Annotated in this window: 50 protein-coding genes (2 of these 50 cut by a window edge); 20 read left to right on the top strand and 30 right to left on the bottom strand. The window is 71.3% G+C overall.

Translation table 11 applies throughout. The features are described from left to right. On the top strand, nt 1-978 hold the 3' portion of the coding sequence (locus tag ACFWWR_RS06220) for an APC family permease (protein ID WP_383868050.1). It extends 495 nt beyond the left edge of the window; 978 of the gene's 1,473 nt are visible here — the last part of the coding sequence; its start codon lies off the left edge, out of view; its stop codon occupies nt 976-978. Nucleotides 979-989: 11 nt separating this feature from the next. Next, nucleotides 990-1,949 carry a hypothetical protein gene (locus ACFWWR_RS06215; RefSeq protein ID WP_383868052.1) on the top strand — a complete coding sequence of 320 codons (960 nt, stop codon included), beginning with the start codon at nt 990-992 and terminating at the stop codon, nt 1,947-1,949. 76 nt (nt 1,950-2,025) lie between these two features. Here ACFWWR_RS06215 and ACFWWR_RS06210 read toward each other — a convergent pair whose 3' ends face one another. The 8 genes from ACFWWR_RS06210 to ACFWWR_RS06175 all read right to left on the bottom strand — a co-directional run bounded on the left by ACFWWR_RS06210 (nt 2,026) and on the right by ACFWWR_RS06175 (nt 10,935). Beyond that, nucleotides 2,026-2,316 (bottom strand): DUF6355 family natural product biosynthesis protein, encoded by a 291-nt coding sequence (locus ACFWWR_RS06210; protein ID WP_383868054.1) that lies wholly within the window; start codon nt 2,314-2,316, stop codon nt 2,026-2,028. 161 nt (nt 2,317-2,477) lie between these two features. Beyond that, the gene (locus ACFWWR_RS06205; RefSeq protein WP_384302208.1) at nt 2,478-3,641 is read right to left on the bottom strand and encodes a HoxN/HupN/NixA family nickel/cobalt transporter; all 1,164 of its coding nucleotides are present in this window, start codon (nt 3,639-3,641) and stop codon (nt 2,478-2,480) included. 127 nt (nt 3,642-3,768) lie between these two features. Beyond that, nucleotides 3,769-4,623, bottom strand: coding sequence for a proteasome subunit beta (gene prcB / locus ACFWWR_RS06200; protein ID WP_383868058.1), 855 nt, complete (start codon nt 4,621-4,623; stop codon nt 3,769-3,771). Nucleotides 4,624-4,699: 76 nt separating this feature from the next. After that, nucleotides 4,700-5,641, bottom strand: coding sequence for a lysylphosphatidylglycerol synthase domain-containing protein (locus tag ACFWWR_RS06195; RefSeq protein ID WP_383868060.1), 942 nt, complete (start codon nt 5,639-5,641; stop codon nt 4,700-4,702). After that, nucleotides 5,638-7,137: a hypothetical protein gene (locus ACFWWR_RS06190; RefSeq protein ID WP_384302206.1), complete on the bottom strand. Its 1,500-nt coding sequence runs from the start codon at nt 7,135-7,137 to the stop codon at nt 5,638-5,640. The genes ACFWWR_RS06195 and ACFWWR_RS06190 overlap by 4 nt, the downstream gene beginning before the upstream one ends. Before the next feature lie 75 nt (nt 7,138-7,212). Continuing rightward, a complete protein-coding gene (locus tag ACFWWR_RS06185) occupies nt 7,213-9,708 on the bottom strand; it encodes a glycoside hydrolase family 65 protein (RefSeq protein ID WP_384302204.1) in 2,496 nt (831 codons plus the stop codon). Further along, complete coding sequence (locus ACFWWR_RS06180; protein ID WP_383868066.1) at nt 9,705-10,442, bottom strand: beta-phosphoglucomutase family hydrolase; 738 nt, start codon at nt 10,440-10,442, stop codon at nt 9,705-9,707. Before ACFWWR_RS06180 ends, ACFWWR_RS06185 begins: the two co-directional genes overlap by 4 nt. Before the next feature lie 97 nt (nt 10,443-10,539). Further along, entirely contained in the window at nt 10,540-10,935 is a 396-nt protein-coding gene (locus ACFWWR_RS06175; protein WP_384302202.1) for a YybH family protein, read from the bottom strand. An 85-nt stretch (nt 10,936-11,020) separates the two neighbouring features. Here ACFWWR_RS06175 and ACFWWR_RS06170 point away from each other — a divergent pair, with 85 nt between their 5' ends. Together ACFWWR_RS06170 and ACFWWR_RS06165 are read left to right on the top strand one after the other, a co-directional pair. Then, entirely contained in the window at nt 11,021-11,734 is a 714-nt protein-coding gene (locus ACFWWR_RS06170; RefSeq protein ID WP_383868070.1) for a nucleoside/nucleotide kinase family protein, read from the top strand. Further along, a complete protein-coding gene (locus ACFWWR_RS06165) occupies nt 11,670-12,287 on the top strand; it encodes a hypothetical protein (protein ID WP_383868072.1) in 618 nt (205 codons plus the stop codon). The genes ACFWWR_RS06170 and ACFWWR_RS06165 overlap by 65 nt, the downstream gene beginning before the upstream one ends. Before the next feature lie 15 nt (nt 12,288-12,302). Here ACFWWR_RS06165 and ACFWWR_RS06160 read toward each other — a convergent pair whose 3' ends face one another. The 6 genes from ACFWWR_RS06160 to ACFWWR_RS06135 all read right to left on the bottom strand — a co-directional run bounded on the left by ACFWWR_RS06160 (nt 12,303) and on the right by ACFWWR_RS06135 (nt 20,602). Continuing rightward, entirely contained in the window at nt 12,303-14,132 is a 1,830-nt protein-coding gene (locus tag ACFWWR_RS06160) for a hypothetical protein (protein ID WP_384302200.1), read from the bottom strand. Between the two features lie 70 nt (nt 14,133-14,202). Further along, nucleotides 14,203-15,921 (bottom strand): hypothetical protein, encoded by a 1,719-nt coding sequence (locus tag ACFWWR_RS06155; RefSeq protein ID WP_384302198.1) that lies wholly within the window; start codon nt 15,919-15,921, stop codon nt 14,203-14,205. Nucleotides 15,922-15,923: 2 nt separating this feature from the next. After that, complete coding sequence (locus tag ACFWWR_RS06150; RefSeq protein WP_383868078.1) at nt 15,924-16,826, bottom strand: carbohydrate ABC transporter permease; 903 nt, start codon at nt 16,824-16,826, stop codon at nt 15,924-15,926. Beyond that, nucleotides 16,823-17,743 carry a carbohydrate ABC transporter permease gene (locus ACFWWR_RS06145; protein WP_384302196.1) on the bottom strand — a complete coding sequence of 307 codons (921 nt, stop codon included), beginning with the start codon at nt 17,741-17,743 and terminating at the stop codon, nt 16,823-16,825. The genes ACFWWR_RS06150 and ACFWWR_RS06145 overlap by 4 nt, the downstream gene beginning before the upstream one ends. Before the next feature lie 128 nt (nt 17,744-17,871). After that, nucleotides 17,872-19,194, bottom strand: coding sequence for an extracellular solute-binding protein (locus tag ACFWWR_RS06140; RefSeq protein WP_383868083.1), 1,323 nt, complete (start codon nt 19,192-19,194; stop codon nt 17,872-17,874). Nucleotides 19,195-19,468: 274 nt separating this feature from the next. Continuing rightward, entirely contained in the window at nt 19,469-20,602 is a 1,134-nt protein-coding gene (locus tag ACFWWR_RS06135) for an ROK family transcriptional regulator (RefSeq protein WP_383868085.1), read from the bottom strand. Nucleotides 20,603-20,922: 320 nt separating this feature from the next. Here ACFWWR_RS06135 and ACFWWR_RS06130 point away from each other — a divergent pair, with 320 nt between their 5' ends. The 3 genes from ACFWWR_RS06130 (at nt 20,923) to ACFWWR_RS06120 (ending at nt 25,785) form a co-directional block, all read left to right on the top strand. Beyond that, nucleotides 20,923-21,831 carry an N-acetylglucosamine kinase gene (locus tag ACFWWR_RS06130; RefSeq protein ID WP_384302194.1) on the top strand — a complete coding sequence of 303 codons (909 nt, stop codon included), beginning with the start codon at nt 20,923-20,925 and terminating at the stop codon, nt 21,829-21,831. A gap of 253 nt (nt 21,832-22,084) precedes the next feature. Continuing rightward, the gene (locus tag ACFWWR_RS06125; RefSeq protein WP_384302192.1) at nt 22,085-24,013 is read left to right on the top strand and encodes a phosphatase PAP2 family protein; all 1,929 of its coding nucleotides are present in this window, start codon (nt 22,085-22,087) and stop codon (nt 24,011-24,013) included. Nucleotides 24,014-24,105: 92 nt separating this feature from the next. Continuing rightward, the gene (locus ACFWWR_RS06120) at nt 24,106-25,785 is read left to right on the top strand and encodes a phospholipid carrier-dependent glycosyltransferase (RefSeq protein ID WP_384302190.1); all 1,680 of its coding nucleotides are present in this window, start codon (nt 24,106-24,108) and stop codon (nt 25,783-25,785) included. A 9-nt stretch (nt 25,786-25,794) separates the two neighbouring features. Here the strand turns inward: ACFWWR_RS06120 and ACFWWR_RS06115 are convergent, their stop codons facing one another. Next, nucleotides 25,795-26,196, bottom strand: a complete 402-nt coding sequence (locus tag ACFWWR_RS06115; protein ID WP_383868093.1) for a DUF3662 domain-containing protein — start codon at nt 26,194-26,196, stop codon at nt 25,795-25,797. Nucleotides 26,197-26,416: 220 nt separating this feature from the next. Here ACFWWR_RS06115 and ACFWWR_RS06110 point away from each other — a divergent pair, with 220 nt between their 5' ends. From ACFWWR_RS06110 to ACFWWR_RS06095, 4 genes are all read left to right on the top strand, one after another. Then, nucleotides 26,417-27,340, top strand: coding sequence for a MurR/RpiR family transcriptional regulator (locus ACFWWR_RS06110; protein WP_383868095.1), 924 nt, complete (start codon nt 26,417-26,419; stop codon nt 27,338-27,340). A 399-nt stretch (nt 27,341-27,739) separates the two neighbouring features. Further along, complete coding sequence (locus ACFWWR_RS06105) at nt 27,740-28,132, top strand: hypothetical protein (RefSeq protein ID WP_383868097.1); 393 nt, start codon at nt 27,740-27,742, stop codon at nt 28,130-28,132. A gap of 94 nt (nt 28,133-28,226) precedes the next feature. Continuing rightward, the gene (locus ACFWWR_RS06100; protein ID WP_384302188.1) at nt 28,227-28,793 is read left to right on the top strand and encodes an antibiotic biosynthesis monooxygenase; all 567 of its coding nucleotides are present in this window, start codon (nt 28,227-28,229) and stop codon (nt 28,791-28,793) included. A 161-nt stretch (nt 28,794-28,954) separates the two neighbouring features. Next, complete coding sequence (locus tag ACFWWR_RS06095) at nt 28,955-31,339, top strand: SpoIIE family protein phosphatase (protein WP_384302314.1); 2,385 nt, start codon at nt 28,955-28,957, stop codon at nt 31,337-31,339. 261 nt (nt 31,340-31,600) lie between these two features. Here ACFWWR_RS06095 and ACFWWR_RS06090 read toward each other — a convergent pair whose 3' ends face one another. The 3 genes from ACFWWR_RS06090 to ACFWWR_RS06080 form a co-directional block, all read right to left on the bottom strand. Then, nucleotides 31,601-32,092: a flavin reductase family protein gene (locus ACFWWR_RS06090; RefSeq protein WP_383868101.1), complete on the bottom strand. Its 492-nt coding sequence runs from the start codon at nt 32,090-32,092 to the stop codon at nt 31,601-31,603. Nucleotides 32,093-32,209: 117 nt separating this feature from the next. After that, nucleotides 32,210-32,950, bottom strand: a complete 741-nt coding sequence (locus ACFWWR_RS06085) for a peptidoglycan-binding protein (protein ID WP_384302186.1) — start codon at nt 32,948-32,950, stop codon at nt 32,210-32,212. Between the two features lie 125 nt (nt 32,951-33,075). Next, nucleotides 33,076-33,927: a hypothetical protein gene (locus tag ACFWWR_RS06080; protein ID WP_384302184.1), complete on the bottom strand. Its 852-nt coding sequence runs from the start codon at nt 33,925-33,927 to the stop codon at nt 33,076-33,078. A gap of 195 nt (nt 33,928-34,122) precedes the next feature. Between ACFWWR_RS06080 and ACFWWR_RS06075 the strand changes: the two genes are divergently transcribed. Further along, entirely contained in the window at nt 34,123-34,857 is a 735-nt protein-coding gene (locus ACFWWR_RS06075; RefSeq protein ID WP_383868107.1) for a TetR family transcriptional regulator, read from the top strand. A 201-nt stretch (nt 34,858-35,058) separates the two neighbouring features. Further along, complete coding sequence (locus tag ACFWWR_RS06070; protein ID WP_383868109.1) at nt 35,059-35,487, top strand: Zn-ribbon domain-containing OB-fold protein; 429 nt, start codon at nt 35,059-35,061, stop codon at nt 35,485-35,487. A 151-nt stretch (nt 35,488-35,638) separates the two neighbouring features. On the opposite strand, the gene ACFWWR_RS06065 is transcribed toward ACFWWR_RS06070, so the two are convergent. Beyond that, nucleotides 35,639-36,979: a Gfo/Idh/MocA family protein gene (locus tag ACFWWR_RS06065; RefSeq protein ID WP_383868111.1), complete on the bottom strand. Its 1,341-nt coding sequence runs from the start codon at nt 36,977-36,979 to the stop codon at nt 35,639-35,641. A 185-nt stretch (nt 36,980-37,164) separates the two neighbouring features. On the opposite strand from ACFWWR_RS06065, the gene ACFWWR_RS06060 reads away from it, so the two are divergent. Beyond that, nucleotides 37,165-39,948, top strand: coding sequence for an alpha/beta hydrolase family protein (locus ACFWWR_RS06060; protein ID WP_384302182.1), 2,784 nt, complete (start codon nt 37,165-37,167; stop codon nt 39,946-39,948). 46 nt (nt 39,949-39,994) lie between these two features. Here the strand turns inward: ACFWWR_RS06060 and ACFWWR_RS06055 are convergent, their stop codons facing one another. Together ACFWWR_RS06055 and ACFWWR_RS06050 are read right to left on the bottom strand one after the other, a co-directional pair. Beyond that, on the bottom strand, nt 39,995-40,375 hold the full coding sequence (locus tag ACFWWR_RS06055; protein WP_383868115.1) for a PPOX class F420-dependent oxidoreductase: 381 nt from the start codon (nt 40,373-40,375) through the stop codon (nt 39,995-39,997). Nucleotides 40,376-40,466: 91 nt separating this feature from the next. Beyond that, complete coding sequence (locus ACFWWR_RS06050; protein WP_383868117.1) at nt 40,467-40,682, bottom strand: hypothetical protein; 216 nt, start codon at nt 40,680-40,682, stop codon at nt 40,467-40,469. A gap of 497 nt (nt 40,683-41,179) precedes the next feature. Here ACFWWR_RS06050 and ACFWWR_RS06045 point away from each other — a divergent pair, with 497 nt between their 5' ends. After that, nucleotides 41,180-42,553: a S1 family peptidase gene (locus ACFWWR_RS06045; protein WP_384302180.1), complete on the top strand. Its 1,374-nt coding sequence runs from the start codon at nt 41,180-41,182 to the stop codon at nt 42,551-42,553. 10 nt (nt 42,554-42,563) lie between these two features. Here ACFWWR_RS06045 and ACFWWR_RS06040 read toward each other — a convergent pair whose 3' ends face one another. The 3 genes from ACFWWR_RS06040 to ACFWWR_RS06030 form a co-directional block, all read right to left on the bottom strand. Beyond that, nucleotides 42,564-43,388, bottom strand: coding sequence for an EamA family transporter (locus ACFWWR_RS06040; RefSeq protein WP_383868121.1), 825 nt, complete (start codon nt 43,386-43,388; stop codon nt 42,564-42,566). 127 nt (nt 43,389-43,515) lie between these two features. After that, on the bottom strand, nt 43,516-43,701 hold the full coding sequence (locus ACFWWR_RS06035; RefSeq protein ID WP_217237898.1) for a hypothetical protein: 186 nt from the start codon (nt 43,699-43,701) through the stop codon (nt 43,516-43,518). A gap of 100 nt (nt 43,702-43,801) precedes the next feature. After that, on the bottom strand, nt 43,802-44,962 hold the full coding sequence (locus ACFWWR_RS06030; RefSeq protein WP_384302178.1) for an ROK family protein: 1,161 nt from the start codon (nt 44,960-44,962) through the stop codon (nt 43,802-43,804). Between the two features lie 169 nt (nt 44,963-45,131). Here ACFWWR_RS06030 and ACFWWR_RS06025 point away from each other — a divergent pair, with 169 nt between their 5' ends. From ACFWWR_RS06025 to ACFWWR_RS06010, 4 genes are read left to right on the top strand one after another with little or no spacing between them, the layout of a single operon-like run. Then, nucleotides 45,132-46,097 (top strand): carbohydrate ABC transporter permease, encoded by a 966-nt coding sequence (locus ACFWWR_RS06025; RefSeq protein ID WP_383868125.1) that lies wholly within the window; start codon nt 45,132-45,134, stop codon nt 46,095-46,097. A 19-nt stretch (nt 46,098-46,116) separates the two neighbouring features. Then, complete coding sequence (locus ACFWWR_RS06020) at nt 46,117-47,037, top strand: carbohydrate ABC transporter permease (RefSeq protein WP_383868127.1); 921 nt, start codon at nt 46,117-46,119, stop codon at nt 47,035-47,037. A 10-nt stretch (nt 47,038-47,047) separates the two neighbouring features. Next, nucleotides 47,048-48,391: an ABC transporter substrate-binding protein gene (locus ACFWWR_RS06015; RefSeq protein WP_384302176.1), complete on the top strand. Its 1,344-nt coding sequence runs from the start codon at nt 47,048-47,050 to the stop codon at nt 48,389-48,391. Nucleotides 48,392-48,429: 38 nt separating this feature from the next. Further along, entirely contained in the window at nt 48,430-49,629 is a 1,200-nt protein-coding gene (locus tag ACFWWR_RS06010) for a Gfo/Idh/MocA family protein (protein ID WP_383868131.1), read from the top strand. A 29-nt stretch (nt 49,630-49,658) separates the two neighbouring features. Here ACFWWR_RS06010 and ACFWWR_RS06005 read toward each other — a convergent pair whose 3' ends face one another. The 3 genes from ACFWWR_RS06005 to ACFWWR_RS05995 form a co-directional block, all read right to left on the bottom strand. Further along, nucleotides 49,659-50,354, bottom strand: coding sequence for a L,D-transpeptidase family protein (locus ACFWWR_RS06005; RefSeq protein ID WP_383868133.1), 696 nt, complete (start codon nt 50,352-50,354; stop codon nt 49,659-49,661). A 148-nt stretch (nt 50,355-50,502) separates the two neighbouring features. Continuing rightward, on the bottom strand, nt 50,503-51,771 hold the full coding sequence (locus ACFWWR_RS06000) for an MFS transporter (RefSeq protein WP_384302174.1): 1,269 nt from the start codon (nt 51,769-51,771) through the stop codon (nt 50,503-50,505). Nucleotides 51,772-51,829: 58 nt separating this feature from the next. Further along, nucleotides 51,830-52,627: an SDR family NAD(P)-dependent oxidoreductase gene (locus tag ACFWWR_RS05995; protein WP_383868137.1), complete on the bottom strand. Its 798-nt coding sequence runs from the start codon at nt 52,625-52,627 to the stop codon at nt 51,830-51,832. Between the two features lie 50 nt (nt 52,628-52,677). On the opposite strand from ACFWWR_RS05995, the gene ACFWWR_RS05990 reads away from it, so the two are divergent. Continuing rightward, nucleotides 52,678-53,229, top strand: a complete 552-nt coding sequence (locus ACFWWR_RS05990; protein WP_384302172.1) for a hypothetical protein — start codon at nt 52,678-52,680, stop codon at nt 53,227-53,229. Here the strand turns inward: ACFWWR_RS05990 and ACFWWR_RS05985 are convergent. The 3 genes from ACFWWR_RS05985 to ACFWWR_RS05975 form a co-directional block, all read right to left on the bottom strand. Continuing rightward, on the bottom strand, nt 53,220-54,134 hold the full coding sequence (locus tag ACFWWR_RS05985; RefSeq protein WP_383868141.1) for an SDR family oxidoreductase: 915 nt from the start codon (nt 54,132-54,134) through the stop codon (nt 53,220-53,222). The two genes, ACFWWR_RS05990 and ACFWWR_RS05985, sit on opposite strands and share 10 nt — an antisense overlap. 238 nt (nt 54,135-54,372) lie before the next feature. Then, nucleotides 54,373-55,002, bottom strand: coding sequence for an MBL fold metallo-hydrolase (locus ACFWWR_RS05980; protein WP_383868143.1), 630 nt, complete (start codon nt 55,000-55,002; stop codon nt 54,373-54,375). Beyond that, nucleotides 55,002-56,045 carry the 3' portion of an S-(hydroxymethyl)mycothiol dehydrogenase gene (locus tag ACFWWR_RS05975; protein WP_383868145.1) on the bottom strand. 45 nt of this gene lie beyond the right edge of the window, so 1,044 of the gene's 1,089 nt are visible here — the last part of the coding sequence; the start codon falls outside the window, past its right edge; it ends in the stop codon at nt 55,002-55,004. The genes ACFWWR_RS05980 and ACFWWR_RS05975 overlap by 1 nt, the downstream gene beginning before the upstream one ends.

Here is a 56,045-nt window from a genome sequence, read left to right as displayed (position 1 = left end):
GAGCTGGCCATTCTGGCGCTGTTCGCGGTCCTCGCCGTCCTCCACACCGGCAACGCCCGCGCCTTCGACTGGTCGTGGCTCGGCTTCGGCCACTTCGACGGCGTGTCGGGCTTCGCGTCCGGCGCGCTCATCGCCGCGTTCTACTACTGGGGCTGGGACGTCACCAGCAACCTGAGCGAGGAGACCCGCAACAGCCGCCGCACGACGGGGCTCGCGGGCCTCATCGGCATCGGCATCGTCTTCCTGCTGTTCGAGGCGTTCACCATCGCGGTCAACGTGATCCTCTCCTCCCGGCAGATCGAGGAGAACGACGCCAACGTGCTGGCGGTGCTCGGCGAGGAGGTCTGGCCGGGCTGGGGCGGCAAGCTGCTGATCGTCGCGGTGATGCTGTCCACCATCGCCACGCTGGAGACCACGCTCATCCAGGTCACGCGCTCGCTGTTCGCGATGGGCCGCGACCGTACGATGCCGTCCGCGCTCGGCCGGGTCCACCCCCGCTGGAACACCCCGTGGGTCGCGATCGTGGTCGTCGGCACGGTGGCACTGGTGATGCTGATCGCCTCCAACGCCCTGGGCACGGTCGGTGACATCCTCTCCGACGCGATCTCGGCGATCGGCCTGCAGATCGCCGTCTACTACGGGCTGGCCGGGCTCGCCGTGGTCGTGGCCTACCGCCGGATGCTGCTGAAGTCGGTGGCGAACTTCGTGTTCGGCGGGCTGTGGCCACTGTTCGGCGCCCTGTTCATGTTCTGGGTGTTCGTCGAGTCGCTGAGCGAGCTGAGCACCGCCTCGGTCGTGATCGGCATCGGCGGACTGGCCGTCGGCCTGATCCCGATGCTCTGGTACTGGCGGCAGGGCAGCGACTACTACCGGCCGGCGAAGCTCGACGCCACCCGAACCGTCGAGACGGACTACGTCCCCGACGACCACGCGGACGCGCACTCCCCCGTCCACGAGGGTCTGCCCACCGACTTCTGAGGGAGACCCCGATGGCGCGAGACCGCTTCGCTCCCGACTTCGACCCCGACTGCGGGGACACCGCCCTCAGCTCGGCCCGGCACGACATCGTCATCGGCCGCTGGCAGGGACTGCGCGAACTCCTGCACGCCACCGGCCCGGACTGGCTCGCCCGGGGCCACCGGGTCCGGCTGCTCGCCCAGGCCTGCGCGAGCAGTTCGACGGCGGAGACGTGGCTCGCGGCCGAGCCGCGCGGCGCCGACGCACTGGTGCTCTACGCGGCGACCGAGACGGCCCGGGCGTTCAACCTGGCCATCGCCGCGGGCCGGGGCGTGCCCATCGGCCGGCACCGCGTCGACAGCGCCGTCATGGCATGCCTGCATGCCGCCGAGGCGTACCCGGACGACCCCACGCCGTGGATCTCGCTGATCTCCGTGGCACGGCTGTACCCGGCGGGGGTCCGCCGGCAGGAACTGGCACGCTGGTGGGACGAGTTGCAGGGACGGGACCAGTACAGCGTGGAGGGTCACCTCCAGGTGCTGCACTACTACTCGTCCCGCTGGCACGGCTCGCACGGCCTGATGTACGACTTCGCCCGCGACGCGGCCGGCGTGGCACCGCCCGGCTGCGCACTGCCCGTGCTGGTGCAGTACGCCCGGGTCGAGGAGTACCGGCACTCGCTGGACGCCGCTCAGGACAGCCGGGCCTCGGTGGGCCTCGGTCAGCACTGGAACAACGACGGCGCGATCAGCGACGTACGACGCACCTGGCAGCGCTGGATCACGGGCCGGACGGAGAACGCGGTGGCACCGGGCGAGCTGCGTGACGTCAACTACCTGACGCACGCGGCCTGTTGCGCGGGGGTCCAGGACGTCGCCGAGCCGCTGCTGCGGATGCTGGGGCGGCGTGCCACGCGCACCCCGTGGTCGTACACCGGCGACCCGGAGAAGCAGCTCGCCAAGGGGCGCAAGGAGTTCAGGCTGCGCTCCTGAGCGGGCGGGAAAACACGGCGTGCTCCGTACCACCCGGCCGAGGGCGGTACGGAGCACTGCCGAGGGAAACTGCTCGTCAGCAGGTGCGGCCCACGTAGTAGGCACCGCTGATCTTGCTCGCGGAACCCAGCCAGGACTTGCCGGGGCCGACACATCGCTCGTAGTCGGGTGCCAAGGGGACCTCCACCTTGATGACGACCCGTGAGCCGTCGGAGGTGCAGTGGTTGTAGTAGGCGTCCGAGCCGGTCTCGTAGAACCCGCACGGGTCGGCCGCCGCGGGGCTCGCGGTGGTGGTCACCGCGCCCAGGGAGGTGAGCACGAGGGCGACGGAACTGAGGGCGCCGGTCACGATACGACGAACACGCAAGGGAATCTCCCTGGTCGGTGGGGGTGGGACTGCCGAGCCAGGATGGCCGGTGTGCCCCGGCGGCTGATCGTTTGCCGTGTCCCTTCACCCGGCGAATCGTTCTGCCGTTACTCCACTGGAGTGAGCGCGGCCGGTTCGGCAATCAGGAAGGCTTGCCTTGCTCACTCCGCTCCGCGCTCCACGGCTGCTGCCAGGCCCGCCGTCCACTTCTCCTCGATGCGGGCGGCCTTCCACACCACCAGGGCGACGATCCACGTGGCGAGGAACAGGCCGACGATGACGAAGCCGAGGACGTTCAGGTCGAGGCCGGTGATCCAGTCCCAGAAGAGGCCGTGCAGGTCGAGCCGCTGCGCCAGCAGGCCGAGGAGTTCGGCGGTGCCGATGAGCAGGGCGACGGCGACGGACAGGCCGGTGATGGTGAGGTTGTAGTAGACCTTGCGGACCGGTTTGGAGAAGGCCCAGTCGTAGGCGAAGTTCATGAAGGTGCCGTCGATCGTGTCGAGGAGGGACATGCCGGCGGCGAACAGGACGGGCAGGCACAGGATCGCGTACCAGGGCAGGCCGGAGGCGGCGCCCGAACCGGCCAGGACGAGCAGGGCGATCTCGGTGGCGGTGTCGAAGCCGAGGCCGAAGAGCAGGCCGAGCGGGTACATCTGCCAGGGGCTGGTGATCGACTTCATGACGCGGCCGAGGAGGCGGTTCATGAAGCCTCGGTTGTTCAGCTGTTCCTCCAGGGCTGCCTCGTCGTAGTGACCCGAGCGCATCTGCCGGAACACCTTCCAGATCCCGCCGAGGATGACCAGGTTGATCGCCGCGATGACGTAGAGGAAGGCCCCGGAGACGGCCGTACCGATCAGGTCGGTGATGTCGTGGAGCCGGGAGTCGTCGTCACGGACGGGTCCGGCGAGGGACTTCACGCCGAGCGAGAGCAGCAGTGCCAGGGCGAAGACGACACTGGAGTGGCCGAGCGAGAACCAGAAACCGACCGACAGCGGTCGCTGCCCCTCGCCCATCAGCTTGCGCGTGGTGTTGTCGATCGCCGCGATGTGGTCGGCGTCGAAGGCGTGCCGCATGCCGAGCGTGTACGCGGTGACGCCGATCCCGATGCCGAAGGACTTCTCGCCGATGCCGTAGTGGTGCGGCGCGACGATCACGATCAGCGTGAACCAGCCGATCACATGCAGGGCCACGACCACGGCGGCCATCCCGCCCGCCCTGATCCACTCCTGCCGCGTCATGGAGCCGAGGACGCGGTGCCGGGCCGAGCCCCTCTCGGGGGCGGTGGCGGGGAGGAGGGGCGGAGTGGAATCAGGGCCGGCCGTCATCGGGGGGAGGATCTTCCTGTGGTGCGAACGGCCGCGTCGAGCAGCCTCGTGCCATCCTCCGGCAGCTGCAAGTCATGTGCAGTAAAGCCCGTGACAGGTCTTCACCACGGGTGGGAAAAGTGCCCGGTCAGGCCGTCGCGTTGGGTCCGTCCGGCCTGCCGCGGCGTTGCTCGACCATCTCGCGGCTCAACTCCTCCGTCTCCGGCTCGGGCAACCGCTCGAAGCCGTCCTCGGTGATGACCGAGACGATGGGGAAGATCCGGCGATGGATGTCCGGGCCGCCGGTCGCGGAGTCGTCGTCGGCGGCGTCGTACAGCGCGTGGAGCGCGGCCAGGGCGGCCTCGCGCCGGTCCATGCCCTTGTGGAACAGCTTCTTCAACGCGCCCCGGGCGTAGGGCGATCCGGACCCCTCGGCGTGGAAGTCGGTCTTCTCGTACAGCCCGCCGACGACGTCGAAGCTGAAGATGCGGCCCCGCTCGCCCTCGGGGGCCAAAGGGTCGTAGCCGGTCAGGAGCGGTACGACGGCGAGACCCTGCATGGCCTGGCCGAGGTTCTGCCGGATCATGCCGGCCAGGCGGCGCGCCTTCGCGTTGAGGGTCATCGCCGTGCCCTCGATCTTCTCGAAGTGCGTCAGTTCGACCTGGTACAGCTTCACCATGTCCACGGCGAGTCCGACGGTGCCGGCGAAGGCGACCGCCGAGTAGTCGTCCGCGGGATGCACCTTCTCCAGATCGCGCTGGGCGATGAGGTTGCCCATGGTGGCTCTGCGGTCGCCGGCGATCAGCACGCCGTCTCGGTAGGCGAGGGCGAGCACGGTGGTGCCGTGCGGGACCTGGTCGGGTGCGGCGACCACGCCGTCCGGGAGGACGCGGCGGGTGCTGAGCAGTTCCGGACGGTGCGCGGCCAGGAACTCGGTGAAGGACGACGATCCCGGAGTGAAGAACTCCGCCCCCAACCGGCCGCCGTGATCGTTCCCTGTCATGGCATTCCCCCCTAGTCCGCGGACCGACAACCGGACTCCTACCAGAAGCGGGCGGCCTGGAAACGCCGGGGTGCGGTCACAACGCCTTGCGCCGGATCAGGATCCCGAGCACCAACAGGCCCGGCAGCAACGGGAGCCAGACGGTCAGGAGGCGGTAGCCGAGCACGGCGGAGGCGGCGGCGTCCGGGGGTGCTCCGGCGGCGGCGAGGGCGAGGCCGAGCGCGGCGTCGAGGGAGCCGAGGCCGCCGGGGGTGGGCAGCAGGGCGGCGGCGCAGCTCGCGGCGAGGTAGAGCAGTGCCACGAGGGCCGGGGCCAGCGGCAGCGCGACGGCCCGGGTGACGGCGACCAGGACGAGGGCGTGCAGCAGGGCGAACGCCAGCGAGCCGCCCCACAGGGCCGCCGCCCGCCGCGGCCGCGCGTGAACGGCCCGGACGTCGGCCAGCACCACGCCCAGGGCACGCCGGCATCCCGGCCACAGCCGGACGCCCAGCAGGACGGTACCGCCGAGAGCCGCGCCGGCGAGGGCCACCCAGCCGCCCCAGCCGGGCGGGATCCGCAGGACGCCCGGGCAGGCGGCGGCGAGGACGGCGATCAGCGCGGCCCGCGCGGCCGCGCCGGCCGCGGCCTTGACCGCGACCGCGGTCGCCGAGCGGCCGCCCGGCATCCCGCAGCGCATGAGGAAGCGCAGGTTCACCGCGCCCGCGCCGAGCCCGGCGGGCAGGACATGGTTGGCGGCGGAGGCGGCGAACTGGGTGGCCACGAGCCGCCCCGGCGGGAGCCGTCGGGTCACGGCGCCCTGTTGGGCCAGCGCCGAGCACAGCCAGGTCGCCCCCGTCGCCGTGGCACCGACCAGCAGCCAGCGCTGGTCGGCCACGGCGAGCCGGAGGGCACCGGTCTCCAGTACGGGCCAGTGCCACCGGGCCAGGCAGACGGCGGCCGCCAGGACGGCGAGGGCGAGGACGGTGTGCCGGCAGGCACGTCTGCGGGCGGGCCCGGCGGCGATCTGTTCGGACGTCATCCGGGCCCGTCCCGGCGGGCCGGCGGCGGCGCGATGTGCAGGTCCAGTCCCGCGGACCGGTGGGTCTCCCAGGTGCGGGCGTACGAGGGGGGCGTGGCGCCGGGGCGGGTGAGGGCGGCGGTCGGCACACGGCGGGTGGTGCGCAGGATGTCCGCCCGGGTGCTGTTGGCGTTCGGGCCGCCGGTCGCCGCCGAGGAGCAGCCGGTGTAGTAGCCGACCGGGATGGCCTCCTGGCCGGTGAGCAGACACGGCGGGCGGACGCCGAGACGGTGCAGGTGGGCGGCGGTGCGGGCCCAGTCGCGGCGGTCGGCCGTGGTGCGGTCCACGGTGCGGTCCAGGACGGCGTACTGCACCGCCAGATGCCCGGCCAGTCCCACCCCGACCAGCGCCGTCACCACCGGCCGCCACCGCCCGGCCGGCGTGGTGACCATATGGAGCAGGGCGGCCGCGACCGGGAGCGCGAGCAGCGCGTAGGCGGGCAGCAGGAAGCGGGGGGCCGCGTATCCGATCATGAACAGGTACGGCACGGCGGCCGTCGTGGCGCAGGCCACCGGCAACACCGTGGGCCCAGGGCGCCGGGCCCGCACCGCTACCACCAGTGCCACGGCGGCGAGCAGCGGCAGGACGAACCACCAGGCCATGACCGCCGGGTTCGGCATCGGCCCGGTGCACGGGCGGCACAGGGCCCGTCCGACCAGGCTGCGCAGCTGGTCGTCGACGGCGAGGTGCCACCCGAGTCCGCCCTGGATGTCGGAGGCCTCGGACAGTCGTCGGCCCAGGCCGCCGTAGTCGGCGTACGCCTCGATCACCCACTCCGCCGCGCCCGTGAGGAGCCCGCCCAGGAGGGCGACCGCGAGCCGCCACCAGCGGGCCGCCACCACGAGGACGAGCAGCGGCAGCGTGACCCACACGGCGTCGGTGGGCCGCATCCACGCCATGAGTGCGGCGCCCACCGCGACGCCCCACAGGGCCGCCCGGTCCCGGTGGTCGGCGCGGGCGCGCAGGAAGCAGCCGACGCACGCCAGGGCACCGACCGCGACCCAGTGGTTGGGCATGGCCTGCGGGCCGTAGAAGAGCGTGATCCACAAGGAGGCGAAGAGCGCGCCGCCCAGGGCCAGGACCCGGGCCGGGAACAGGCCGCGCCACACGCGCAGGGCCAGGTAGAGGCCGAGGCCCGAGAGCACGGCGAGGTAGACGCGCAGCAGCTCGGTGGAGGTCGACCAGGACGCGACCGGCGCCACCAGCAGGGAGACGCCCCGGGCGCGCGGGGCGCTGAAGAAGGCCGCCGGAGCCTGGGTGCCGACCTGGCTGACGTACACCGTCTCGTCCCAGCCGAGGCCCATGCCCGGGCGGACGAGGAGCAGTTGGGCGAGCGTGAAGGCGCCGGCCACGGCCGCGAGCAGCCACTCGCCCCGCGTGCGCCAGGACGTGCCGGGCCCGGGCGCCGGTTCGCCGCGTCGCAGACCGACGAGCATGGCGTGCGTACCGTGGGCCATCGTCCACCCCTCCCCCTGGCAGGTGAGTGCAGGGAATGCAGGGAATGCAGGGAATGCAGGAAAAACATAGACAAACTAACCCGCTTCGGACTGGTGTGCAGGGTCGAAATCGGCCAGGTGCCTGAAGCCCCGGCGGGGCAGCCACGTACGCGACCAGGTCCTGCAGGCCCCGTTCTCGGGCCAGCCGGACCAGGTCGACGACATGACACCCTTCCGTAAGCGCGCGGTGGGGATGCGGTGCGGCGGTTGTTCCGGGGCCGGGCGCGACTTCTGCGCGGGGATCCCGCGGACGACGGGGCCGTCGCCGTTCACGGTCAGCGGGGTGCCGTGGTGGCGGATGGTCAGGGGGTCGCCCGAGACCAGCGTGTACGTGGCCTTGTCCGGGCCGATCTCCACGCGCAGGCGCCGGCCGAGGAGTTGGAGGGTGAAGGCGAGCCGGCTGAACCTGTCGGGCAGGCGCGGGGTGAACCGGAGCGAGTCGCCGTCGCGGCGCAGGCCGCCGAATCCGGCGACCAGGGCTGTCCAGGTACCGGCCAGCGAGGCGATGTGCAGTCCGTCGCGGGTGTTCTGCTCCAGGTCGGCCAGGTCCATCAGGGCCGCCTCGGCGGTGTAGTCGTAGGCGAGACCGAGGTGGCCGGCCTGGGCGGCGACGACGGCCTGGCAGCATGCCGAGAGCGAGGAGTCCCGTACCGTCAGGGGCTCGTAGTAGGCGAAGTTGCGGGCGATCTGCTCCTCGTCGTGGAACTCCTCGAACCAGCCGCTGCACGTGTACATCGCCAGGACCAGGTCGGCCTGCTTGACGACCTGCTTGCGGTAGAGGTCGAAGTAGGGGAAGTGCAGCAGCAGGGGGTACTGGTCGGCGCTCGTGCCGGCGAAGTCCCAGCGCTGGTAGCGGGTGAAGCCGGCGTGCTGTTCGTGGACGCCGAGCTCGTCGTTGTAGGGGATGTGCACGGCCTCGGCCGCGTCCCGCCAGGCGGCGCTCTCCTCCTCGTCGACACCGAACCGGGCCGCCTGCTCCGGGTGACGTTCGCAGGCGTCGGCGGCGGACAGGAGGTTCGCCCGGGCCATGAGGTTCGTGTACAGGTTGTCGTCGGCGACCGCGCTGTACTCGTCGGGGCCGGTGACGCCGTCGATGTGGAAGACGCCGTGGTGGTCGTGGTGGCCGAGCGAGCGCCACAGGCGGGCGGTCTCCACCAGGAGTTCGACGCCGGTGTCACGTTCGAAGTGGGTGTCGCCGGTGGACGCCGTGTAGCGCACCACGGCGTCGGCTATGGCGGCGTTCACATGGAAGGCGGCCGTGCCGGCGGGCCAGTACGCGGACCCTTCCGAGCCCTCGATGGTCCGCCAGGGGAACGCGGCGCCGCCGAGGCCGAGTTGCTGGGCGCGTTCCCGGGCGGCCGGCAGGGTGTTCTGCCGCCAGCGCAGCGCCTCGGCGACGGAATCGGGTGCGGTGTAGGTGAGCAGGGGCAGGACGAAGGTCTCGGTGTCCCAGAAGGCGTGCCCGTCGTAGCCGGAGCCGGTCAGTCCCTTGGCGGGGATGGCCCGCTGTTCGGCGCGGGCACCGGCCTGCAGGACGTGGAAGAGGGCGAAGCGGACGGCCTGCTGGATCTCCTCGTCGCCGTCGACCTCGACGTCGGCACGGGCCCAGAAGTCGTCGAGGAACGCCCGCTGCTCGTCCAGCAGGCCCTGCCAGCCGCTGTGCGCGGCCGCCGCCAGCGCCGCCTCGACCTGGTCGCTCATGGCGGGCCGGGAGCGGGCCCCGGACCAGCCGTGGGCGACGAGCTTCTCGACCCGCAGCCGCTGTCCGGGTTCCAGGACGGAGGTGACCGTCAGCCGGGACACGTCCACGTTGCTCTCGCTGTCGGTCGTGGTCCGCTCGGGTCCGTCGATGACGTGGTCGGCGGCCACGGCGATCCGGAAGCCGCTGCGGCGGGTGCGGTGCACCAGACGCAGCCGGGAACCGGAGGCGAAGTCCTCCTCGGGCTCCAGGGGCGACTTCAGGGCCTGGGCGGCGCGCGGGTCGCCGTTCGGCTCGGGCAGGCTCTCGTTGGCGACGAGTTCCGACTGGATCACCACCCTGGTCCGGCAGTCGACGGGCTCCACCTCGTACGCCACGGCCGCGATCGCCCGCTGCGTGAGGGAGACGAGCCGGGTCGAGCGCACCCGGATGCGGGAGCCGGCCGGCGAGACCCATTCGCAGGTCCGCTCGAGGACTCCCCCGCGCAGGTCCAGGGTGCGTTCGTGGGCGACGAGCCGGCCGTAGCGCAGGTCGAAGGGCTCGTCGTCGACCAGCAGCCGCAGCACCTTGCCGTTGGTGACGTTGATGACGGTCTGGCCGGACTCCGGGTAGCCGTAGCCCGCCTCGGCGTAGGGCAGCGGGTGCAGTTCGTACACGCCGTTGAGGTAGGAGCCGGGCAGGCCGTGGGGTTCGCCCTCGTCGAGGTTGCCGCGCCAACCGACATGGCCGTTGGACAGCGCGAACACGGACTCGCTCTGCGCGAGGACGTCGAGGTCGAGGTCCCTCTCGCGCACGGCCCAGGGTTCGACGGTGTACGCCCTTTCGGTGATCACGCCTTGCCTCCCAGCTCGGCCAGGTCCTTCACGACGACGTTCGCGCCGTGCGCGTACAGGGCGTCGGTCTGTCCGACCCGGTCGACACCGACGACGTGTCCGAAGTGGCCGGAACGGCCCGCGTCCATGCCCGCCAGGGCGTCCTCGAAGACCGCGCAGCGCGAGGGATCGACGCCCAGGTCGCGGGCGGCGGCGAGGAAGGTGTCGGGGCGCGGCTTGCCCGGCAGTTTCCGCTCGGCGGCGACCACGCCGTCGACGCGTACGTCGAAGTAGTCCTCGGCGTCGATGGCGCGCAGCACGTCGCGGCAGTTGGCGCTGGAGGAGACGATCGCGGTGCGCAGGCCGCGTGCGCGGACCGCTTCGAGGTAGCGCAGGGTGCCGTCGTACGCTTCGACGCCGTCGGTGCGGATCTTCTCCAGCACCAGGTCGTTCTTGCGGTTGCCCAGGCCGTGGACCGTCGGGGTGCTCGGTGGGTCGTCCGGGGCGCCTTCGGGCAGTTCGATGCCGCGGGAGGCGAGGAAGGTGCGGACGCCGTCGGCCCGGGGGCGGCCGTCGACGTGCTCGTCGTAGTCGGCGTCGGTGAACGGCCGGAACTGCTCGCCCTCGCGTTCTCGCAGGAACGCGTCGAACATCTCCTTCCAGGCGGCCGCGTGCACGACGGCCGTCTTGGTGACCACACCGTCGAGGTCGAAGAGGCAGGCCAGGATGTCTTCGGGAAGACCGAGCTCCGTCATACAGACACGGTTCCCCACAAGAGCGGGTCCAGTGAGTGGCGCACGCCACACCGGGCGCACTTCACGACACACTCTTACGCCCTCTTGGTGCGCCGGGTCAGTCGTGCGGGAAGGAGTGGTGCTCGTGGGCGACCAGCCAGCGGCCCCGTTCCTTGCGCAGACCGAAGGTCAGCCTCAGCCGCACGCCGGGGTGCTCGGCGAGTTCCTCGGGTGAGGCGCATCGCAGCAGCGCGTGCGCGTAGGCGACGTCGGCGCCGGCCATGACGTCGAGGGTCTCGATGTCGAAGCAGGCGCCCTGGGCCTGCCACGCGAAGAACGGCGGCCAGGTCGCCCCGTAGGCGGCCAGGCCGTGGATGCCCTCATGGGGCGGCGCCACGTTGAACATCACGAGGTCCTCGGCGTGGCCGGTGAGGACGCCGTCGAGGTCGCCCCGGTGGACGGCTTCGGCCCAGTTGATGATCAGTGTGCGGATCTGCGCCTGGTCGTCGGACATGGCGTGACTCCCTCCTCTCCCCCGGACCAGAGTGCCCTGCCCACCTGAAGTCATCGGCTCGGCGCCGGGTGACAGACTCGGACGCGTGCCACTGACCTTCGACGACCTCCTCACCCGTGCCCACGCCCTGACCCGCCACGGCCGCCGTGCGCTCCTCGGCGTCGCCGGCAGTCCGGGCGCCGGCAAGACGACCCTCGCCGAGAACCTGGTGCGGGCGCTCAACGCCGACGGTGACCCGTGGGTGGCGCACGTCCCCATGGACGGCTTCCACCTCGCCGACGTCGAACTCGACCGCCTCGGCCGACGCGACCGCAAGGGCGCGCCCGACACCTTCGACGCGGCGGGTTACGCGGCGCTGCTGCGGCGGCTGCGCCGCCAGGAGGCGGACGGCGAGACCGTGTACGCGCCCGGCTTCGAACGGGTGCTGGAGCAGCCGATCGCGGGGGCGATCCCGGTGCCGCCGACCGCCCGGCTGGTCGTGACGGAGGGCAACTACCTGCTGCTGGACTCGGGCGCGTGGGCGCGGGTCCGGGCCGAGCTGGACGAGGTGTGGTTCTGCGAGATCGACGAGGAGGAGCGGGTACGGCGGCTGGTCGCCCGGCACGAGGAGTTCGGCAAGGGACACGAGGAGGCGGTGGCCTGGGTGCTGGGGTCCGACGAGCACAACGCCGAGCTGGTCGCCGCGACGCGGGAGAGGGCGGATCTGGTGGTGCGGGACGTCGTAGGGTGGCCGGATGGGGTTGGACATCACCGTGCTGGCGGTGGACTGGGGACGGTTGGAGCGGACGCCGGCGGGTGAGCGGGAAGGTCTCCTGTACGAGGCCATGGACCCCGACGACGAGCCCGAGCTGCGGCCGGAGCCCGAAGTGGGGTGGGTGTTTCCCGCCTCGCCGAAGGTGCCGTGGAGCGGACGGTACGAGTTCCGCCGCACCCTCGGCTCGTACAAGCCGCACTTCTGGGCGGCGGACGGCTGGGACAAGGCCCGGGAGTGCGCCGATCCCGGGCTGCGCGAGCCGTTGGACGGCTTCCTCCGGGGCCTGATCTGGTGGGGACCGCATCTGGACGACGAGGACGACGAGTCGGACGGCCGCCTCTTCCCCTCGGATCCCGAGCCCTCCGGTCCACGCCGGATGCTCACCTGCCCGCCGCCCGCGGTGCTGGACCTCGCCGGCCACTGGGCCCGGGCCGAACCCCTGCTGGAAGGGTTCCGAGCGACCTACGACGCCTGTGCCTCGCATCCGGGCGGGTGGATCCCCGACTTCGACGCGTTCGACGCCCTGGTGCGGCAGTGGGCCGAGGTGGTCGACGGGGCCGCGCGGCGTGAGTGGGGAGTGCTCGGGCTGACCTTCTGACGCCCGGGCCCGTGATCAGACCAACAGGGTCAGCTCTGGCTCCGCCCGGGCGTCCCCGGCGATGTCCCCGATCACGGCGGTGAAGGCGTCCGTCCGTACGGTCAGCCCTTCCCCGCTCCGCTCGACGGACACGGTGAACGGCTCCTGGGAGCCGTACCGCACCGCGAAGACGTGGAGGTCGTCCGGCGCGTCCGCGATCGGGCCGGCCTCCAGGGCCGTCGAGCTGACGAGGTGGCGCCAGCCCTCGTCCGGGTTGCCGTAACCGCGCGGGTCCTCCGCGAGGGCGAACGCGGCCTGCTCCTGGGTGAGTTCGGCGCGGGCGTCGAAGTGTTCCGCGCCCTGCGCGTCGGGGTGGGTCAGGCGCAGGGTGCCCGCCGAGGACACGGCCGCGTGGGCCGTACGACGGACCCGGTCGCCGTCGTCCTCGGCGTACGGGAGGCCGGCCAGCAGGTACGGCGTCCCGTCGAGGCGTTCGACGGCGACCGTCGTCCACAGGGTCGTGCCGTCGGTGACGTACAGGGAGCGCACATGGCGCAGGACGTGGTCGCGGCCGACGACCGGCTTGGTGATCAGCTTGGCCGTGAGGCCCTCGGCGCGCACGTCACGGACGCGGACCTCGCCCATGGGACGGCACAGCAGGAAGCCGTCGGTGACGGGGCCGAAGCCGTGCTGGCGGTTGACGGCGGCGGGCAGGCAGTAGGTGCCGCCCGCCTCGACCACCGCCGGGGTCATGCGGTCGTCGAAGGCCACCGAGACCGTGCCGGCGCGCAGTTGGTGCCGGACGGCCGCCGGGGACGGCTCGCGGTGCCAGCGCGTGGTGTCCTGGATCTGCCACACCAGCATCCACGCGAAGTGGCCGTCGACCCCGCCGTCCGCCTTGACCGCGTGCCTGGCCCAGCGGCTGTCGCCCCGGTAGCGGCCCAGGTCGGAGCCGATCCGGGTGGAGAAGTAACGCAGACCGAGCACCGACTCGAAGGCGGAGTGCTGCTCGCTGTAGCGGGGGCCGCCGTTGTCGAAGCCGCCGCCGGTGAGGCGGGCGTCGATGTAGCGGGCGAGCGCGTCGCCGTCCTCGGCGAAGACGTCCTCGCCGCTGACCCGGTGGGCCTGGGCGAGGAAGGACAGGGAGATCGGGCCGTAGTTGTTGTCGTAGGCGCCGCCGTGCTCGGGAGGCAGCAGGGCACCCCGGTCGCGCACCCGGTGGGCGCGGATCTCGTCGGTGTACAGCTGCAGCGCCCGGGCCCGGACCGGCGCGCCCTCCTGCGGCGGCAGGTGACGGGCCAGCATCAGGCCGCCCACCACGCAGCCGATCGCCTGGTTGCCCGCCTCCTGCGGGTTGAAGAAGGTCGCCTCGGTCAGCCAGCGCCAGTAGCCGTGCGCCACGTCGGCGAGTTCCGCGCGCTGTCCGTCGTCGGCCAGACCGTCGGCCGTGTCCAGCACATTGACCGCCTGGAGCAGCGCCCACACCGTGCTGGGCCAGTCACCGATGGGGTGGGCGCCCGGGGCGAGGGTGTAACGGGCGTACGGCAGGCTCGAGTTGCGCCTCTTCAGGTTCGGATAGCCGGGATTGTCGTCGACGTACACCCGCTCGCGCAGATGGAAGGCGAGGCTGCGGCGCACCGCGTCGGGCAGCCGGGGGTCCTTGGTGCGCTGCCAGGCGAGCGCCAACAGCGAGGTGATCCCGAGCGAGGTGTCGCCGATGTCGTCCACGCAGTCGGGGTGTTCGAGGTTGCCCTCCGGCGTGAGCCGGGCCAGGGCCTGCTCGACGACGTCGGCGAGGACGGCGTCGTACGCCTCCGGAGTGTCCGGCAGGTCGTGCAGCGGGCCGCGCTGGTGCGTGAGGTGCACGGGAGGGGTCGTGGGGTGCACGGGGATCAGCCCTTCATGCCTGGGGTGGCCATGGCGTGGTTCGCCGGAGTCACACGACGGGTGCGGGCCGGCGGGCGCGCAGTGCGACGGTCAGCGTGTGCGGGCCGAGTCCACCGATGTAGACACGGTTCCCGGTCGTCGCATCGGTGCCGCCCACCACGGAGTAGTCCTGACCCGGGTCGTACCGCAGTACCTCGCTCCGGTCCGGCCCGGCAAGCGGTTCGCCTGCCTCGATGCCGGCCTCGACCAGGATCTCGTCGTCACCGACCCGGTAGGTCATCGGCCCGTTCGTCAGGCACCAGCGTCCGTCGCCGATCGGTACGGCGCCCTCTGGCACGCCGCCCGGCCGGAAGGTCAGTTCGAGGGCCCAGGGCACCCGTGGTCCGCTGATGTCGATCCGCAGATCGGCACCGTCTTCCCGCAGGTCCACCTCGACGCGGGTCGTGTGGGAGACGTCGTCCCGAGGCCGGTCCGGGAAGGCCATCGAGGCCGAGAAACGTCCGTCGTCCACCAGCCGGTAGACACCGTCGTCCCGCCTCTCGTCCTTCGGGAGCGGCTGGTAGTAGGAGGCCGTGAGGGTCTCGGTGAGCCGGTACCGGTTGTCGGCGGGCTGTCGCATGTCGGCGGCGCGGAACGGGCCCAGGTCGAAGAACCCCCGCGAGAGACGGACCGCGTCGAGGACGGCGTCGCCGGCGAACAGGCGCAGGAAGGTGGGGTTGCAGGCGAGGCCCGAGCGGATGCGCCGGTGCTCGGGCACGTCGGAGCCGCCGTACACCACCGTGTGCGCGGTGGCCGAGGCGCGTGCGGCGAGGCGTGCGGTGGTGAGGTACCGGTCGCGCGGAAGGGTCTCCGCGGTCGGGGTCGGCAGGGCGCGGCACAGGTCCGGGGTGAGGAGGGTCTCGGCGAGCAGGTCGGGGTCGTCGATACCGCCGGCGGCCGCCAGCCGCGCCACCCGGGCGAAGTCGCCCCGGCCGGTGCGGACCGCGAGCAGCCGGTAGTGCGGCAGGTAGGGCGCCAGCGGGAACGGGTGGTTCTGGTCCTGCCGTCGCGAGTGGACGGTCTCCACCGTGCCGTCCGGCCTGATCAGGTCCAGGGTCGTGGCGAGATTGCGTTCGACGGCGTACAGCAGGTCGGCGCGGCCGAGCACTTCGGCCAGCAGCAGCAGCGACGGGTTGGACACATGGGCCGCGTAGTTGGCGCTCCGTTCCGAGTACAGGCCCTCCGCGTCGATGTCGACGCCCTCGGCGAGCCACTCCTCGACGCGGTCGAGCAGCCGGTCGTCCGGGAACGACCGGTGCAGCCGGGCCAGCGCCGCGCACAGCTCCCAGCGGTGGTTCGGGGTGTGCACCCCACCGGTCAGGAGACTGCCGGAGGCGGCGCCGGCGATCTCGGCGAGCGCGGCCGTGACGTCCCCCAGTTCCGGCCCCGCGTCGGCGGCGAGGACGTGCGCGTCGCACACGTCGTTGACGGTGAAGGCGGAGTCCGGCGGTGACTGCACGTTGTCGCCGCCGGCGAAGAGGCCGGTGGGTGTCTGAACGGCCCGGAGGGCGCGGAGGTGGGTCATCGCGGCGGCGACGGCCTGTCCGCTGCCGTGCAGGGCCGAGTCCGGGGAACGGTACGCCGCGACCAGGGTCTTCACCCGCCGCGCCAGACCACGGTGCGGCACACCGGCGGGTTCCTCGTCGGGGCGGGCCGCGAGCGGGGCGGCCTGCCGGTCGGCGGCGCGGGCCACCGCGCGGACGAACTCGTGGTCGAGCGGGGTGGGCAAGGTCAGTCCTTCAGGCCGGCGTTGATGTCGGCGTTCATGACGTACTTCTGGAACACCAGGAAGACGACGATCAGCGGGACCATGGAGATGACCGATCCGCCGAGCAGCACCGACCAGTTGATGTTCTGCGCGCCGACGAGGCTCTGGATGCCGATCTGCACCGTGAACTTCTCGGGGTCGTTCAGCATCAGCAGCGGCCAGATGTAGTCGTTCCACCTCCACTGGAACGACAGGATGGCGAGCGTCAGCATGATGGGCCGGGAGAGCGGCACCATGATCCGCAGGAAGATCGACAGCTCACGCGCGCCGTCGATGCGGGCGGCCTCGATGAGCTCGTCGGGGACCGTCAGGAAGAACTGGCGGAACATGAAGCACCCGGTCGCGGTGAGCAGGGCCGGGAGGATGATGCCGGAGAGCGAGTTGTAGAGGCCGAGGTCGCGGACCACCAGGAACAGCGGGGCGAGCATGACCTCGGCCGGCAGCATCGTGGTGGCCAGGATGCAGACGAAGAAGGCCTTGAGCCATTTGTTGTCGTACTTGGCCAGCGCGTACCCGGTGCAGCAGCTGACTCCCACCGTGAGGATCGTCGCGATCAAGCACACGATGATCGTGTTGATGAAGTACCCGGAGAAGTTGGCGCTGGCCCACGCTTCCTTGTAACCCGACACGGTGGGGTCGTCCGGGAACAGCGTCAGCGGAAGGGAGAACAGATCTCCCGCCGGCTTGAAGGAGCTGAGGACGAACCACAGCACCGGAATCCCGTAGAGGGCCGCCAGGACCCACAGCAGTGTCGTCGGGGCAACCGCGCGCCGAAGCCCACCGGTGGCCGCGCCGCTGGACCGCTTCTTGAGGACGGCCCGTCCGGCCCCGGAATCGACCTTGCGTGGCATGTCTGTGGTTGTCATCGGTTCTCCACCCGCCGGTTGACCATCATCTGGATGACCGCGACGACCATCAGGATGAGCATGAGCACGAACGACGCGGCGCTCGCGTAGCCGATCTGCCCCGTCTTGAACCCCGTTTGGTAGATGTACTGGACAAGCAGGTTGTTCGACGTTCCGGGTCCACCGTTGTTGAGGGAGGCGAACACCGCGTATTCCTTCATCGCGTGGATCGTGTTGAGCAGGATGACGATGAAGGACGTGGGGGCGATGCTCGGCAGGGTGATACTGAAGAACTGGCGCCACGGACCGGCGCCGTCGAGCGCGGCCGCCTCGTAGTACGACGTCGGTACGTTCTTGATCGCCGCGATGAACAGCAGCATGGAGAAGCCCGTCCAGGCCCAGGCTGCCGCCACCACGACCACCATCAGTGACAGGTCCGCGTTCGACTGCCATGGAACGGCGCTTCCGCCGACCTTCTCGATGAGGTAGTTGACCAGTCCGAAGTTCTCACCGAACAACCATCGCCACAGGACACCCACGATGATGGGCGACAGCAGCCACGGGATGAAGAAGAAGATGCGGGCGACCGACGCGCCCTTGGCGTGCTTGCTCACCAGCACGTTGGCGATGAGCAGCGACAACACGAAGTTCAGGGGGACGAAGAGCACGGTGTACAGCAGCGTGCGGGTCGTCGCGGAGTAGAAGGTCGAGTCCCCGAGCAGCTTCTGGTAGTTGTCCAGTCCGACGAACTGGAACGACCCCACACCCGTGTAGTTCGTGAAGGAGTAGACGAGCCCGATCACCGCCGGCCAGACGAAGAACAGCGCGAAGAGCACGACATTGCCCGTGATGAGGACGAGCGGTGCGAGGGTGTACTTGCTTCGTCTCCTGGGCGGGCTCACGGACACGTCCGAAGCGTCCGGGGCGCGTTTTGTCATCTTCCTGACTCCGTGCTGGTGGATTGGATCCTGGGGGCTCAGGCCATGAGCCCGGCATCACGTGGGTGAGGTCCGCGGGCCCGGGCGGCGGGGTCGAGACACCGCCGCCCGGGACTGTCGGCCTGTGATCAGCCGCCGACCTGCTGGTTGTAGCCGTCCACGATGTTCTGCAGGGCCTTGTCGGCCGACTGCTCGCCGTTGATCGCCTTGCCGAGCTCCGCCTTGGTCGGGTCGTCGGCGAGGCTCTTGCCCTTCAGCACCCAGTTCGTCTGCGCGCCGCTGAAGTAGCCGGAGATCGGGTCGTAGAGCGGGATGGACTCGTTGTAGAGCTTGAACGCCGCCTGCGCCGCCTCGGACTTGAAGGGGTACTTCGGGCTCAGACCGCTCTCGACCGGCAGGAAGCCGGAGGCCTCGCACAGCGCCTGGTAGTGGTCGGGCTCGTACAGCCAGGACAGGAACTTCTTCGCGGCGGCGGCCGCGTCGGCGTTGTTGTTGAAGCCGACCGTCATGCCGCCGCTGTTGACGTCGCTGGCCTGCACCGGCTGGGCGGGAGTCGGGACGCTCGCCCACTCGAACTTCGTGATGCTCTCCGCGTAGGCGGCGACCTGCCACACGCCGGACCAGTAGGCGACGACGTCACCGCTCTGGAACATGGCCGACGGGTCGGCGCCGCTGGTCCACACCGACTTCGGCATGGTCTTGTCGTCGTTCCATCCGACGAAGGTGTTCACGGCCTTCTTGGTCGCCGCGTCCACCGAGAACTTGCCGGAGTCGTCGGCGTGGACGTACTTTCCGCCCATCTCGTACACCATGGCGCGCAGCCGGGACGGCGACTGGTCGAAGGTCAGGGAGTACTTGGCCTTGGTCTTCTCCCGGACCTTGTTGGCCGCCTTGATGAAGTCGGTCCAGGTCCAGGTCTTGTCGGGCGAGGTCGGGTAGTCGACGCCGGCCTTCTCGAAGAGCGACTTGTTGATGAACATGCCGGACGCGGTGACGTCCGAGGGGATGGACAGCACCTTCCCGGACGAGTCCTTGGCGACGAAGTTGGCGTTGATCTTGTTGGTCTTGTTGTTGGCGATGTCGCTGAGATCGATCAGCTTGTTCGACCAGATCGGGTCCAGCGCCGGCACGGCCGCCACGTCGGGCAGCGAGTTCGCCTGCGCGGAGTTGCGCAGCTTCGTCGCGTAGCCGTCGTAGGGGATGTTGACGAGCTTGACCTTGACGCCGGTTTCCTTCTCGTACTGCGCCACCATCTTCTTCCAGCCCGCGTCCTGCCCCGGAACCGTGGAGATCCAGAACGTCAGCGACTTGGAGGTCCCGCCCGAGTCGGATCCCCCTCCGCAGGCGGAGAGCAGCAGGGCACCTGCCGTGGCAACGGCAGCGAGGGGAGCCAGGCGGCGCATACCGCCGCGGCCGAGTCGGCGAGAGCGCCGCACACCCACAGTGGTCATCTTCGATCCCTTTTTTTCGGTAGGGGACGGAGCACGGCGCCAGCCGAGGCGGCACGGGTGCATTTTGCAGGGAATATCGCTTTCCGGAGCACGGCCTCGCCCGGCCGCGCCATCCTGACGGGTGGGATCCCCGGCCGCCATGGCCGTCGTCACGCGAGCACGCCATCGCGCGGCTGCCGTACCTCGGGTACGGGCGGGACGCTCACCCCAAGCCGGTGTCCCGACCGGCTTAGAAAGCGCTTGTCCGGACATTGGCAGACCGAGTCCGAAGCCGTCAATCCTTCTCCCCCGCGGCCTCGGTCACGGTTTGGACTCCCCGGGCGACGGCGAGCCGGGACGCGCCCACGACGGTGCCGAGGTCCCCGACCGTGCTGCTGACCACCTCGGTGGGCCAGCTCAGCCGTGCCAGTTCGGCCCGCACACCGGGCAGGAGCTGCGGGTACGCTCCGGTGCTGCCGCCCAGGACGATCAGTCCCGGGTCCAGGACGGCGGTCACGGCGGCGGCCAGGCGGCCCACGTCCGTGGCATGACGGCCGACGACGGCGCGAGCCGTGGCCCGCCCCTCGCCGGCTGCGGCGAAGAGCCGCTCGGCGGTACGGGGACGCGGCCCGTCGGCGTCCTGCCAGGCCTCGGCGGCCCGCCGCAGCAGCGAGCGTGCGCCGATGTAGTCCTCCAGGGCCTCCTGGCGCGGCGCGCGGTCGTCGTCCCAGGGATAGGGCAGCCGGGCCATCTCTCCGGCGGCGCCGTTGGCTCCGCGCAGCACCTGACCGCCGACCACGATGCCGAGGCCGATGCCCACGCCGATCCGCAGATAGCCGAAGGTGTGGTGGCCGCGGGCGGCGCCCTCGTGCAGTTCCGCGAGGGCGGCGCAGTTGACGTTGTTCTCGAGGTGGACGGGAACACCGGCCGGCAGTGCGACGGCCATGGCGTCGAAGACCGGGCCCGCCTTGGCGGTCGCGGGCCGCATACCGGTGCCTCCCTCCTCCGGCGCGGTGACGTCACCGACGGCGACGACGATGCTGCGCAGCGGGGCCGCGGCGGGCAGGGCGAACAGTGCCTCGCGCACGACGTCGGCGGCCTCCTGCCGGGAACCGGTGGCCTGGGCGAGCAGGGTGCCGTCCAGGGCGCAGCCACGCACCCGGGTGAGGGCGGGCCCGAGGTCGACGGCGAGCACGGCCCCGGCCGCCGGACCGAGACCGTATACGGCGGCGCTGCGGCCCGTGCCGCCGGAGGCGGTGCCGGAGCAGGCGGCGAGCCGGGCGTTCTCCAGTTCCGCCACGGCGGAGGACACCGTCGGCTTGGACAGGCCCGCCAGGCTCGCGAGCTGCGGGCGGGTCGCCCTGCCCGCCCCGGCCAGCACGGCGAACACCGCGCTCGCGCTCTCGGTCAGGCGAGGGGCTTTCGCCACGTCGTGTTCCACAGTTCTCCCACACAGGTCGAAGGCCGCGCTCCCGGGTCGACAGGGGTCGGTGGGATGCGGCGATGGGATGCCCTGGCGTCGCGGATTCCCCGCCTCTCGGCGGCCCGGACGGGCCGTTCCGGTGGAGTGCGCGATGCCTCTTGACACGCACTGTACTTCGTTAGTTAACTTCCTAACGAACGTCACGGTACTCGCCTGCCGTGATCCGTCAGAGGCCCGTCCCGGGGCTTCCCGAGTTCGTCAACTCCCCCTGTTCCAGGCACGGTTCGCCCACCGTCGCAGCCAAGCGCAACGACGAAAGAGGATCCGTGCAGGACTCTCCCCCCTCGTGCCCTCTCGTGGTCGGGATCGACGTGGGCGGTACCAAGACGCATCTGCGCGCCTTCGCGGGCGAGCGGTCCGTCGCCGATCACGTCCGGCCGAGCAGCGGCTGGCGGCCGCACGACCCGGTGGCCGCGGCCGCCTGGCTGGCCTCCCTGGTCGCCGAGGCACTGCCGGCGGGCGTACGCCCGTCGGCCGTCGCGGTGGGCGGGCACGCCTGCGAGACCCCCCGGCAGTGCGCCCAGATCCGCACCGCTCTGCAGCTCCACTTCGACGCGCCCGCCCTGGTCATGGGGGACGCCGAACTCCTCGTCCCCGCGGCGGGTCTGGACCGGGGTGTCGGCCTGGTCGCCGGCACGGGTTCGGTCGCGGTCGGCCGGCTCGACGACGGCAGCCCCGTCCAGGTCGGCGGCTGGGGTGCGGTGCTCGGCGACGAGGGCGGCTCGGCCGGCCTCGTCCGTGAGGCGGTGCGGGCCGCGTGGGCGGCGCACGACCGCGGCGAGGAACCCGACGCGCTGGCCAAGTCCCTGGTCGCCGCGTTCGGTGTCGCCGAGGTGCCCGCGCTCGGGGCGGCACTGGAGAGCGCCGAGGACGTCTCCGCCGAGTGGGGCCGGCACGCACCCGTGGTGTTCGCCGCCGCCGAGGCGGGCTCACCGCTCGCCCGTACGGTCATCACCGAGGGCGGCCGCGCGCTGGCGGCGCTCGTCGGACGGCTCGCCGCCCGCGGGGTCCCGGTCGACGACGTCGTGATCGCCGGCAGCACCGTCCTGGCCCAACCCGCCCTGTACGACGCCTTCGTGTCGTCCCTGGCCGAGCGCGTGCCGGGAGCCCGGACGAGGCCCCTCGGGGTGGCGCCGGTCGAGGGGGCGGTGGCGATGGCCCGTTCACTCGTATGACATGCGGCGGATGCCGGGTCATCCCCGATCCGACACAACCCGCCCGTAGATCTTCGCTCGTACGGCTCGGGAAAGCGCGTTCGACCCCTAGGGTCTTTCGTTTGGATCAGGCCGGGTCAGGGACCCCGCGAGCCCGGCATGATCCAAACGAGAGGCCCTAAGCCACCCGCCGCACCGCCAGCCGCAGCCGCAGCCGATCGCACCACCTCCTTCCGCCGGCCGCAGGGCCGATGAACTCAAGAGAGGCAGACGCATGCCGTCAGCAGCCGGGCACAGCTCCCCCTCGTCGGTCCGTGAACGCGCCGTGAACCGAAGGGGGTTCCTGAAGACGTCCCTGGGCGCCTCGGCCGGTGTTCTGGCCGCTCCCACGCTCGCCACCTGGCTGGCCGCCACGGATGCCAAGGCGGCCACCGCCTTCGCCGCGTTCGTCGACGACTACAAGACGAACGTCGTGGCGAACCTGACGCCCGAGACCAACGCCGTGGTCCGGATCCTCGGCGGCATGGCCAAGGTGTGGAAGACCGGCGACGCCTGGAACACCGGCACACCACTGATGCCCGAGGTGCTGCGCGCCAACATGCGCTACTGCGCCCGCATCACGGCCGCGCGGACGGAGGCGCAGGCCAAGGAGGCGTTCGTCTACGACCGCCAGCACCAGAGCTACGCGATGATCGCGGCCCTCGGTCCGCTCGCCGACCTGTACAAGGCGGGCGCCAAGGCGGTCACCTCGATCACGAGCGCGCCCGAGGACACGCCGGCCACCACGATCAGCGACGCCGTTCCCGCCGGCGCCCCCGCCGGCTCCGCGGTCGGTGCGGGCTCCTACGACTCGGCGCTCGGCCAGGTCGCCAAGCTGGTCGACACGGTGCGCGGCCCGTTCGCCTCGGGCAACCCCGGCAAGTACGCCTTCCAGTACCCGCGCCCGTGGCGCATGAACGAGGACAGCGAGGTCGTCGACACGGGGGCGAAGGACGCGCTCGGCTACCCGGTGTACGACTCGAAGGTCGTCGTCGTGAAGCAGCTGCTGCGCCAGCGCAGCACCGCCCCGGTGGACGACGGCGGCTTCCCCAGCGGTCACACCAACGCCTTCCACCTGGCGTCCCTGGCCTTCGCCTACGCGGTGCCCGAGCGGTTCCAGGAACTGGTGACGCGCGCCTTCGAGCTGAGCCACACCCGGATCATGTCGGGCATGCACTCCACGGTCGACGTCCTCGGCGGCCGGATCATGGCCACCGCCCTGGCCGCCGCCGCACTGGCCGACCCGGCGAACGCCGGCCTCAAGGCCGCGGCGCGCACCCAGGCCCTGGCGTACTTCCAGGAGAAGACCGGCACCACGGCGGACACGCTGTACACGTACGCCCACGCGGACGGCTCCGACCCGTACGCCGACCGGGACGCCAACGAGTGTGCCGTCAAGCCCCGGCTCACCTACGTGCTGACCCGGCGCGGCCGCAACGAGCCGCTGACCGTGCCCAAGGGCGCGGAGGTGCTGCTGGAGACGCGACTGCCGTACCTCGACGCGGCGCAGCGCCGCGACGTGCTGCGGACGACCGCGCTGCCCTCGGGTTACGTCCTGCTGGACGGCTTCGAGCAGTGGGGGCGGCTGAACCTGTTCGCCGCGGCGGACGGTTACGGCGCCTTCGACTCCGACGTGACCGTCACGCTGGACGCGGCGGCCGGCGGTTTCCGGGCGGCCGACAGCTGGCGCAACGACATCGACGGCGACGGCGGCCTCACCAAGCGCGGCAGCGGCACGCTGACCCTGACGGGCCACAACCGGTACACGGGCGGCACCGTGCTGGAGGACGGTGTGCTGGTCGCCGGTTCGGCCCACGCGCTGGGCCACGGCGACGTGCGGGTGACCGGCGGGACGCTGAAGCTCGGCAAGTCCTTGCAGGTCCACGGCACGTACGCCCAGGAATCCGGCACCCTGGAGGTGACGCTGCGCTCGGGCCAGGAGCCGGTCCTGCAGGTCACGCGCCGTGCGGTGCTCGGCCGGGGCAGCGCGCTCACCCTGCGCCTCGACGCCAACAGGCCGCCGGTCGCGGGCAGCACGGTCCGCGTGCTCGGCGCCCCGGTGCTGCGCGGCCAGTTCGACCGCGTCGAGCTGAACTCCGACACGCTGCGGGCCGTACCCGTCTACACGGCGGACGGTCTGTCGGTACGACTCCTGAAGCGGTAACGCCCTCGGTGGCGGGAGCTGATGCAGAGTAGGCGCATGAGACGCCGCCCGATCGCTCCCGCCACCACCCGCCCGGTGTCACCGCGGGGCGGATGATGACGCGCGAACGGCACTCGCTCCTGGACCCCGCCCCCGGAGTGCCGGACGTCCGGCCCCCGGGGCGTTCACGGGCCTACGGACGCCGGCTGGTGCCGCTCCTCGTGGTCGTGCTGCTCGCCCAGATGGCCGCCGCGATGGTGACCACCGCCGTCCAGCAGACGCCCACCATCGACGAGCCGGTGTACGTGGCGACGGCCGCCGACTACCTGCACGAGCACCGCGTGCGCTTCAACCCCGAGCATCCGCCGCTGGGGAAGCTGGTCGTCGCCGTCGGGGTGGCTCTGGCCGACCCGCACGTCGATCCGTCCTTCACCGGTGGCCAGGGCCGCCTCGGGCGGCACCTGTTGTACGAGTCCGGCAACGACCCCTGGCGGCTGATGCTGTGGGCCCGGCTTCCGGTGATCGCGCTGACGCTGCTGTTCGGACTCGTCGTCTTCGCCTTCGCCCGTGAACTCGCCGGGACGGTCGGCGGGTTGGTGGCTCTCATCCTGTACTCCTTCTCCCCGGACGTCATCGCCCACGGCTCGCTGGCCACGCTCGACGTGCCGATGGCCGGGTTCCTGCTGACGTCGGTGTGGCTGCTGTGGCGGGCGCGCAGGAGGCCTCGCCTGTGCCTGCCGCTCGCCGGAGCGGCGCTCGGAGCGGCGATGGCCACGAAGATGAGCGCGCTGGCGGCCTTTCCGGTGCTACTGGTGCTGGCTGCTGTGTCGGTGTGGTGCGCGGACGCGGGTTCGGCGGATCGGCGCAGGAAGCTGCTGCGGGCTGCCGGGGGCGCCGCCGCCGTGGCGCTGGTCGCCGTGGCCGTCGTATGGGCGTCGTATCTGGCCGTCGATCCACGGCTGCGCTGGTCGCCGCAGCAGTACGTGCCCGTCGTGCACGGGCGACGAGGGCTGCTGGTGGAGTTGCTGCCGTTCCCGGACGCGTACCGGGACGGGATGCGGATCCAGTTCAGCCTGGAGAACCGTCCGTGGGAGGGCTTCCTGTTCGGCCGGGTGTACGAGGGGTCCCTGTGGTACTACCTGCCGGCGGCGCTGCTGGTGAAGACGCCGCTCGGCATGCTCGCGCTGTGGGCGGCCGGTGCCCTCGTGGTGGTGGCGGTCCGCCGGCTGCGGCCCGCGGCGCCGTATCTGCTGCTGCCGGCCGCGGTGCTGCTGGCCGCGGCCATGGAGGGGGCGAGGGACCTCGGCACCCGGTACGCCGTCTTCCTGCCGATGTTCCTGGCGGTGGCGGCGGGCTGCGTCCTGGTCCCGCGGTGGCGGTGGACGCCGGTGGTCACGGGGGCGCTCTTGCTGTTCGTCGCCGTCAGCTCCGTGCGGACGTACCCCAGCTATCTGCCGTACTCCAACGAGGCGTTCGGAGGTCCGGCCAAGACCCGGCTCAGGCTGCACGACTCCAACGTCGACTGGGGCCAGGACCTCGGCCGGCTCGCCGACCGGCTGCGGGAGCGGTACCGGGGTGAGCGGATCTGGCTCGTGTACAAGGGCAGCGGTGTGCCGTCGTACTACGGCATCGACGCATCCGATCCCCTTGCCGCGCCCCCGCGCGAAGTGCGCGGACTACTGGCCGTGTCGGACTCCTCGGTTGCCAAAGCGAAGGGACGACTGGCCGAGCTGATCGACAGCAGTCGCGCGGTCGACCAGGTCGGTCATTCGATCACGATCTACCGCCGCTGACGTCCGCTCCTAGTGAGCCGCGTACTGGAAACCGTCGGCGCACACATGCGACATCACGCTGCTGGCCAGCCGGTAGCGGCCGTTGGGCACATGCGCCGACCTGGTGATGTGCACGGCGAGCGGACCGGCCCACTCGTAGCCCTTGTCTTCGGCGTGCCGCATGAGACTGTCGGTGAGCGCCTGGCCGACGTTGGTGCCCCGGCGCGAGAGCTCGTCGTGGACGGAGTCGGCGAGTTCGATGTCATAGGCGTTGGGGACCACGACACGGGTCTCGCTGCACACCACCGCGTTGCTGTCGCACTCGCGTCGCAACGCGTCGAGGAGCTCGACGGGTTCCTTGTCGAAGACCCGCGCCCACAGCGCCTCCCACCGGTTCTCCAGGGCCTGTTCCACCGCGCTGAGTGCGCTCATTCGCCTCTCACCTGCCGAAGAGTTGGTGCGTTCGCCCGCTTCGAAGGTCGTCGTCGAAGGGCTTTCACGGGGGCGGGTTCCCGGCCGGCGCGCCCGTATCCGTCCTTTCGGCGGCTGGATTCGTCGTTCCGCGGCCGGTCGTCCGGGGCTGGTGCTCGAGCCGCTGGTCACCACGGTGCGTGAGCTATGTTGAGGCACTGTGGGAGACAAAGGAGGCGCCGTGCCATCGCCGCAGCAGGCACGCGCCCAGGCATCCGCGATCACCTCGGGGAAGACCGCACCGGAGGCGGAGGTCTCCCCGACTTCCCAGCTCAGGGGCCTGTTCGACCGGCCCCGGCTGTCCCCTGGGCAGCGCCGCATCGCCCAGTATCTGATCGAGCACATCACCGAGGCGGCCTTCCTCTCGATCACCGATCTCGCGGAGCGGGTCGGCGTGAGCCAGCCGTCGGTGACGCGTTTCGCCGCGGCGGTGGGCTTCAGCGGTTACCCCGCGCTACGGGAGAGGCTCCAGTCGATCGCGCTCGCCACCCTCGCCGGCGGTCCCCCCGCGGCGGAGGAGAACGGCAGCAACGAACTCCAGGCGGCGGTCGACGCCGAGATCGACAACCTGGAGAACCTGCGGCGCGACTTCGCCGACCCCGACCACGTGATCGACGTCGGCCGCGAGCTGTCCCGGTCGACCCCGCTGACCATCCTGGGCCTGCGCATCTCGGCCTCCCTGGCCGAGTACTTCGCGTACGCGGCACGCCGGGTCCACCCGGACGTGCGGCTGGTCACCCGGGGCGGCAGCGTCGCCTACGACGCCCTGCTCCAGTCGCGCGAGGCGGGCGGCACCTGGGTGCTGGCGTTCTCGATGCCCCGGCACGCCCAGGAGACGCTGACCGCGGTACGGGTCGCGCGCAGCGCCGGACTCAAGGTGGCGCTGATCACCGACCTGGCGCTCGGACCGGTGGCCGACGAGGCGGACGCCGTCTTCGCCACCGGCACCGGGTCCCGTCTGGTCTTCGACTCCTATGCCGCGCCGGGCGTGATGGCCGCCGCGCTGCTGCAGGCCATGACCGACGCCGATCCGGAGCGCACGCAGGCCCGGCTCGAGGACTACGAGCACATTTCCGACCAGCACCAGTTCTTCCTGCGGGACTGACCTCCCCCCACCCCTACATCGGACACACGGGGACCATCCGTCTCATAGCGCGCATGAATGTTTTCATGCTTCTTGCAAAGCGGACGGCATATATAAATACTGCTCACGGATCGCACCCCCGGTCATTCCGGGACACACGTTCCGCACCCGCATCCGCCCGTACAGAGACGACGGTCCGCTCATGCGCATGCCGCACCACACGCCGCGTGGGCACCGTCCGACGTCGCGGGCCCCTGCACGGACACCTGAAGCCGCCGGCTCCTACCCGCTTCGGCGCCCAGGGTGTTCGGTCGGGCATCGCCTGCGCGAGCGCCCGTCGTCGCGGCCCCGGTCATCCCCTGGACCGGGGCCGCGCCAACCCGTCGGACCACCCCGCACGACGACGCACACCCGGAAGCGATGACCATGACCCTGACGACCACGCGAACCACCAAGCGGCTCAGCCCGGACTGGCCGTGTCAGGTGAAGAACCCCGGCAGCTACGACTGGGAGCGCTCGGCCGCCAAGTGGCTGCGCGAACTGGTGCCGGCGCGCTACGCCAGCTACCCGGCCCTCATCCGTCATCCCGTACTGCTCGCCCGGCATGCCCAGATCCAGGTCCAGCAAGAGGTGCGGGTCGCCCGCACCGCCCTGCAGACCGCACGCGCCGACCTGCCGGGGCTCGGTCTTCCGGAGTCGGTCATCGAGCACACGATCAAGCTGTACGCGGCGGAGGTCCTGCAGCTGCAGCACATCGCCCGCAGCGTGCGGGCGGTCACCCAGGCCCTGATCGAGCACGGGCACGGACGCTGACACGGCGCGATCCTCGGCTGCCCGGCGCGTGACCCGGTGCCTCACGAGCGGCCCGGGGGCATGAGCCGCGGCTCGCGTGGCACCCGTGGTGAGCATGAGCACCACCGACGTACGGCGAGGCGATCCGGTCACCACGGTCCTCACCTGGCGGGTACGCCCCGGCCACGAGCAGGAGTTCGAGCAGTGGACGCACGGGATCACCCGCTGCGCCAGACGCTTCCCCGGCAACGAGGGCGTCTCTTGGCTGCGGCCCGAGGACGGGCACCGCTTCCACGCGGTGCTGCGCTGGTCGGATCCGCACCGGCTCGCCGCCTGGCTGGAGTCGGACGAGCGGGCCACGTGGCACGAGCGGATCGAGGGCGTCGCGACGGAGATCGGCAGTGAGCGGCAGTCGACGACCGGGATGGAGACCTGGTTCGGCCTTCCGGGCACCACCGTGCAGGCCCCGCACCGGTGGAAGATGGTGCTCACCACCTTCCTCGGCGCCTATCCGTGCACGCTCCTGATCCAGTGGCTGGTGGCCCCCCACACGATGACGTGGCCCCTTCCGTTGCGCGCCGCGGTGTTCCCGGTGGTACTGCTGCCGGTGCTGACGTACCTGGTCATGCCACTGCTGAGCCGCGTGTTGCGGCTGTGGCTGTACCCACCGCCGGACCGCTGACAGGGGTCCGGCCCCGCGGGGCGGCGGGCCGGCTACCGGGCCCGGCGTCGCCGGTGCGTGCGATCTGCGGGCACAAGTCCGCGATCGACACACCCACGGTGTGCCATGCTCAACACGTGACCAGCGAGCCCGCCAGCCCAGACCCCGGCGCCGCGCCCGACATGGCAGCGCTGGCGAAGGTTGTCGCCCGTCAGCGCGCCGAGATGGACCGGCTGCGTGACCAGGCGGCGACGTCGGCCGTTCTGGAGCGGGCCAAGGGTGCGCTGATGGCGCTGACCGGCTGCACACCGAACGCCGCCGGCGAGGAGCTGCAGCAGCGCGCCAAGGCCGGGAACCGCTCGCTGCTGGAGGAGTGCTGGATCACCCTCGGCGAGGTGGTGCCCCCGCTGCAGCACGCCGGACCGCAGCCCCAGGCCACCGCGTCCGCGGCCTCCGCCACCGCCACCTTCCCCGTCGACGGCTCCGCTACCGGATTGCCGGCCACCCGGGACAGGCTCGACACGGATGATCCGGACAGTACTGACGACACCTACGTCGCACTCGGCCGGCTCGGCGAGGCCCTGGTCCGCGTCGGCACCCCGCAGGACCTCGCCCGGTGTCTGCTGGACCACCTGAGGCCCGAGGTGGGCGCCGACGCGGTCATGATCTTCCGGCACCTACCCGCCGGGGGGCTGGAACTCATCGGACACTCAGGGATCGACGACACCCTGGCGACGCAGTGGCGTCAGGTGCCCCCGCTGCCCGGGGTCGCCGCCCTGGACTCGCTCCGCGCACGGGAGCCGCGCTGGCTGGAGGATTTCGACTCGGACCGGCAGCGGTACCTGCTGATCGGGGACCCGCCGGAGCGCTGGCGCTCCCGCGCCTGGCTGCCGGTGCCGGCCGGGGACACGGCCGAGGTCTGCATCGGCGTCCTGCGCGACCGCGGCGGGCCGTTCACACCGTCGGCCCGACGGCTCCTGCGGGCGGTCGCCCGGTTGTGCGCCGGCCGGCTTCGGGCCTTCGGAACCCGGCGGGAGCACGCCGCGGACGGCGCCGTCCAGGCGGTGTTCGACGCACTGCCGGGTGCGGCGATGCTGTTGTCTCCGCTGACCGCCGTCTCGGGGGAGGTGGAGGACTACCGCATCGACGCGGCGACGCAGGACGCGGCCGACATCGTCGGACGAACCGGCCACGAGCTGGTGGGCCATCGGGTCCTGGAGTGCTTCCCCAGCATGGCGGGCGAGGAGCTGTGGCAGGGATGCCTGCGCACGCTGGCGACCGGGGAGCCGTTCGAGGGACCACCGTTCGCCCATCATGAGGTGGTGGCCGGCAGCGCCGAGCTCTCGACGTACTCGGTCCGGGCGGCGCGGTTCGGCGACGGGCTGGTCCTGGCCTGGGTCCGGCAGGACTCCTCGGACCGGCAGGAGCAGCGGCTGGCGGACGTGCAGCGGTTGGGCAACCTGGGCTGGGCGACCTGGAACCTGGTCACACACGAGGTCAACTGGTCGTCCCAGGTCTTCGACATCCTCGACCGGGACCCCGCGCACGGCCCGGTCCAGCTCACCGACCTCCCGGGCCTGGCGCTGCCCGAGGACGTGCCGGCACTGATCCGTTCCGTCCGGGAACTCGTGCACGACGGGTGCCGGTGCGACGTCCCTTTCCGGATCAGGACGGCCGACGGGGTCCGGCATCTGCGGGCCGTCGCCGAGACGGTCCCGGCCGTCGACGGCACACCCGTCGAGGTGCACGGCTTCGTGCAGGACCTCACCGCGCAGCGCAGCGCGGAGCTCGCCCTCCTGGAGAGCGAGCAGGAGATTTTGACCCAGCACGGCGTCCTGCGCGCCGAGCGGACGCTGGCCGCCCGGCTGCAGCACGCGTTGCTGCCGCTGCCCACCCGGCCGGTGCGGCTGGCCGGCCTGCGCGTCGAAGTGGCCTATCTGCCCGCCCAGTCGGGCATCCATGTCGGCGGCGACTGGTTCAGCGCCATCGAACTGCCCGACGGCGACGCCCTGTTCGTGGTCGGCGACGTCGCCGGGCACGGCATCGGCGCCGTCGCCACGATGGCGCAGCTGCGCTTCACCGCGAAGGGCATGGTCATCACCGGTTCGTCACTGACCGGTGCGCTGGCCCGCCTCAACACGCTGCTGCTGCACTCCCGCGACTCGCACGGCACCGCGACCATGGTCCTGGCCCGCTACACCCCCGGCGAGCGCCGGCTGGTGTGGGCGCAGGCGGGCCATCCGCCGCCGTTGCTGCTCCGCGACGGCGAGGTGCGCTATCTGGACCGCCCGCGCGGGATGCTGATCGGGGCGAGCTCCTCGCCGGTCTACCAGGAGGCGGAGTGCCACCTGGAGCCCGGGGACCGGCTCATCCTGTACACGGACGGGCTGGTCGAGCGGCCCGCGGAGGGCATCGACCTGGGCCTGACGCGGCTCGCCGAGTCGGTCGTCGCCCACCACACGGACAAGCCCGGCTCCTTGAGCCCGCTGCTCGCCGCGGTGTTGGAGGGCGAGCGGCGGGACGACGTCTGTGTGGTCGACATCCGGGTGCCCACCGAGCCGGAGTGAGCGGCGGCCGGGGCGGACCGTGTCGTCGTTCACTCGTCCCCGCGATGTCGCCAGTACCAGAACGCGCCCACGACGAAGGCCAGCAGGAACACGGCGGGCAGTACCAGGCCCGGGATACGGGAGCCGCTCATCGGCGTGGCCTTCGGTTCAGGCGGTGCAGGGTCCCTCGCACAGGGAGTTCCCCATGGTGATGCCACCCGCTCCGCGCTCACCACCACTTTCCCGACGCGTTGCCCGGTGTTCGAGTAGCGGTGCGTAACGTCAGTCCACCGGGTGACCGGGTGCGATGGTGAGGGCGTCGTCGAGGCGCAGCAGGGGTCGCTCGCCGGCCCCTTCGCGCTCGCCCCAGGCCACCGGGGCGAGGACGAAGCCGACGTGGTCGCCCCCGTCGACGTCCCGCACGACCGCGCCGACGAACCAGGCCGCCGCGTCGTCCAGGACGACCGCCCCGCCGTGCTCCTCCCGCCAGCCGACGTGCTGGAACTTGTCCGTCGTGTCGCCGGTCCGGCCGCCGAACAGCTCGGCGAGTTCGCGCTGTTCGCGGGTGAGCAGATGCACGGCGAGGAACGGCGCGTCCCGTGCCACGCGGTAGGTGCGGTTCGCCTGGGACAGCCACACCACGAACCGCACCGGCCGGATGGAGCACTGCGAGGCGAACCCGACCAGGCAGCCCGCCCGGTCCCCGCCCGCCGAGGCGGTCACCACACACATGTCCGGGTCCAGCCGGTCGGTGAACGCGTCCATAGCCGCCATGTTCGCATCGCTCCCGTTCGGTGGGTGTCACGCGGTGGGTACCCCGGTTCCAGGTGACCACGGCACGACCGCCCAGGCCGTCCGGACACGTGGACGAACCGTCCGAACGGCCTCCCGTCATCCGCCCGTACGGGACTCCAGTGCGAGTCGGGTGTCGTCGCCGTAGACGCCGGTCTCGTCGCCGCGGATGCCGTACCAGACCTGGAAGCGGGCCACCGCCTCGGTCAGGTCGGCGTCGTAGCTGCCGCTGGTGGAGCCCTGGTCGTAGACGTCCGGGATGCGCAGGAGGCGTTGCTGGAGGTCGGTCACCTCGGGCCCGGCGGCTCCTTCGCGGAGGGTGCCCGGGCCGTCGGGGTCGGTCGCGGCCGAGGCGGTGGGCGTGGGCGCGGCGGAAGCGGACGCGGTCGTGGACGGGAGCGGGGGCTGTGCCGCCTCGGCGTCGCTCCGGTCGGGCAGCAGGAACGCGCAGCCGAAGCCGACCAGCGCCGCCGCGGCCACGGCAGCCACGACGGTGGTGCGACGCAGGCCGGGCACTTGTCCGACGGGGCCGCCGCCCCGTACCGGTCGGCCACCGCCCCTCAGCGGATGACCGTCTCGCGGCGCCGGGTGACCGCCGCGCGGCGTCACCCGCCCGTGGCCGGTGACGGGAGGCAGTTCCTGAGTCTCCGCCTCGGGGCGAGGCAGCGCCACCACTTCATAGCCGTCGACGGGCTCCCGGTACCCCCCGCTCTGCTCCCGGAACTCCCTGATGAGCTCCGCGAGGGCGTCGGTGTTGCGTGGTCGCAGCACCCGTACCGGTTCGAGCGGCTCGCCTCCGGGTCGCTCGGGCGGCTGCCCGCGCTCGGTAGGTGTCGGCATACAGCTCTCCTTCCGTCCCCTTCGCAGGGACCGCCGGCATCCCCCGGGAAGTGATACGCGCCTGCCGCACGGGGAGTTCAGTGCCCGGGGCTTTGACAGCTGCGCCGGGAGGAGAGCACGCGGCGTCAGGCCGGGGCGACCGCGGGCGGTTCCGCGGCGAGGAACCGGTGCAGGGACGCCTTCATCGCGCTGACGAAGGCGTCCCTGTCCCTGTCGCTCAGGGCGTCCAGGGACAGGTAGGGGTTGAGGTCCTCCAGCTCGACGAGCAGGAGTTCCCCGCCAGGGGCACGGCAGGCGTCGACCCGCTGGATGCCGTGGTCGATGGCGTTCCAGTCGATGAACCGCTGGGCGAACTCCAGGTCGTCGGCGGTGGGTCCGTACGGTTCCAGCTGCCAGCGCCGGTCCGGGTGGGGCGCGTACAGGGCGTACTGGAAGCGGTGGTCGACGAAGTAGAAGGACACCTCGTAGGCGAAGTCGATGCACGGCTGCACCAGGACGCTCCCGTCCACCAGGTCACGCACGCCGTCCGCGGGGACGATCCGCAGGCCCACGGAGTCGGCGCCGAGCTTGGGCTTGACGACGTACCGCTCCGTCTCGGGCAGCCGGTGCAGGTCCTCCGGGCGGTCGACGGTGGGGATGACCGGGTGTCCGGCGGCGCTCAGGTCGAGCAGGTACTGCTTGCCGACCATGTCGGCCCGGCCGCAGAGCTGGTTGTAGACGCGGGCACCACTGGCGAGCGCCCGCGCACGGAACGCGTCGTACGCCTCTTGGTGGGTGAGGACCGGACCGCTGTTGCGGACGACGACGACGACGAAGGCGTCCATCAGCGCGGCCGCGTCCCGCGGGTGGCACAGAGCCAGGTCGAAGTCCTCGCGCAGACGGGCGGTGAGGAAGATGTCCTCGTCGCAGTAGCGCCGCCCGCGTGCCTGGTACGCCAGGTCGGTGACGTACAGAAGGCGGGGGCGGGCGGCCGGCATGGGGGACTCCTCGGAGGCGCGGGGAGCCGATCGTATGCGACTGGTGTATGTCGAACGAAAAGGCGCCCCTTCCGGCGGCCGCGATCCCGGCGGGCGATGCCTCGACGGCGACTTGGCGAATACGCAGAGCACTCAGTTCCCCCATATCTATGCACTGAGTGCCATCCGTCGCGGTCAGGTGCTACTTTCCCGTCCATGAGCTCCAGCAGCGCGGCGTCCCGTCGCGGCGAGAAGGCGGAGGCGGCGGTCGCGAAACCGCCCATGCGGGACGCGCTGGTCGCGGCGGCCTTCCGGCTGTTCCTGGAGCGGGGGTACGAGCAGACCACGGTCGACGACATCGTGGCGCTGGCCGGAGTCGGACGCCGGTCCTTCTTCCGCTACTTCCCCTCCAAGGAGGACGTGGTCTTCCCGGACCACGAGCGGTGCCTGGCCGACATGACGGAGTTCCTGGCCGCCGGCGACGACGAGGAGGAACCGGTGGGGCGGGTCTGTGACGCGGCCCGCATGGTGCTTCGGATGTACGCCGAGAACCCGACGTTCTCCGTGCAGCGCTACCGCCTGACCAAGAAGGTGCCGGGCCTGCGCGCGTACGAGCTGTCCGTGGTGTGGCGCTATGAGCGGGCCCTGGCCGAGTATCTGCGGGGCCGGTTCACCGGCCGCCGCGACGGGACCCTGCAGGCCGACGTGATCGCCGCCGCCGTGGTCGCGGCGCACAACAACGCGCTGCGCTCCTGGCTGCGTTCGGACGGACAGGGCGACGCGAGCACGACGGTCGACCACGCCCTCGGCTATGTCCAGTCCGCCTTCGGCAGCCCGCCCGCCTCTCTCGCCGGCGAGCAGCCGGAGGACGTGGTGGTCGTCGTCTCCCGGCGCGGGGCGCCGCTGTGGCGGGTCGTCCAGGAGATCGAGACGACGCTCGCGCGCGACTGACGTCAGCCCCGGCACGCGCACCTCCGCGCCGACGCCCCGCGGATCAGCCGAAGCTCTTCAGATCAGGGGTACGGAGTGCCTTTACGAGTGGCACTGAGTGCCATACGCTGAGGGCGTGCACGGTGGCACGGCGACCGGGCACGTGCGTGCACGGTGATCCGCGCACGTGGGATTCCGGCCGAGCGCAGGGAGTTGACCAGCGTGTACCACCCCTCAGGAAGCGTTGTCCGTCAGTCAGCCGGCTTCGCGACGGGCCTACTGGATCCGAGGACGCCGGATCGCAGGAGCGCGGACACGGACGCCATCCTCTTCCAGCGCTGCACCTGGTGCGGCACCGCCATGTACCACCGCCTGCTGTGTCCGGTCTGCCAGGGCAGCGACCTGCGGACAGAGCGCAGCGAGGGCACCGGGACGGTCCGCCACTCCACGGTGGTGCACCGCAACACCCCCGCCGCCCGGAACGTGTCACTGATCGAGATGGCCGAGGGCTTCGTCCTGCGGGGCCGGGTCATGGGCCCGCCCATCGGCATCCACAGCGGGGACCGGGTCCGGCTGTCCACCGCGAAGGACCCGGTCCGGGGCGAGCCGGTCTTCCAGCTGCTCGACGAGCCCTATCGCGCCTGGAGCTGACGAGCGTCGACCCCGTCGGGAACCACCCGCCGGCGGGAAGCGGCGGCGGGGCGGGAATCTATGGCCGGGCGGGATCCGCGGCCGGATCAACGCAGGCGGTGCCCACGCCGCACCGGCCGCCGGGCCTCCCCGACGCAGCGCCGCACCGCGCTCACACGCCGGGTACCACCTCCTCCACCCCCACCGGCCGCCCCGTCTCGAAGCACCGGTTGGCGGCCAGTCCGACGGCCAGCGCGAGAGCACCGTCGCGTTCGGTGGCCGTCGGGTGTCCTGCGGCCGCGATGTCCGTCGGCGCCCCAGCGGCCACGGACCCGAAGAGCGCGTCGAGCATCCGCGGATCGCCTCCGCCATGGGCTTCGTGAGCGGTTTCGAGCGGAACGTCGACCGGGGGCCGCCACAGCGGACGCAGGGTGAGCCGTGCCCCGCCCGCGTGCTCGGCGGCGCTGTCGCCGTGCAGGGCGCCGCTGCCGGAGGTGATCCGGATGCGGGGCGGCTGCCAGCGGCTCTCCTCCACCTCGAGCTCCAGCCGGCCCGCGCTGCCGTTGAACATCACCCGGTAGCCCTCCCACGGGGAGTAGGCGGTCAGGTGGTACGTCATCGTCGCGCCGCGGGCGTAGCGGACGAGGACCGCCATGTCGTCCTCGATGGTGACGGGGCCGTCGAAGACGTTGCGGTCGCGGACGTAGCCGTCGTCCTGCTCGGCGTCGAGGTAGAGGGCGCGCAGGGTGTCGTCGGCCGCGAGGTCCAGGGCGAAGGGGTCCTCGGCCGCCGGGGCGGCGCCGTGGGCGCGGTCGTACTCGCGGCGCAGTCCGTGGCGCCCGCCCGCCTCACTGCCGTAGAACGCGAGCCGGCCGTAGCCGAAGACCTCCTGCGGCCGGTCGGCGAGCCACCAGTTGACCAGGTCGAAGTGGTGGCCGGACTTGTGGACCATGAGGCCGCCGCTGTGCCGCTTCTCGCGGTGCCAGCGGCGGAAGTAGTCGGCGCCGTGGCGTACGTCGAGCAGCCACTCGAAGTGGACGGACAGGACGTCGCCGATCGTGCCGTCGGCGAGCAGGGAGCGGACCTTCTCGTGGGCGGGGTTGAAGCGGTAGTTGAAGGCGACGGTCAGGGTGTTGCCGGTGGCGCGGACGGTGTCGAGGATGCGGGCGCAGCGCTCGGCGTCGACGGTCATGGGTTTCTCGGTGACCACCCGGCAGCCGGCTTTCAGAGCCGGGACGATGTAGCGGTCGTGTTCGGCGTCGACGGTGGTGACGACGACCTCGTCGATGTCCTCTTCGGCGAGCAGGTCGGCGAAGTCGTCGGGTTCCCACTGGGTGGCCGCGGGTTCGCCGGCCTCGGTGAGCAGCCGGTTGTGGAAGGTCATCCGGGTCGGGCTCGGGTCGCACAGGGCGGCGACGCGGTGGTCGGGGCGTTCGGCGAGAGCCCGGGTGAACATCTGGGCGCGGTGACCGGTACCGACGATCGCTGCGCGGTGGTGGGTGGTTCGGCTCATGGAAAGCGCTTCCCCCTTCGCGCTGCCCACTAGTCCTCCCCCTCCCACTGGCTTGATCGCATCGCTCGGCCGCCGACTGCTCCGCTTCACAGACAACCCACAGCCCCTCCCTTCCGTCCTTTGTGACGCGAGAGGCTCCCGGGACGAACGGGGCGCCTGCGCTTGGGTTTTGAGGAGGGGAACCATTGATCCGTGCCCGGCGAATATGTGTGACCGCCGTGGCGGTGCTGGCGGCCCTGGCGGGATCGCCCGGACTGGCACAGGCTCGACAGCCAACGGAAGCAGGGCCGTTGAGCGCGAACGCCGACGGCGGGCTGCCGCCGGGCTGGCGGCTCGGCGGGGAGGGTGCCGCCCGTGAGCTGGTCTGGCGGGCGCCGAAGCCCGTGCCCATGGGGGACGCTCGTGTCGAGTTCCATGCCGAGGGCCGGCTGCTCGGGGTGCCGAAGGCCGGGAAGGACGGCCGGACGTTCCGGCTGGACCTCGGCGAGGCCCCCTCGGAGCGTCTGACCGACCTTCAGGTGCTGGCGAGCGGGCGCCGGCTGGATACGGCGCCGGCCGACGGGCCCGCCCAGCCCCGTGAGCGGGAGTCCCTGGCCGCCAGGCAGCCGCCGGCCGCACTGCCGGCGGGCGGTGTCGACCCCGGAAAGCCCGGCTCGTACCGCACGGTCACCGGCGCATACGACCTCGACCCGGTGAAACTGCCCGGGTTCGCCGCTCCCGTCGAGATGCGTGCCGAGGTGGTGGCCCCGCGGGGCGCCACCGGCAGTCGCCCGCTCGCGTTGTTCCTGCACGGCCGTCACGCCACCTGCTACAAGCCCGGCGCCGAGGACGACGTGACCGGTGACTGGCCCTGCCCGGTCGGCACGAAGCCGATCCCCAGTCACAAGGGCTACCTGCGTGACCAGAAACTCCTGGCCTCGCAGGGCTATGTGACGGTGTCGATCTCGGCCAACGGCATCAACGGACAGGACTGGACCGCCGACGACGGCGGCGCCCAGGCCCGTTCGTCTCTGGTGCGCCAACACCTGGCCCGATGGGCCGACTGGTCCGCGCACCGGGCCACCGCCCCGGCCGTCGTGCGCGAAGCGCCGAAGGCGGACCTCTCCCGCGTCCTGCTCGTCGGCCACTCGCGGGGCGGCGAGGGTGTGAACCGCGCCGCCATGGACAGCCTCTACCCGCCGCCCGCCGCGCAGGACGGCTACCGAGGCCCGGTGCGCTGGAAGGTGCGCGGCACCGTGCTCATCGGACCGACGATCTTCGGCCAGAATCCGGTCGCCGACGTGCCCTCGGTGACGATCCTGCCGGGCTGCGACGGCGACGTGTCCGACCTCCAGGGCGAGGTGTACGTCGACGGGACACGTGGCATCAGTGGGGGCACCGCGCTGCACAGTGCCGTCTACATGGTCGGCGCCAACCACAACTACTTCAACAGCGAGTGGACGCCGGGCCAGGCCGAGGCGCCCGCCGGGGACGACTTCTGGGAGGACGAGGAGCAGCCGGACCCGGTGTGCTCGGCGGGCACCGCGACCCGGCTGACCGCCGACCAGCAGCATCGGGCGGGGGCCACCTACGTCGCCGCCGCGGCCAGGCTGTTCGTCGGCGGGGACGACCGGGTGCGTCCGCTGCTCGACGGCTCGGGCAGGCGGGCCCCCTCCGCCGATCCCGCCCGCGTGCTGACCCACGCGGTCGGTGCGCGCCGCGGTGCCGGGTTCCTGCCGGACGGCCCGGTCAAGGTGACCGGCGCCAAGCTGTGTTCGGCGATCGACCCCGACCCGGCCGTCGCCTGCCTGGACCCCGAGGCCGCCGGTTCCTCGCCGCACTTCGCGTGGTGGGAGACGGGGCGGGAGACCGGCCGCCGCGCGGTCGCGCTGAAGTGGTCGGCGCCGGGTACGGCTGCTCGCGTCAGCCCCGCGAAGCCGCTCTCCCTCGCCGGTTCCAAGGACCTGGCGCTACGGGTCTTCGTGCCGCCGAACACGACCGGCACCAAGCTCGACGTGTCCGTCACCGACGCTGCCGGACGCCGGGCCACGCTCGGCCGGGTACAGGTGGACGGGCTGCCCGGCAGCAACCGCACCGCCTCGTACTGGGCGCGCGAGGTCCGCGTCCCGCTGACCGCGGCCACCCGGGCCGGTCTCGACCTGCGGCACGTCAGGGCCCTCGAGCTGACGCCCCGTTCGCAGTCGGGACAGGCCTGGCTGATGGACGCCTGGGGCTGGGCCCCCGGTACTCCGGCGGTGAAGGCGGCCGCGCTACCGCGCGTCGACGTCGGCCGCACGCTCGTCAAGGAGGGCGACTCGAGCACCCGCACCTACCGCGTCCCGGTCGAGATCTCCGGGCGCGGCAGCGGCCAGGTCCGGGTGTACGTCCTTGATCCGGACACCGACGTTGTCACGGACCAGCTGGTGACGGTACGGCCCGGCGGCAACGCCATCGACGTACCGGTCGAGGTGAAGGGCAACACGCGCTTCGCCGACGACGTGCGGCACGACATCGTCGTGAAGGCGGTACGCAACGCGGTGGTCGGCTCGCACCGGGGCGGCGTGACGGCGGAGAACGACGACCCCGAACCCGAGATCACCCTGACGCCGGTCGCGGACCGGGTGACCGAGGGGGAGACGCTGACCTGGCGGATGTCCCTGGCCGAGCCCGCCGACGTGGAGATCTGGCAGCCGGTCCGGGTGCTTGCGGTCTCCGAGGGCGCCGAGTTGTCCACCAAGGACGTGGACCCGCAGTGGCTCCTCGACCACTCCGGTGACTCGCCGGACCCGGAGCGCCCGCTGTCCGACGCGAACCTGTGGGTGTGGATGAGCATCCCGGCCGGGAGCACGAGCATCGACTTCACCGTGAAGACGGTGCGGGACCAGCTGGCCGAACCGACGGAGTCCATGCGCCTCGTGCCGACCGACTTCGACGCCGAGCCGCTGCCGGACCGCCCGGTGTTGACGGGCACGGTGCTGGACGCGTCGTAAGCCGCTCGCGTACGGGGCACGGGCCGGGAGGTCCGTGTCCCGTACGTCAGAGCGTCACGCGGATCCCGACCGTTCCGTCCAGACCCCGGCGCAGCCGGCTGCCGAGGAGGGTGAGGCGGCCGACGATGCCGTACTTGCGGGCGATCAGCCGCCGGTAGCGGGCGGTGGTCTCAGCGTCGGCGATCTCGGCGGAGGCGGGCATCTGGTCGCCGGTCGGGTTGCCGCGCACGTCGCAGGGACCGACCAGGACGTCACCGCGCGCCCGGATCCGCTTCACCTTCCAGGCGTCGGCGGCCGACCAGGCACCGAGCGCGTCCCCGTCGCGGACCACCCACACGGGGGTGGCGACTCCGGTGCCGTTCTTCCGATAGCTGGTGATCAGCAGATACTTGCCCGCACCGAGCCGCTCCAGCGGCGTGTCGTCCATGGCGGGCAGTCTAGGCCGTCGCACCGGGCGGGGAGAGGGCGGAGCGGCACGCCGAGCGGTCCACGGCATCCCGCGGCCGCGCGCGGCCGCGTCAGCGCAGCGCCGCCGCCATCCGTCGCACACCCCGCTCGATGATCTCCGGCGAAGTCGCCGCAGCCAGGTGTGCGTGTCCGGCCCCGCCGGTGCCGCACGGGAGCCCGGAGTTGAGCGCCGCCCGGCCGCGCCGCTGGAACACGTCCGCCGGGTCGCCGAGATCCAGTGCACGGCAGTCGAGCCGGGCCAGTAGGTGGCCTCGCCGGGGCGGCACGCCATCGCGGGCAGGTGCCTGGCCGACACGTCGGGGTCGGTCCAGCGGACCGGGGTCGGCCCGGCACGTCGGTGTCGGCCCGGCGGACCGGGGTCGGCCGGCGGGGGTGCGGATGGTGATCGCGCGTCAGGATCCGGGGGTGTGGCTCGCCGGCTTCCTCGCGGGTGTCGCCCGCAGGATCGGTTCGGACGAGCCGAACGGACGCGGCGATCTGGCGCTCACCACGCCGTTGCGCCCCGACGTCGGTACGGCGTCCGTGAGGAGCGACGAGCTCAACTGGGCGCGGCTCCGGCCCGAGCCGGGCGGCGCACCCGTCGACTCCGCCGTCCTGTCGGCCGGTCGAGGCCGGTGGGGGGAGGGGGGCGCGCCTCGGCGGATTCGGAGAGATCACGTGTGCCGTGAACACGGCGGTCTCCGGCCGCGTATGGATGGTGGGTGCTCAACGACCGGAGGGCCCCGCGGTGTTCACACCGTGTGTTCGGGTTCGGGAGCCATGCATGAGGCACGCACGACGACGGGTCGTCCGGCGAGTGACACGGCTGGCGGCCGTCGGCGGACTCCTCCTGGGAGGCACGATGGTCACACGGGCCATGGCGAGCGAGTCTCCGGACGCCGCCGTCCCGCGGACGTACGCCCAGGAGGCGGCCGACACGGGGGCCGGTCTCGTCTCGCGGCTCGGGAGCTCCCGTACGGCGGGCACCTGGATCGGCGACGACGGCCGGCCGGTCGTCGCGGTCACCGACCCGAAGGCCGCCGCCGAGGTCCGCAGCGCGGGGGCCGAGCCGAAGGTCGTCTCGCACAGCATGAACGAGCTCAAGTCGGCGACTCAGACGCTGCGTTCGGCGCCCCGGGTGGCCGGCACGGCCTGGGCGATGGACTACCGGACCAACCAGATCGTGGTCCGAGGCGACAGCACCGTCTCGGCCGCCGACTGGTCCAGGATGACGCGGGTCGCGGACGGCATCGGCGCCTTCGTCCGTATGGAACGCACCGAGGGCACGTTCACCCCCCGCCTCAACGGCGCGCTGCCGATTCTGTCGACGGCCGGACGCTGTTCGGCCGGCTTCAACGTGACTGACGGGCAGCGCGACTTCATCCTCACGGCCGGGCACTGCGGACCCACCGGTTCCGTCTGGTTCGCGGACAACGGGGGCAACGAGCAGGTGGGCAAGACGGTCACGCAGAGCTTCCCGGGCGACGACTACTCCCTGGTGCAGTACGCGGACGGCCGGGCGGGCGACGGTGCCGCCGTGGTGGCCATCGGTGACGGCAAGGGAGTGCAGATCACGGGCGCGGCCGATCCGTCCGTCGGGCAGCGGGTGTTCCGCAGCGGCAGTACGAGCGGGCTGCGCGACGGCCAGGTGACCGCGCTCAACGCGACGGTCAACTACCCCGAGGGAACGGTCACCGGCCTGATCGAGACGAACGTGTGCGCCGAACCCGGGGACAGCGGGGGGCCGTTGTTCTCCGAGGGGATCGCGCTCGGCGTGACCTCGGGCGGCAGCGGGGACTGCCAGGCGGGCGGTACGACGTTCTTCCAGCCGGTGACGAAGGCGCTGACCGAACTCGACGTGCAGTTGCTCGTGGCGACCCCCGCCGCGGGCGGCAGCGCGGCGCCCTCGCCGACACCGTCGGCCTCGGCCACACAGAGCTCGATCGCCCCCGGCGCGGCCAATCCCGGGGCGTCGGCACCGGTGGCGGGCGGGACGGCGGGCGAGCCGCTGCTGTCCCGGCTCACGGACAGCAGGAACGTCGGTCCCGGGTTACTGGTCATCGCGGGCAGCCTGATCGCCTTGGTGGCCACCCGGTACATCCGGGCGGAGCAGGACCGCAAGGCGTACCGGCGGTACTACTCGGCCACGTGGAGCTGACCGGCCCGGCTCATCCGACGGTCAGCAGAACCGTGGCCGCGGCCGACCCCAGCAGGCCGGCCGTCTGTCTCCGGGTGACCTTCTCGTGCAGCAGAGCGAGTCCGAGGACGACCGGGAGAGCCGGATAGAGGGAGGCGAGGACCACGGCGACGGCCAGCAACTGCCGTTGGGCGGCGAGGAGATACAGGATGAGCCCGAGTGCGGCTCCCGAACCGACCAGGAGCGCTTGGGCGCACAGCCGCGGCGGGATCCGCAGGCGGCCGACGTGCCTTACCGCGCCGGGCAGCAGGACGAGTACGGCGGCGGCCCGGCCCGCGGCCACCGGCCACAGCCCGCTCGACGGACTCGCCTGGGCGAGCGCGATGTACTGGACGGCGACGCCGGCGCTGGCGAGGAGACCGTCGGGCACTCCCCCGCCGGCCTCCCTGTCACCCGCGGAGACCAGCCAGAGCGCGGGCACGGTCACAGCGATGCCCACCCACGCCAGGGGCGTCGGCCGGTCGCCGAGGAGCACCCCGCACAGCACGGACAGCGCGACCCCGGTGACCGCGCTCACCGGCACCACGACGCTCATCGCGCCGCGGCTCAGGCCGCGGTTGAGGCAGTGCATGGCGGTGCCGCTGCCCACGCCGGACAGTGCGCCCCAGACAAGATCGGCCGACCGGACGGTGTCGGCGGGACGGAGAAGAAGGGCGGCCGCGAGGGCGAGCAGCAGTCCGCCGACCTGGCCGAGGAAGGTGACGGCGGCGAAGTGGGCGCGCCGGGACAGCAGTCCGCCGGCGAAGTCGACGATGCCGTAACAGGCGGCCGAGGCCAGTGCCAGAAGGGGGCCCATCCGGGCAGGAGTGCCCCGGACGGACGCGGTGATGCCCGGCGGGCTCCGCCGGGAGGCGGGAGCGGACTCCGGAACTCAGAAATAGCGGAGGGATTTCGAGGAGGGGCGGCGGGACTTCGAGGAGCGCTCAGGCCGCTTCCGAGGACTGCGGGGCCGCGGCGGCCCACTCGAGGACGAGCCGCCGGTACTCCTCGCGCTGCTCGCCGTTCAGTGTCCCGCCCGACCGGAGCCACAGGGCCCTGATCTCCTCGTTGACCTCGTCAGCCGAACGTTCGGTAGCGGGTTCAACACTGGTGGACATGATGTGAAGCATACGACTCCGGACGTGAAGGCGATGTGAGTAATCACGAGCCAATAGGGCATTTCGGACCGTGTCGCTGATCACGTCCATATGCCAAGCGCCGTGGCGGACTTCACACTTGCGCCGCTCCCAGCACCAGCACCTGGATCGCCAACACGGCCGCCCCGCGTGCCCAGTCGTGAAAGTCGGACACCTTCGTCTCCAGGTCGATCGGGGCGGCCAGCGGGTGCCGGTGGGCACGGATGGTCTCCTCGACCGTCTTGCCGGCCACGTCCATCACGCCGACGCCCTCGCCGGCGAGCAGGATCTTCTGGGGCAGGACGAAGTTGGCGATCTGGGCCACCAGGGTCCCCAGGGCGCGCCCGGCCTCCTCGATGACGCGCGCGGGCATCGGGTCGGCCGCCGCGGCGAGGGCGAGGATCTCCTCGTAGGTGCGGTCGCGGCCGGTGGCGGCCTGGACCTGGTAGCGGATGTTGGGGATGGTCAGCAGCGAGACGGCACTGCCGCGTTCGCCGTCGGGGGTGAGCGGACCGTTGGGGTTCACGATCCAGTGGCGGCCGAAGCCGCGGTCCTCCTCGGCGTACGGCACCCGCTTGCCGCCCAGGACGAGGCCGTAGCCGATACCGGCGCCGATGGTCAGGACGACGAACCGGTCCAGGCCGCGGCCGGCACCGAACCAGGTCTCGGCCTCGACGAGGGCGGCGACGTCGTTCTCGACGACGACCGGCAGCCCGGTTCGCTCTTCGACGAGTGCGGCCAGCGGGACCTCGCGCCAGTGGAGGAAGGGGGACTCCCCCACCACGGCCCGGTCCTGGACCAGGCCCCCGACCCCGATGCCGATGCCCGCGGTCCGGGGGTGGGAACGGGTGAGCTCCCCGGTCATCTCGGCCAGCAGGTCCGCGACCCGGGCGGGTTCGTGGGTGGTGAGCGGACGGTCGTGGCGGGCGACGATGTCGCTGCGGAGGGTGGTGACGACGCCGTAGACCATGTCGTCGGTGATCTTGAAGCCGAGGAAGGAGCGGGACTCGGCGACGACGTCGAGCGGCTGCGAGGGGCGCCCCTGGCGGGCCTCCGCCGGGGTGCCCGCCTCGGGGACCTCGACCAGCAGGCCGGACTCGATCAGCGGCTTGGTCAGCCGGGTGAGGCTGCCCGCGGAGAGGTCGAGCCGTCGGGCGAGGTCGGTACGCGACAGGGGCCCGTGGACGAGCACCTCGATCGCCACCGAGCGTTCACCCGGGCTCAGGGGAAGCCAGCTGGCGGCACCTGCGGTCATGTAGGTCAGACTCCCACAGAGATTTTCTTTCGTTGTAAAAGCAATGTGGCCATCCTACGACCTCTCGCCAGGCCTGGAAAAGATGTTTGCATGCCTCTTGACGCCTGGTTTATTCCGCGACAAAAGTAAGTGCCCGAGGACGAGCCGCCGCGGACGAGGGAGTCTCCCGATGACCATCGCCTCCAGTAGCCCTCCGTCGCGTCTGCCCCTGGGCAGCGCCGAGAGGGCAGGGACCAAGCCGAGGACGGACCGGGCGAAGGTCCACGAACGCGGGGGCGACGGGCGGCTCGCCGCAGTGTTCATCGCGCCCGCCCTGCTGGGTTTCCTGGTCTTCCTGCTGTGGCCGACGCTGCGGGGCATCTACCTGAGCTTCACGCGCTACAACCTGCTCACGCCGCCCGAGTGGGTGGGCCTCGACAACTACGTGCGCATGGTGCAGGACCCGATCTTCTGGGCCTCGCTCAAGGTCACCGTCGAGTACGTGCTGATCAACATCGGGGTGCAGACGGTTTCGGCGCTCGCCATAGCCGTCCTGCTCCAGCGGCTGACGCAGTCGGCGGTGCTGCGCGGAATCGTGCTCACGCCGTACCTGATGGCGAACGTCGTCGCGGGCATCGTCTGGCTCTGGATCCTGGACACTCAGCTCGGCATCGGCAACGAGATCATCTCGGGACTGGGTTTCGACCGCATCCCGTTCCTCGCGGACGACACCTGGGCGATCCCGACGATCGCTCTGATCAATGTGTGGCGGCACGTCGGCTACACCGCGCTGCTGCTGTTCGCCGGGCTCCAGGCCATCCCGGGCGACATGTACGAGGCCGCCAAGATGGACGGCGCGAGCGAGTGGCGGATGTTCTGGCGGATCACGATGCCGCTGCTGCGGCCGGTCCTGGCGGTCGTACTGATCATGACGGTGATCGGTTCGTTCCAGGTGTTCGACACGGTCGCCGTGACGACCCTGGGCGGACCGGCGAACGCCACCAACGTGCTCCAGTACTACATCTACGGCGCCGCCTTCGGCCGCTTCCAGTTCGGCTACGCCTCGGCGATGTCCGTCGCCCTGCTCGTCGTGCTGAGCGCGATCACCTTCGTCCAGTACCGGCTCACCAGGGCCGGCCAGACCGACCTCGGCTGACGGGGAAGGAGACACCGACATGGCTGCCGTGGCAACCACGACGACCGTACGACCCACCACCAGGCGCCGGCCTTCCCTCGGCCGGATCATGGCCTGGGCGGCGATGGCCGCGATCGTGCTCATCACCCTGCTGCCGTTCTACTGGATCCTGCGCACCGCGCTGTCCACCAACACCGCGCTCGCCGCGCACCCGGGCGATCCCCTGCCCGTGGACCTGACGTCCGGGGGTTTCGAGCGAGCCCTGGGTCTGCAGTCCACCAAGGAGGCGATAGCCCAGGGCGGGGCGGGCGGCGGTCTGAAGTTCTGGCGCTACCTGATCAACTCGGTGATCGTCTCCACCCTGATCACCGTCTGCCAGATCTTCTTCTCCGCCATGGCCGCGTACGCCTTCGCGCGCCTGCGGTGGCGCGGCCGGGACAAGATGTTCGGGCTCTTCCTCGCCGGGCTGATGGTGCCCGCGATCTTCACCCTGCTCCCGAACTTCGTGCTCATCAAACAACTGGGCCTGGTGGACACCCTGTTGGGTATCTCGCTGCCGACGATGTTCATGACGCCGTTCGCGGTGTTCTTCCTGCGGCAGTTCTTCATGAACGTGCCCCGCGAGGTCGAGGAGGCGGCTCTGCTCGACGGCGCCGGAAAGATCCGGATCTTCTTCCGGGTGATGCTGCCGATGGCGTCCACTCCCGTCCTCACCCTGGGCGTCCTGACGTACATCACCTCCTGGAACGACTACTTCTGGCCGCTGATGGTGTCCTACAGCGACAGCTCGCGCGTGCTCACCGTGGCACTGGCCATCTTCCGCGCGCAGACGCCGCAGACCGGCTACGACTGGTCCGGCCTCATGGCGGCCACACTCATCGCCGCGCTGCCCATGGTCGTGCTCTTCGGCATCTTCGCGCGCCGCATCGTCAGTTCCATCAGCTTCACCGGAATCAAGTAAGGGGACGGGCATGCGAATTCGTACGGTCGTGGCGTTGACCGGAGCTTTGGCGCTGTCCCTGACGGCCGGCTGCGCCAAGGGAGGCGGCGCGGGGTCGTCCGCGAACACGGTGTCGTACTGGCTGTGGGACGCCAACCAGCTGCCCGCCTACCAGGCCTGCGCGAAGGGCTTCGAGACGGAGAACCCGGGACTGAACGTGAAGATCACGCAGCTCGGCTGGGACGACTACTGGACCAAACTCACCGCGAGCTTCATCGCGGGCACCCAACCGGACGTGTTCACCGACCACATCCAGAAATTCGGCCAGTTCGCCGATCTCAAGGTGCTGGAACCACTCGACGACCTGGGCATCGACCCGTCCGACTACCAGTCCGGGCTCGCCGGCAACTGGACCGGCCAGGACGGGAACAGCTACGGCGCTCCCAAGGACTGGGACACGGTCGCCCTCTTCTACAACCAGAAGATGGCCAAGACCGCCGGGCTCACCGCGCAGGAGCTGAACACCCTCTCCTGGAACCCGAAGGACGGCGGCACCTTCGAGAAGGCCATCGCCCGTCTCACCATTGACAGGAACGGCAAGCGCGGTGACGAACCGGGCTTCGACAGGCACCACGTCAAGGTGTACGGCCTCGCGACGGGCGGCGGCGGGGACGGCGACGGCCAGACCCAGTGGAGCAACTTCGCCGCCTCCGCGGGCTGGACCTACACCGACAAGAAGCGGTGGGGCACGAAGTACCAGTACGACAGCAAGACCTTCCAGTCCGTCGTCAAGTGGTACTTCGGCCTGGCCAAGAAGGGCTACCTGGCCCCCCTCACGGACTACAGCGCGGGCGCCAATCCGGCGAACGCGCAGGTCGCCGCGGGAAAGGCGGCCGCAGCATTCGACGGTGCCTGGATGATCTCGACGTACTACGGCGTCAAGGGCCTGAAGGTGGGCACCGCCTTCACCCCTGTCGGTCCCACCGGCAAACGGGCCACGATGATGAACGGCCTCGGGGACTCCGTCACCAAGAACGCCCCCAACAAGCAGGGCGCTCTGAAGTGGGTGAAGTACCTGTCGTCCGACGCGTGCCAGAAGACCGTGGGCAGCTACGGCATCGTCTTCCCGGCCACGCCCGACGGCACGAAGGCCGCGGTGGCCGCCTACAAGAAGAAGGGCATCGACGTCACGGCCTTCACCGAGCCGGTCGCCGACAAGAAGGACTTCACCACCTTCTCCTTCCCGATCACCAACTACTCGGCGGACATGTTCGCGTTGATGCACCCCGCCATGCAGGACATCTACGGCAACAACAAGTCCGTGAGCAGCCTCGACCAGACCACCGATCAGATCAACCTGATTCTCGATCAGTGAACCGACCAGTCAATCGACCAGTGAAGGGCACGCCATCCATGACGTTCTCCCTCGGCATCGTCGGCGCCGGACAGTTCTCGGGCCAGTTCGCCAAGCTGTTCCTGGCCCATCCCGGCGTCCGCGACGTCTACGTCACCGACCTGCTCCCCGAACGGGCCGAGCAACTCGCCGCCGCGGAAGGCCTCACCGGCACCTTCCCGTCGTACGAGGCCATGCTGGAGTCGACGGCCGTCGACGCGGTCGCGATCTTCACCCAGCGCTGGACGCACGGGCCCCTGGTCGTGGAGGGCCTGAACGCCGGCAAGCACGTGTACTCCGCGGTCCCGATGGCGATCACCACCGAGGAGATCGCGGCCATCATCGACACGGTCAAGGCGACCGGACTGACGTACATGATGGGCGAGACCAGCCAGTACAACCCGGCGACCGTGCACGCCCGCAACCAGATCGCCGAGGGCGCCTTCGGGCGGCTCTTCTACGCCGAGGGCGACTACGTCCACGACATGGACCTGGGGTTCTACGAGGCGTACCAGTACAGCGGCGGCGAGGCCTGGAAGTCGACCGCCAGCTATCCCCCGCTGCTCTATCCGACGCACTCGATCGGCGGGGTGCTGGGTGCCTGGCAGACGCACGCGGTGAGCGTGTCGGCGATCGGCGTCGTCGACGACCGCGGGGACGGCGTGTTCGACAAGGAGGTCAGCCAGTTCGGCAACGACGTCTCCAACGCGACCGCCCTGTTCGAGGTGGCGGGCGGCGGCTCGTTCCGTACCAACGAGTTCCGGCGGGTCGGCTATCCCTCCCACATACGGGAGTCGCGATTCCGGTTCTTCGGGACGGAGGGGAGCATGGAGCAGCTCGCCACCGTCGCCCTGTGGCAGGACAAGAAGGGGGTGAAGGACATCAGTGAGCTCCTCGAGCCCAAGCCCACCATGTCCCCCGACGATCCCTCGCTCCAGCACATCGCGCCGGACCTTCGGGCCGCCTTCACCTCGGGGTCGGCTCCGGTGCACGACCGGGCGCGGCTGCCGCGGGAGTTCGACAACCTCCACAACGGTCACGAGGGCAGCCACCACTTCCTGGTGGACGACTTCGTGACCGCCGTGAACACGCGGACGCTGCCCTCGGTGAACGCGTGGGTGGCCGCCCGCTACACCCTGCCGGGCATCGTCGCGCACGATTCCGCACGGCAGGGCGGGGCCAGGCTGGAGATCCTGGACTTCGGGGACGCGCCCGAGTAGCCGGGGCGCGCGCGGGCCGGGTGCCTTCCTCAGGTGCCCGGCTTGCGGCCGTACACGAAGACGTCGTCGCCGTTCTTCAGCAGGGACCAGTACTTCTTGGCGGTGGCCGAGGTCATGTTGACGCAGCCGTGCGAGCCGGGCGGGTTCCACATGCTGACGCCGACCGAGTGGAAGGCCTGGCCGCCGTCGAAGAACTGGCTGTAGGGCATCGGCACGTCGTAGATGCTGGAGACGTGGTCGATGTCCCGCCAGTAGATCTTCTTCAGCCCGGTGCGGGTCTCGTAGCCGTTGCGGCCGGTGCGGACCGGGACGGGGCCGTAGACGAGCTTCGTGCCGTCCTGGATCCAGCTCAGCTGGAGGGTCAGATTCACGCAGGCGATGCGGCCCTTGTTGACCGGACACTTGCCGTCCTTGTTGGGCTTGGTGCCGACGGCCTTCTGCTTGTTCATGAGGTCCATCACGCCCCAGGTGACGGGGCCCGCGTACCCGGCGTTCGGCGTGATGCCGTGCTTGTTCTGGAAGGCCTGGATGGCCTTGCAGTCGGCGGCGGACTGCTTGCCGTCGACCGGCCGGCCGAGGAACTTCTCCACCTGCTTCTGGTAGGGGCCGGTCTGCGTGGTGCAGCTCGCGGCCTGCGCGGGCGTGGCGCCCAGCGCGAGCGTGAGCGGTGCCACCAGTCCGGCTACCCCGAGTGCGACGGCTCCCCGTCGGCGTATGTCCCCCATGGCGGTCCTTCCCTTTTGCATGAATCTGCCCGGTTTTGCTCAAGCGTTCCTATGTTCTTCGCCAGCTAGACCCGTGCCCGGCGCCGTCGGTTGTAGCGCCGCTCACGCTGCGACGAAACGGTGACATTCACTCGTGGACCGGGTGCTGTCACTTCGGTGCCGACGCACCGACGGCCGGTGCCTGCTGCCGGGTCGGGAGTTCGCGGCGGGTGCGTACCGGGGAGAGGTAGACCGGCAGGAACGCCGTCGCCAGCACCGCCCCGCCCACCCAGAGCGCCGGGCGTACGCCGGCCAGCTCACCGATCAGGCCCGACACGGCGGCGCCGACTGCGAGGGACCCCGACAGGACGAACCGGAATGTGGCGTTCATACGGCCGAGCAGGCCGTCGGCCGTCATTCCTTGGCGCAGGCTCACGCCGAGGACGTTGTCCATGCCGGTCTTGAACAGCGCGAGGACCCAGCCCGCACCGGCGATCCACAGCCAGGGGCCGTGGCCGATCAGCGGCACCAGGAGTCCGGCGGGCGCCAGGAACACTCCGGCCAACCCGAGGGTACGGCCGTATCCCAGTCGCCCGGAGACGGTTCGGGCGCAGCGGGCGCCGAACAGCAGGCCGAGGCCGCCCGCCGCCCAGAACAGTCCCAACGCGCTTGCGGGAAGCTCGAGTTCGCGCACGAAGAGGACGGGCAGCATGGTGTTGACGATCTGCATGCCCAGGTTGGTCAGCGCGGCCGTGAGGGCGAGGGCGCGCAGTTCCGGGTTGCCGAAGACGTGCCGCAGGCCTTCGACGATCTGGGCGCGCAGTCCGGCGTGCCCGGCGCTGCGACCGGGCGGGGTCTCCTCACGGCGGACGAAGGTGAGCTGGAGGGCCGAGGCGAGGTGGGCGGCCGCCGCGCAGAACACGGCCACGGGCGCGCTGAGCAACTGGACGAGGGCACCGCCTGCGCTGCGTCCGGCGACGTTGCCCATCGCCTGGAGGCTGACCATGGCGGTGTTCGCCCGGACGAGGGCTCCGTGGCCCACCAATCGGGGCAGGGTGCTCTGTGAGGTGACGTCGAAGAAGACAGTCGCGCACCCGTTCAGCAGGACGACGGCGTACAACTGGCCGAGCGTGAGCGTGTCCGCCCACCAGGCGAGCGGGACGGAGGCGAACAGGAACGCGCGGGCCAGGTCCGCCCCGATGAGTACCCGGCGGTGCCGCATCCGGTCCACCCAGGCCCCGGCGGGGAGCCCGATCAGCAGGAACGCCAGGGTGCTCAGCGTCGCCAGGGCCCCGACCTGGCCGGGACCGGCGTCGAGCGCGGCAACGGCGAACAAGGGGACGGCGACGTAGGTGACGTTCACGCCGAGCTGGCTGAGCGTGCTCGCGGCGAACAGATTGCGGAAGTCGGCGTTGCGCCATGGGGAGTCGGACAGCACGGAAGAACGTTGCCCGACACCGTCGTCGCAGGACAAGTGAAAAGATCTACAGAGACCGTTAAGCGTTCCTACGTCGTCCGGTCGCCTGGCGGAACCCCGTGTTGACCGCGGTGAGGCCGCCGTCGACGGTGAGCGTCGTGCCGGTGATCCAGGCCGCGTCGCGTGAGGCGAGGAAGGCGACGGCCGCCGCGATGTCCTCGGGTTCGCCGATCCGGCCGAGGGGGTACTGCCCGCGCACCGCGTCCAGCTCGTCGTCCCGGCCCTCCCAGGCCGTCGTGCGTACGGTGCCCGGAGCCACGAGGTTGACGCGGACCCCGCGCGCGGCGGCGTGTCCGGCGAGGGTGCGGGTCAGGGAGCCGAGGCCGGCCTTGGCGGCGCTGTAGGCGTGGTTGCCGAAGTCCTGCAGTCCGTTGACGGAGCCGATGTTGACGACGGCGCCCCGTCCGGAGGCCGCGAGGTGCGGAAGGGCGGCGCGGGCGCAGCGGTACGCGCCGGTCAGGGTGACGTCCAGGTCGGCCGCCCACACCTCATCGGACTCGTCCTCGAAGAGCGGGGCGTCGGGGGTGCACCGGAAGGCGTTGTTGACCAGGACGTCGAGCGTGCCGAAGGCGGTGACGGCGTGTACGACGGCCGCGTCGACGGACGCCCGGTCCGCCACGTCGCACCGGAACGCCTCCGCAGTGCGGCCCGGTCGGCGCAGGGCGGCGGCGGTCCCCTCCGCTGCCGGCAGGTCCACGTCGGTGACCAGGACCTGTGCCCCTTCCTCCGCGAACCGGCGGGCGGTGGCCGCGCCGATGCCGCGGGCCGCGCCGGTGACGAGAACGCCGTATCCCTCGAAGCGCTGTGTGTGCGTCATGCTGCCGAAGGTAGTGCCGGAACGATCAACCGGGCAGGTACCGTGCCGCCATGTCCGCGTTCCTGCAGCAACTCCCCGCCCTGTTCGGTGTCGTGATCGGCGCGCTCGGCTCGTACTTCGCGGTCGTGCGCAGCGACCGGGCCCGGTTCCACCGTGAGCAGGCGGCCCGCTGGGAGGAGCGCAAGCTCTCCGTGTACAGCGAGTACGCACGGACGTTGAAGAAGTCCGTCACCCTGACGTACCGGGTCGCCGCGCAGCTCGGCAACGACCCGCACCCCCACCCGTTGCCCCCGCAGGAGGCGGCACCTTTGATGGCCGAGGCCACGCTCGCCCGGGATCCGTCCGGGGAGGCGCTGATCCTGCTGGGCAGTCCGGAGGTGGTGGAGCGAGCCCGGACGTGGGTGGTCACCGTGATGGAGATGGAGCGGTTCCTGCGCGAGGGGACCCGTGATCCGCAGGCCTGGCAGGCGCTGCTGGAGCGGCAACGCCAGGGACGCGAGGGCTACTACGCGGCCGTACGCGACGATCTGGCGCTGCCCCCGGGGCACTCGGCACGCTGGCCACTGCCCGCACCGGTGCGGGACACAACGCCTCAGCGGTAGCCGGTCGTGTCCGCCGGCTTGTCCGCGTCCTGGACCTCGACGAGGTAGCGCCAGGCGTCCGGGCGGCTGCCGTCGAGGTCGGTGAAGCCGTACACCTGGGCGAGGCCGCCGCTGGAGAGGGACTGGCCGTTCCACCGCGCCAGGTCGGGATCGGCGGCGAGGGCGGCCACGGCGCGGCCCACATAGCGGGGCGTCTCGGAGATGGCGAAGTGGGGGACGTGGGCGGTGGCGTCGCGCCAGTTGTCCTCGCGCACACCGAAGGTGTCGAGCATCATCTCCGACCGCAGCCAGCCGGGCGTGAGGGCGACGGCGGTGGCGCCGCGCGGTCCGAGTTCGTGCCCGAGCGCGAAGGCCATCCGCAGGACGGACGCCTTGGCGAGGTCGTAGAAGAAGCTGTTGCGGTAGGTGTCGCGGTTGTACTCGGCGGTGCCGTCGGTCATCTCCACCACCAGCCCGCCGGGGTGGCGCAGGAGCAGCGGCAGGGCGTGGTGGCTGGTGATGGCATGCGTCTCGACGGCGAGCCGGAGCAGCCTGAGGCCCTTGTCTAGGTCGTGCTCCCAGAGGGGGGTGTCGAAGGCGAAAAGGTTCTCGCCGCCCCAGACGTCGTTGACAAGGACGTCGAGGCGGCCCTGCTCGTCGGTGATGCGGTCGACGAGCGTGCGGACCTGCGCGGGGTCCAGGTGGTCGGTGGGTACGGCGATGCCGTGGCCGCCTGCTTCGGTGACGAGGTCGGCGGTGTCCTCGATGGTCTCGGGGCGGTCGTACTCCGAGCGGCGGGCCCGGGTGCTGCGGCCGGTGACGTACACCGTGGCGCCGGCCGCCCCGAGTTCCACGGCGATGCCCCGCCCGGCTCCCCGGGTCGCCCCGGCTACCAGTGCGACCTTGCCCGTCAACTGTTCCGGCATGTCCGGCCTCCCGTTTCCCTGTGGGTGCGATCGGTCTCGCTATCAGGGTGGCGGGTAATCCGGACATCTTCTGTCGTCTTTCAGGGCGAGGTCACCCGGCCGCACGCATTTTCTTCTCCACATCGCCGATCAGGCCGAGCGCCGCGCGTTCGCCGTCGAGGGCCGGTCCGTCGGGGGCGCAGCGCAGGACGCCCAGCCGTTCAGGCGCACGACTTCGTCGGCGGACACGGCGGCTTCGTCAGTGGCCACGGGCGATCCACTCCTGAAGGTGCGGGGCCTCCGCTCCGATGGTCGTCGGGTCGCCGTGACCGGTGAGGACCTTCGTCTCGGGCGGGAGCGCCAGCAGGCGGTCGCGGATCGAGTCGATGATCGTCGGGAAGTGGGAGTAGGAGCGTCCGGTGGCGCCGGGGCCGCCCTGGAAGAGGGTGTCGCCGGTGAAGACGGTGGCGAGACCCGGGTCGTACAGACAGACCGCGCCGGGCGCGTGCCCGGGTGTGTGCAGGACGCGCAGGTCGACACCGGCGGCCTCGATGACCTGGCCGTCCTGCAGCCAGGCATCGGGGTCGCGGTCCGGGTGGGTCTGCTTCCACAGCGGCAGGTCGTCGTGGTGGAGCCAGATGGTGGCTCCGGTGCGCTCGGCGAGGGCGGGCGCGGCGTCGATGTGGTCGTTGTGGGCGTGGGTGCACACGATGGCGGTCAGCCGGCGGTCACCCACGGCCTCGGCGATGGCGTCGGCGTCGTGGGCGGCGTCGATGACGATCACCTCGTGGTCGTCGCCGACGATCCACACGTTGTTGTCGACGTCCCAGGTGCCGCCGTCGAGCGCGAACTGGCCCGAGGTCACGAGGCGTTCGATGCGAAGGGCCATCAGAGCACCACCACCGAGCGCAGGACGTCGCCGTGGTGCATGCGCTCGAAGGCCTTCTCCACGTCGGTGAGTTCGATCGTCTCGGACACGAACGCCCCCAGATCCAGGCGGCCTTGCAGATGCAGGTCGATCAGCATGGGGAAGTCGCGGCTGGGCAGGCAGTCGCCGTACCAGGAGGACTTCAGGGAGCCGCCGCGGCCGAAGACGTCGAGAAGCGGCAGTTCGAGCTTCATCTCGGGGGTGGGCACGCCGACCAGGACCACCGTGCCGGCCAGGTCGCGGGCGTAGAAGGCCTGCTTGTAGGTCTCCGGGCGGCCGACCGCCTCGATCACGACGTCCGCGCCGAAACCGCCGGTCAGCTCACGGATCGCCTCCACCGGATCGGTCTGGCGGGAGTTGACGGTGTGGGTGGCGCCCATGGAGCGGGCGGTCTCCAGTTTGCGGTCGTCGATGTCGACCGCGATGATCTTCGCCGCGCCCGCCAGGTTCGCTCCGGCGATCGCCGCGTCACCGACGCCGCCGCATCCGATGACGGCGACGGTGTCCCCGCGGCCGACCTGTCCGGTGTTGATCGCGGCACCGATGCCGGCCATCACTCCGCAGCCCAGCAGGCCCGCCACCTGGGCCGACACCGACGGGTCCACCTTGGTGCACTGACCGGCCGCCACCAGCGTCTTCTCGGCGAACGCCCCGATACCCAGGGCCGGGGACAGCTCCTGGCCGGTGGAGGCGAGGGTCATCTTCTGCTCGGCGTTGTGGGTGTCGAAGCAGTACCACGGCCGCCCGCGCAGACAGGCCCGGCAACGCCCGCACACCGCACGCCAGTTGAGGATCACGAAGTCGCCGGGGGCGACGTCCGTGACCCCCGCGCCCACCGACTCGACGACACCCGCCGCCTCGTGCCCGAGCAGGAAGGGGAAGTCGTCGCTGATGCCGCCCTGCTTGTAGTGCAGGTCGGTGTGGCAGACCCCGCAGGCCTGCACCTGCACCACGGCCTCACCGGGGCCGGGGTCCGGTACGACGATCGTCTCCAGTCGCACCGG

The organism is Streptomyces sp. NPDC058678 (genome assembly GCF_042714835.1).
Lineage (GTDB): Bacteria > Actinomycetota > Actinomycetes > Streptomycetales > Streptomycetaceae > Streptomyces.
The sequence above is the reverse complement of the archived record's forward strand: the minus strand, read 5'-3'. Positions and strand labels throughout refer to the sequence as shown.

What these genes read in the sequence shown, in the direction of transcription:
- ACFWWR_RS06215 (WP_383868052.1), top strand. Translation starts at nt 990, where the DNA reads ATGGCGCGAGACCGCTTCGCTCCCGACTTCGACCCCGACTGCGGGGAC.
- ACFWWR_RS06205 (WP_384302208.1), bottom strand. Translation starts at nt 3,641, where the DNA reads ATGACGGCCGGCCCTGATTCCACTCCGCCCCTCCTCCCCGCCACCGCC.
- prcB (WP_383868058.1), bottom strand. Translation starts at nt 4,623, where the DNA reads ATGACAGGGAACGATCACGGCGGCCGGTTGGGGGCGGAGTTCTTCACT.
- ACFWWR_RS06195 (WP_383868060.1), bottom strand. Translation starts at nt 5,641, where the DNA reads ATGACGTCCGAACAGATCGCCGCCGGGCCCGCCCGCAGACGTGCCTGC.
- ACFWWR_RS06190 (WP_384302206.1), bottom strand. Translation starts at nt 7,137, where the DNA reads ATGGCCCACGGTACGCACGCCATGCTCGTCGGTCTGCGACGCGGCGAA.
- ACFWWR_RS06180 (WP_383868066.1), bottom strand. Translation starts at nt 10,442, where the DNA reads ATGACGGAGCTCGGTCTTCCCGAAGACATCCTGGCCTGCCTCTTCGAC.
- ACFWWR_RS06175 (WP_384302202.1), bottom strand. Translation starts at nt 10,935, where the DNA reads ATGTCCGACGACCAGGCGCAGATCCGCACACTGATCATCAACTGGGCC.
- ACFWWR_RS06165 (WP_383868072.1), top strand. Translation starts at nt 11,670, where the DNA reads ATGGGGTTGGACATCACCGTGCTGGCGGTGGACTGGGGACGGTTGGAG.
- ACFWWR_RS06150 (WP_383868078.1), bottom strand. Translation starts at nt 16,826, where the DNA reads ATGACAACCACAGACATGCCACGCAAGGTCGATTCCGGGGCCGGACGG.
- ACFWWR_RS06145 (WP_384302196.1), bottom strand. Translation starts at nt 17,743, where the DNA reads ATGACAAAACGCGCCCCGGACGCTTCGGACGTGTCCGTGAGCCCGCCC.
- ACFWWR_RS06140 (WP_383868083.1), bottom strand. Translation starts at nt 19,194, where the DNA reads ATGACCACTGTGGGTGTGCGGCGCTCTCGCCGACTCGGCCGCGGCGGT.
- ACFWWR_RS06125 (WP_384302192.1), top strand. Translation starts at nt 22,085, where the DNA reads ATGCCGTCAGCAGCCGGGCACAGCTCCCCCTCGTCGGTCCGTGAACGC.
- ACFWWR_RS06120 (WP_384302190.1), top strand. Translation starts at nt 24,106, where the DNA reads ATGATGACGCGCGAACGGCACTCGCTCCTGGACCCCGCCCCCGGAGTG.
- ACFWWR_RS06115 (WP_383868093.1), bottom strand. Translation starts at nt 26,196, where the DNA reads ATGAGCGCACTCAGCGCGGTGGAACAGGCCCTGGAGAACCGGTGGGAG.
- ACFWWR_RS06105 (WP_383868097.1), top strand. Translation starts at nt 27,740, where the DNA reads ATGACCATGACCCTGACGACCACGCGAACCACCAAGCGGCTCAGCCCG.
- ACFWWR_RS06100 (WP_384302188.1), top strand. Translation starts at nt 28,227, where the DNA reads ATGAGCACCACCGACGTACGGCGAGGCGATCCGGTCACCACGGTCCTC.
- ACFWWR_RS06095 (WP_384302314.1), top strand. Translation starts at nt 28,955, where the DNA reads ATGGCAGCGCTGGCGAAGGTTGTCGCCCGTCAGCGCGCCGAGATGGAC.
- ACFWWR_RS06090 (WP_383868101.1), bottom strand. Translation starts at nt 32,092, where the DNA reads ATGGCGGCTATGGACGCGTTCACCGACCGGCTGGACCCGGACATGTGT.
- ACFWWR_RS06085 (WP_384302186.1), bottom strand. Translation starts at nt 32,950, where the DNA reads ATGCCGACACCTACCGAGCGCGGGCAGCCGCCCGAGCGACCCGGAGGC.
- ACFWWR_RS06080 (WP_384302184.1), bottom strand. Translation starts at nt 33,927, where the DNA reads ATGCCGGCCGCCCGCCCCCGCCTTCTGTACGTCACCGACCTGGCGTAC.
- ACFWWR_RS06075 (WP_383868107.1), top strand. Translation starts at nt 34,123, where the DNA reads ATGAGCTCCAGCAGCGCGGCGTCCCGTCGCGGCGAGAAGGCGGAGGCG.
- ACFWWR_RS06065 (WP_383868111.1), bottom strand. Translation starts at nt 36,979, where the DNA reads ATGAGCCGAACCACCCACCACCGCGCAGCGATCGTCGGTACCGGTCAC.
- ACFWWR_RS06055 (WP_383868115.1), bottom strand. Translation starts at nt 40,375, where the DNA reads ATGGACGACACGCCGCTGGAGCGGCTCGGTGCGGGCAAGTATCTGCTG.
- ACFWWR_RS06045 (WP_384302180.1), top strand. Translation starts at nt 41,180, where the DNA reads ATGAGGCACGCACGACGACGGGTCGTCCGGCGAGTGACACGGCTGGCG.
- ACFWWR_RS06040 (WP_383868121.1), bottom strand. Translation starts at nt 43,388, where the DNA reads ATGGGCCCCCTTCTGGCACTGGCCTCGGCCGCCTGTTACGGCATCGTC.
- ACFWWR_RS06035 (WP_217237898.1), bottom strand. Translation starts at nt 43,701, where the DNA reads ATGCTTCACATCATGTCCACCAGTGTTGAACCCGCTACCGAACGTTCG.
- ACFWWR_RS06030 (WP_384302178.1), bottom strand. Translation starts at nt 44,962, where the DNA reads ATGACCGCAGGTGCCGCCAGCTGGCTTCCCCTGAGCCCGGGTGAACGC.
- ACFWWR_RS06025 (WP_383868125.1), top strand. Translation starts at nt 45,132, where the DNA reads ATGACCATCGCCTCCAGTAGCCCTCCGTCGCGTCTGCCCCTGGGCAGC.
- ACFWWR_RS06020 (WP_383868127.1), top strand. Translation starts at nt 46,117, where the DNA reads ATGGCTGCCGTGGCAACCACGACGACCGTACGACCCACCACCAGGCGC.
- ACFWWR_RS06015 (WP_384302176.1), top strand. Translation starts at nt 47,048, where the DNA reads ATGCGAATTCGTACGGTCGTGGCGTTGACCGGAGCTTTGGCGCTGTCC.
- ACFWWR_RS06010 (WP_383868131.1), top strand. Translation starts at nt 48,430, where the DNA reads ATGACGTTCTCCCTCGGCATCGTCGGCGCCGGACAGTTCTCGGGCCAG.
- ACFWWR_RS06005 (WP_383868133.1), bottom strand. Translation starts at nt 50,354, where the DNA reads ATGGGGGACATACGCCGACGGGGAGCCGTCGCACTCGGGGTAGCCGGA.
- ACFWWR_RS05995 (WP_383868137.1), bottom strand. Translation starts at nt 52,627, where the DNA reads ATGACGCACACACAGCGCTTCGAGGGATACGGCGTTCTCGTCACCGGC.
- ACFWWR_RS05990 (WP_384302172.1), top strand. Translation starts at nt 52,678, where the DNA reads ATGTCCGCGTTCCTGCAGCAACTCCCCGCCCTGTTCGGTGTCGTGATC.
- ACFWWR_RS05985 (WP_383868141.1), bottom strand. Translation starts at nt 54,134, where the DNA reads ATGCCGGAACAGTTGACGGGCAAGGTCGCACTGGTAGCCGGGGCGACC.
- ACFWWR_RS05980 (WP_383868143.1), bottom strand. Translation starts at nt 55,002, where the DNA reads ATGGCCCTTCGCATCGAACGCCTCGTGACCTCGGGCCAGTTCGCGCTC.